The sequence below is a fragment of the Vibrio sp. QJM3NY_15 genome (assembly GCF_057785995.1).
Genome location: NZ_CM173518.1, coordinates 1,614,481 through 1,672,151 on the forward strand (window position 1 = coordinate 1,614,481; position 57,671 = coordinate 1,672,151).

A 57,671-nucleotide genomic window follows, 5' to 3' on the forward strand; every position below is an offset into this window, starting at 1 on the left:
AGTGATAAGGGCATTAACTTGCCGACTCACAAACGCAATGTCGGCTATGTGTTTCAAGAGTCGCGATTGTTTCCGCACATGAAGGTGTCAGGCAATCTTAAATATGGCATCAAAGACTTCGATAAAACGCATTTCGATCAGATTGTCTCCTTGTTATCTCTCGGTTTATTGCTAGACCGTTACCCAGCGCGTTTGTCGGGGGGCGAGAAGCAACGTGTGGCGATTGGACGTGCTTTGTTGTCTAAGCCGAGTATTTTGTTGATGGATGAGCCTTTAGCGTCTCTCGACTTGCCTCGTAAGCGTGAAGTCATGCCGTTTTTGGAGAACTTATCTGAAACCGTTCAGATTCCGATCATTTACGTGACGCACAGCCTTAACGAGATTCTACGCTTGGCCAATCATCTTGTGATCATCGAGCAAGGCAAAGTCATTTCGTCGGGTGTGACAGAAGAAGTGTGGGCTTCAAGAGCGATGCAGCCGTGGCAATCATTTTCAGAACAAAGCTCATTGTTTGAGGGGACGTTGGCTGAGCACAATGACGATTATGCGTTATCTCGTTTGAAGCTTGGTAAATCGACATCGTTGTGGGTTCAGAAAGTGTCGAGCGACATTGGGGCTGCAGTAAGGTTACAAGTTAGGGCAAATGATGTCTCTATCACGCTAGAACAGCCGCAAGGCACTTCGATACGTAATATCCTTCCTGTTACCATTAAAAGCGTAGAGACGCACCAGCAAGGCTCAAATAAGCAGAGTGTTGCGGTAGAGCTGGAGCTGGAGCCTGGTTGTTACTTGTGGGCGACTATAACTTTATGGGCGTTGGATGAGTTGAGTTTAGAAATCGGTCAGCAAGTTTACGCTCAAATTAAAGGTGTGAGTGTTGCTCAACGAGATATTGCCGTTACGCACTGATTCAGATGCGCCCTTTGAGGCAATGAGTTAGATAAGTTCGCCCATTGTCTTTTCTATGTTTAAAGCTTTTCAGCGATGTTTACTGTTAGTCTGCAATATGAATACTAGTCAGCGATATGAATGTTGATCTTGATTCCATGAATGGATACATGCGTCATTTTTATACGGTATAACTGCCAGTTTTGCGTCACACTGTATGAGTGCTAAGGCATATTGTTTGCTCTAACTGTAAGAGTGACAAGAGCTGCAATGACAAATTCTGCATCAGCGCAAGAACGCGACGAACGACGAAATTAAGCAACGAACAGACAAAGCAGCAGGCACAAAAAAGCCGCATGTTTGAAGTAACATACGGCTTAATCATTAAGTTTTCATTAAGCACTCAACCTAAATTTAGGTGAGATGAATGGCTTATCGGATGAAAACTTCTTTAAAATCACGCTTCAAGATAGCATCACGGCGTGCTTTCTTGATTTGCTTAGCCATATCTTTTACACAGTTATGTAAAATTTGGTCAAGCAGTTGAGCTCGGTACTCTTCTTTTTCTTCATCAGACATGCCTTCTGGAAGTTTAAGAGTAGGGAACTCTTCCATCATGTTAACGCCAGCGAAAGCTTGGCTAACAGAGATTAGAGCGTGGAATTGCTCAAAGTTGTCCAAAACATTTTGTGCGCTTGCTGGAAGGCTGCTCCAAGTTTCACGCACTGCTTCTTCAGACACCTCGTGAATAGAAGTAACCATGTTGTGCATCTCTTTAGGCACTTCATCAAATTCGATAACTTGGCGAAGCTCTGGTGAGATAGTGGTTAAATCGATTTCTTGTACTTCGTTGTTTGTAGCGTCTGACATAGTATTTCTCTTTAAAAAGAAACAATGCTAAAAAGATCTGTAAAAAAGTCAATATAATATAGAGATTAGGGCATGAATTAAGCCCAAAATTGAGCTACTTTCAATATTCAACGCTAGATAAAGGTGATGTGATGATAGAAAAGGGATCTTCGATGCGCATATTGCTGGTTGATGATGTTCAACTAGACAGGATGCAACTTGCTATTCGACTTAAGCAATTGGGACATATTGTGGAAGCGGTAGGTAGCGGTAAAGAAGCTCTAAACATCTATTCTGATTTTGATCCTGAACTCGTATTACTTGATATCAGCATGCCAGACATGGATGGTTTTGAGGTCGCTAACGAGGTTCGTAGACAATTCCCCGAATGGGTTCCCATCATATTTCTGAGTGGTCATGAAGAACCTGAAATGATCGCGAAGGCGATTGATGCAGGTGGTGATGATTACCTCATCAAACCGGTTAACAAAGTGGTGCTGAATTCAAAACTTATCGCGATGCAGCGTATTGCGCATATGAGGCGAGAGTTAAAACAAAGCACCGCCAAACTTGAAGAATTGAACATACTACTGCAACAGCAAGCTAATGAAGATGGCTTAACAAAATTGTATAACCGTCGATATATGGATACTAAGCTTGAAGAGAGCATTGCGTGGCACGGACGACGTAATATACCCATGACCGTGATACTTCTAGATGTAGACTTTTTTAAGCCTTACAACGATAATTACGGACATATTCAAGGGGATAAGTGCCTACAAGGGCTTGCTAGCACCTTGAAACAGCTGTTTGTTCGAGCTGGAGAGTTTGTTGGCCGTTATGGCGGTGAAGAGTTTGTTCTGGTCTTAAGTGACACGGATAGCGCAGCGGCTAAATTACATGCGACTCGAATAAAAGAAGCATTGCATGACATGAACTATGCCCACGACCACTCAAACGTATCAGATAGAGTGACAGCGTCACAAGGCGTGCTCTCATTCGTGCCTGCAGGCGGAGAATCGACCGCTTCAATTTATGAAAAAGTCGACCAAGCGCTTTATCAAGCAAAACAAAGTGGTAGAAATACCTTTATACAGCGCAGTATTTTGGAGCTTGCAGGCTAGTTGGCGAGCTCTTCCGGATATTTGAATTTATACTTCTATTAGCGTTTGAGCTTGGAAGTGCTTTAAGTGATAAGAGAAATGCCATATTCAAAGTCATTTTCTATGGCTAATACATGTTGGACACTGATTGTCCCTGTATTCTACTTTGCGGTTCCTACCAATGTTCAAGCGAACCAGTTGTCTGATCTTGTCCGTAAGGATATAGAGCAGAACTTTGCAACCAGTGTACTTCTTAACGACACTGATGTTTTTACATTCGGTATCAACAACTTTGACCCTAATAAAGTGTTTCGTTTAGACAATGAAGACATTGGTTCGAATGATTCCGTAAGTCGTCGGAAAAACATAACCTCGCTTAGCCTTCCTTATACGTTTGAGCTACCAGCTTATATCGAAGATAACCATCAAGAGGTGACGCTGCGCTTATCAGCATTACGCACTGAGAAAGACGTTCAATATGCATCAGAAACTGTGTCTGATTTTCAGAAAGAGACTGTGATATCGGGCTATGTTGAGTTTGCAAACGTGTCTCAGTTGGATGAGTACTGGAGTTTTCATTCAGCGATTGGTAACCATATCTCTTACTATCGGAATGATTTTGAGTATCGTGCGAACATACTTAAACCTGTTGCCGAACAGCTTGATGGGTTGTATCTCAATACTGACGCTTGGGCTTACATCATAGAGCCCAAGATTAAATTGATCTATGAAGACAAGAATAACTGGGGTAAATACAAACTCAGTACCAGTTGGCATTATTTTAATGGTGTGGGTTGGGGAGAAGCCAATAACGGTAACATTGGCCACCCAGAAGGTTGGTATATCGCCAATGAAGCAAAGATCTTTTATGATTTAGTACGTTGGGACAAAAACATCACATCGATGTACTCCAGTATCAGACGAATTGATATTGGGGGCGATACTGTAGCGCCTATGGGGACAACGTCATATTACGAGGGCAGCGTAGGCTGGTTACTTAACCCGAACCTATTTAACGATTGGGTCGATAATGTAGGCATCGGGTTTACGATCAATTACGGTAGCAGCTTGAAAGGCGGGAGCTTGGTTATCTTCTTCAACCAAGATTAAGCTTCACCAAGATTTAGCTTCTATTTGGATATAAGCTCTCTTCTAATGACTTGTTTTTCGCTATAGCGGCTAAAGCTCCTACTAAGATACAACGCTTCTTCCAGAGGCTCGTTTGTCGCTACAGCGATTAAGTTTCTAACTATAGCCCTTAAAGCTTCTAGCTATATCGCCTAACTGTGAACGCACAGTTTATTTCGGCCAGTTTCTTTCGCTTTGTAAAGTGCATTATCGGCAAGCTTCAACACTTCTTCAGGCTGTTTGGTGGTTGTACTGTCAGACAGGCCAATACTCACCGTGACATTGACTACTTTAGTCGGCTTGCCATTCTTGCCGCGCTTTTGCATGCCCACTTCATGATCATCAGGGCGGTCGTGAGTATTACGAATGATCATATCGTAATTCTGGATTTCAGAAATTAGAACTTGAAGATGCTCTTTGACTTGCTCAGTGTTCTTACCTTTGAAAATGATCGTGAACTCTTCACCACCATAACGATAAGCTTTCGCGCCACCTGTAGTTTCTCTTAATATACGCGCTACTAGCTTTAACACATCGTCGCCAATGTCATGGCCATAGGTATCATTGAATTTTTTGAAGTGATCGATATCGACCATCGCCATCGAATATTTACGGCCTAGGTGTTTCATATCGACTTCTAATGCATGTCTGCCAGGGATGTTAGTCAGTTGGTCATTAAACGCCATATCGTGGCTAGCGGACATCACATAGACGATAATCAATATGCCTGACAAAGAGAACATGGTGCTTGAGATGTATTGGATATCAAAGAATATGAAGGTACTCGAAGACAACAAAATCGCGCTGTAAACAACGACATCGATAGAGCGGTTATAAACCAAAACCAAAATCGACGTTAGGCCCAGTAAACAAAGGCTATAGAGCACCAGAATAAAAGGCAATTTAGAAAAGTCTCTAACGGTAAAGAGAATGCCTTCACTCCATGATTCAAAACCTCCGGCATGGAAGTGAGACACAATCAGTTGCGCCCAAACCATGAATAACACCACAACCAAGGCGTAAAGGAACATGGACTTTGAGTTAACCCCGTTATCGGGGAAGGCATACACCAATAAGCAAGTAACCGGCACTAAAGCGGCCAGAAGAGACAGCTCCAATAATGTGGTTCCAGTGTTTAATGGGGTTTGTAAGCGGACTTGGATGATAAAATAGGCAACGAGCATGGTGAGAGACACCATAGCCATACGACCTTGCCTGAATGTGTGACACAGCAAAACGGCAACGCTCAATAAAATATACGGAAGGTTGCTAGCAAACCCTAAGTTTGAATCGGTCACGAGAATGACGTTGTTCATACCTACGAGTAACATTGCTAATAGAAGTAAGGGAAAGCAAAATCGAAACATGCTCGACGTTACAAAAGAAGATGCCATTTATGTGGTGAGCCTAAGTGTACTGATGATCTTATAATTTAATTTTATACGTAGGATACGGTTAAACAAGCGATTGCCAAGCTTTTTGCGTAAATCAGAGCAAAAACATAGTCATAGGTTGCTATTGGTGCAACTCTTTTTATATGTATTTGAGTTGCTATTAACCATAGAACGAACTACATAGTATATATGAGAAATTAATTAGTCGTTATAGTTAGTTAACATGCAGTTAGTAAATCTGTAGTAATGAGTAGGGTATAGTAAGGTAACAATATGTAGGTCGTTGCCAATCAGGCTAGAACACGATCTGTCGTGATAGCTACAAATGGAGGTGTAGTATGCAAATCAGTGTGGATGTACACAATTATATGGAAACGCTTGTTGGTCATGTACTGGCTACCGAGGAGTATGTGTCGAGTTATACAAGCGAGCAACTTGCCGATCTTGCTTGTCTTGCGTTGGGCCAACTGAAACCTATCTATATCCGTTTTGATATTGATTTTCTTTCGGCATTACCGGAAGACAAATTGGTGCTCTATAAAAGAAATAGTGAGATCGCAGTCAAAAACGCAGAAAGCATGATTATTGAGGATCGAAGACGAGATCGAACGGACAATGTGCCCGTTATATTTAGTCAACACAATTTTGACGATGACGTAGAATTGCAATGGTATGAAAAGCCATTGTTGAACACTAAACAGTCGTGATAGTTTAGTGTCAGTACGGTCATTTAAGGAGTAAAAAACGTGGGATTCTTTTCTAGATTATTTGGTGGCAAAGAAAAAACCGAACAAAAAGTAGAGATTGAGCCAGTGGAATACAAAGGCTTCAATATCTATCAAGACGCCATTGCAGAATCTGGTCAGTACCGTGTGGCTGGTCGTATCGAGAAAGAAATCGACGGTGAAATTAAAACTCATCGCTTTATTCGTTCTGATGTTGTTTCAAACAAACAAGACGCCGATGAATTGATGCTTAAAAAATCGCAAATGTTCATCGACCAAATGGGCGACAGTATATTTAGCTAACCAATTAGGGTTAGAGTTGATGTTGGTCATAATTTGGAGAGCTTTCAGTGTATATGCTGAAAGCTCTTTTTAGTTTTAGGGATAAAGAACAGCTAGTAGGTTGTTATTAAAAGGATTATTGGGAAGTGGTTTGACCTCTTTATTCGAGAGGCCCGTCATTTATCTAAATTAAGTGCTCAAAATCCATCCAAATCGTTATAAGTAATAACTTTTCCTGTTCTTTGAACAAAACGCTTGAAGTATTAGTTGTCGTTAGATACAAACGAATAAGTCATTGTGCCAATAGTCAAGGAATCGCTATGCAAATTGGTGTACCAAGAGAAACACTCGCAGGTGAAACGCGAGTCGCTGCATCGCCGAAATCGGTAGAACAGCTTCTAAAATTAGGATTTGAAGTTTGTGTTGAATCACAAGCAGGTGCGTTAGCAAGTTTTGATGATACAGCTTATGAACAAGCTGGAGCAAAAGTTGTAACCGCAGATGAAGCTTGGAAATCCGATATTATCTTTAAAGTTAACGCTCCCATCGTTGACGAGTCTAAAAATGAAATCGAGTTACTTAAAGATGGCGCAACACTGGTCAGCTTTATTTGGCCTGCCCAAAACCCAGAATTAATGGAACAGCTTTCTAGCCGTAATATTAATGTGATGGCAATGGACTCGGTACCACGTATTTCTAGAGCTCAAGCTTTGGATGCATTGAGCTCTATGGCAAACATTGCGGGTTACCGTGCTGTTGTTGAAGCCGCTCATGAGTTTGGTCGTTTCTTTACAGGTCAAATTACGGCTGCAGGTAAGGTTCCGCCAGCGAAAGTATTGGTTGCTGGTGCGGGTGTTGCTGGCCTTGCGGCTATCGGCGCTGCGGGTAGCTTAGGTGCGATTGTTCGCTCTTTCGATGTTCGTCCTGAAGTAAAAGAGCAAGTCGAGTCTATGGGCGCTGAATTCTTGGAAGTCGATTTCAAAGAAGATACCAGCGCTGGTGATGGCTACGCAAAAGAGATGTCTGACGCGTTCAACAAGAAAGCAGAAGAGCTTTACGCGGCTCAAGCGAAAGACGTTGATATCATCATTACGACCGCACTGATTCCAGGGCGTCCTGCGCCTAAGCTAATCACAAAAGAAATGGTAGATAGCATGAGCGCGGGTAGCGTGATTGTGGACCTTGCAGCGGCCAATGGTGGTAACTGTGAATATACCGTTGCTGATAAAGTTATAACAACCGCTAATGGCGTAAAAGTTGTGGGTTATACCGACATGGTAGGTCGCTTGCCGACTCAGTCGTCTCAACTGTACGCAACTAACTTGGTTAACTTGCTGAAACTGCTTTGCAAAGAGAAAGACGGCAATATCGACATTGACTTTGAAGATGTTGTGATTCGTGGTGTTACCGTGGTTAAAGCGGGTGAAGTCACTTGGCCAGCTCCACCGATTCAAGTTTCAGCGCAACCTCAACAAGCGAAACCTCAAGCTGTTAAGCCACAACCAAAAGTTCAAGAACCTGTTTCTCCTGTTAAGAAAGCGGCGGGTATGGCAGTGGCGGTTGGCGCCTTTGCTTGGATAGCTTCGGTTGCTCCTGCTGCGTTCTTATCTCACTTTACCGTTTTTGTTCTCGCTTGTGTGGTGGGTTATTACGTAGTTTGGAATGTCAGCCATTCTCTGCATACACCTCTGATGTCAGTAACAAACGCAATCTCAGGGATCATTGTTGTGGGCGCGTTGTTGCAAATCGGACAAGGAAGTGGCGTTGTCACGTTCTTATCATTTATCGCCGTATTAATTGCAAGTATCAATATCTTTGGTGGCTTTACCGTGACCAAACGTATGCTTGAAATGTTCCGTAAAGACTAAGGAGTAGCAGATGTCTGAAGGATTAGTACAAGCAGCTTATATCATCGCTGCTGTATTCTTTATTATGAGCTTAGCCGGACTATCGAAACAGGAATCTGCTCGCGCAGGTAACTATTACGGTATCACTGGTATGGCAATCGCATTGATCGCAACGATCTTTGGCCCTCACTCTGCAGGTATTGTGTGGATCATCATTGCTATGGTGATCGGTGGTGGTATTGGTATCCACTACGCGAAGAAAGTAGAAATGACAGAAATGCCTGAGCTGGTGGCCATTTTGCACAGCTTCGTAGGTATGGCTGCCGTACTTGTTGGTTACAACAGCTACATTGACGCACCAGAAGCGGCAACGCATGCAGAACACGTTATCCACCTTGTTGAAGTTTTCCTTGGCGTGTTTATCGGTGCGGTTACGTTCACTGGCTCTATTGTTGCGTTTGGTAAGCTTCGTGGCACGATTTCATCGTCTGCATTGAACATCCCTCATAAGCACAAGTGGAATCTCGCGGCTATCGTTGCTTCTACATTGCTAATGATTATGTTCGTTAAAGTTGATGGCAGCATGTTTGCTCTTATGCTGATGACGCTTATCGCATTTGCTTTCGGTTACCACTTGGTGGCATCGATTGGTGGTGCAGATATGCCAGTGGTTGTATCAATGCTGAACTCTTACTCTGGTTGGGCAGCAGCGGCAGCAGGTTTCATGCTTGCAAACGACCTGTTGATCGTAACCGGTGCATTGGTTGGTTCGTCAGGTGCGATTCTGTCTTACATCATGTGTAAGGCAATGAACCGCTCGTTCATTAGCGTTATTGCTGGTGGATTTGGCCAAGAAGTGGTTGTGTCTGATGGTGATGAAGAGCAGGGTGAACACCGCGAAACATCAGCTGAAGATGTGGCTGACATGTTGAAAAATTCTAAGTCAGTTATCATCACTCCAGGATACGGCATGGCAGTAGCTCAAGCTCAATACCCAGTGCATGAAATCACTGAAAAACTAAGAGCTCAAGGCATTAACGTTAGATTTGGTATCCACCCAGTTGCTGGTCGATTACCGGGTCACATGAACGTACTGCTTGCTGAAGCGAAAGTGCCTTATGATGTCGTTCTTGAAATGGACGAAATCAATGATGACTTCAATGAGACAGATACTGTATTGGTTATTGGTGCGAATGACACCGTGAACCCTGCGGCATTGGAAGATCCAAACAGCCCAATCGCTGGCATGCCAGTACTTGAAGTTTGGAACGCTCAAAACGTTATCGTGTTCAAACGCTCTATGAATACAGGTTATGCTGGTGTGCAAAACCCATTGTTCTTTAAAGAGAATACTCAGATGTTGTTCGGTGATGCGAAGAAAAGCTGCTTAAGCATTCTAGAACATCTATAAACCGCAACTATTCTGCAGTAAAACTAAGGAGCTCATATGAGCTCCTTTTTTTGATTCTAGTGAACTAAGCTGTTTAGAATCTTAGAATCTTAGAATCTTAGAATCTTAGAATCTTAGAATCTTAGAATCTTAGAATCTTAGAACTTATTGTGCATGTAGGTGCATTTCTTGTATTAGCAATAAGAGCAGGGCATTCACGGGTAAATTGATTAGCGAAGCTGTTGATTAAGACGCGTAATCGTTTTCTCTTTAAATACACACCACTTTTCATGCGGTTAAAAATTTATCTTTGATAGCGAATGGTATATATTTGATTGATCTGTATGAATTTGCGCTTGGTTTGTGATCATCAAAAGAATATATACTCTGTTCATCGCTTCGTTAGTCGTTTCAGCAAATGCGTTTGCTGATTCTTTGCCTGAGCGTATCGATCACTTTACTAAGTTGTTTGATCATCAAACGGCCATCGAGTCTTATGATATTCGATTGCTTCAGGCGGATTACCCAACTCGTTTGATTATGCCGTCTTCAATGCTGCCACAAACAGCAGAGTACCCATTAAAAGATATTCAACGCCTTTACCAGTTATCTAAGACGTGTAGCGGAAAATTACCACTTAGCCCTTTAATCACCGAGCCTTTGGTGTTTACTCGCGCAATGTGTAAAGGAACCAAGCTTTCTGACCGTTGGTTTAGTCGTAGCGGGCTTATCCACCCAGGTGGTGGTTCTTATGCCGCGCGTTACGTTGAAAAGTACCCTGATAAGTTCGACTCCTTAAAGCGCTTTATGCACATTCAAGAGCGTCCAAACGTTGAGCATGATGAACTGTTATCTCGCTTGCAGGATATGGACAGTGAAGCGATTACTGCACTATTGGCTGGTGCGAGCATGTTTGTCGAGCTTGACGAAATGTGGGTTAAACGCGGCGACAGGTACTATTTATACAAAGAACCGGTTTGGTCTGAAAACGCAACACAAGCGGGTTTATCACTCAGTTTATCTTCCGAAGGTAACAGCTGTTTCGTCCAACGCGGTAACGTGTGTTGGGAGATAGAGGATCACTCGGAACTTCTACAAGTCGCGATGTTCATACTGGTGTTTGCCAATATCATGCTTGTGGTGGGCTGGGCTATATATCGTTGGAACAGCAAGAAGCAAGAGATGAAAAGTCGAATGCTTGTCCTTCAGATTTTGACTCATGAACTCAGAACACCGATCGCGAGCTTATCTCTAACGGTTGAAGGCTTTAGACGTGAATTCGAACACTTACCAGAAACGGTATATGATGAATTCCGTCGACTTTGTGAAGACACACGTCGTTTAAGGCAGTTAGCCGAAGCGAGTAAAGATTACCTACAGTCGGATAATCAACCGCTGGCCACAGAGTGGGTGCCGAGTGTACAAGAATGGCTTGAGTATAAAGTCGAAGAAGATTTTGCTCCGGGTATCGAACTCCGAGTAAACAAAGACATTGCTGCAAAATTGAACGTATATTGGTTAGGTACGTGTATCGATAACCTGATCAGAAACGCCGTGAAATACGGCGTGGCTCCAGTGATACTAGAACTGAATACTTCTGACAAGAAGCTGACATTCAAAGTTATAGATAATGGAGACTTGTCCCGTAAAGATTGGGGGCAACTAAGAAAGCCATTTGTAAGTAAAAGTGGACTAGGTTTAGGTCTGACGATAGTGGAATCTATGGTCGGAAAAATGGGCGGTCACATGACGCTGATAGGCCCCCCAACAACATTTATTTTGGAGATACCTTGTGAAACAGACATTGCTTCTCGTTGAAGATGATAAGAATTTAGCTGACGGTTTATTAGTTAGCCTTGAGCAAGCTGGATATGAATGTTTGCATGCAGAGTTAATCTCTGAAGTTGAAGGCTACTGGGAGCAAGCGGATTTAGTGATTCTAGATCGCCAACTGCCAGACGGTGACTCAGTAGATTCACTACCAGCTTGGAAGAAGAAGAAAGACATTCCTGTTATTTTGCTGACGGCACTTGTGACAGTAAAAGACAAAGTCGCAGGCCTAGATTCAGGTGCAAACGACTACCTAACGAAGCCTTTCGCAGAAGCGGAACTGTTCGCTCGAATCCGTGCGCAATTACGCCTGCCAGATGCTGAAGAGCAAGATGCATCAAAAGTGATGGCTCAGAACCTTGTTATCGACAAAGCTACTCGCGAAGTGTTTTTTAACGAGCTTGAAGTCACGCTAACACGTACTGAATTTGATCTACTCTTGTTCTTGGCAAGCAACTTGGGTCGCGTATTCACACGTGATGAATTGCTTGACCACGTATGGGGTTATAACCATTTCCCAACAACACGTACCGTAGATACACACGTTCTTCAACTAAGACAGAAATTACCAGGTCTTGAGATCGAAACGCTTCGTGGCGTTGGTTATAAGATGAAAGCGTAATGAAAAAAGCCTTACTTCCACTATTAGCGTTAGCAAGTGTCGTTAGCCCGGCACAAGCGGCCGATTGGTTTAAGAATAGTGATACTCTGACCCAAGTGCACAAACATCTGCTGGATAACGATTTATCCCAGATGTTTGATTCATTAGTGGAAGTTTGGCAAATTAACTCTTCTCAAGTAAGAGAAGATCACCTCAATGAATTATTTGACCAAGCGTTAAATAAGGATTGTGGAAAAACCCTCACCAAAAAGACCTTACCGGAATGGATTAATTCGCTGGTCGTCAAAAGACACACTATTCAAAGCCCTGGACGAGATACATTTAGAGTTGTGATCGAAGTTGAGTCCGAAGAGAGCATCCAAGACATCACCTTCGAGAAATGGGTTGATAAAGTTGTCTCATCAGATAGCGAACTCACGAAAGATAAAGAAGTCGTGAATAACGCTTCTGTCATTCTTTATAAGCAACGCTACAACCTGCCTTCTCAATTGGACTCTGGTTTATACCGTTTAAATGTGAAAACTGAAGGCGGCGTAGCTTGGAGTACTTGGATCATTCTTGGTGAAATTACGATGCGACAACAAGTACGTTGGGCATCTAAAGACACCTGGAGAATCGACAAAAAAGAGCTTCTTAACCCATATTGTCCGTTACCAAAGTTAGACGTTGGTTTGTACGATTACATCGACGAACACTATGAGCAGGTATGGGGCAAAAGCTACGAGTCAGATTATCCCATCAGTTTAAGTGCTGAAGAAGTTCCTAATGATCGCTACGTTTTGGCCGTTTCGATGATACATTCGCGCTGGCAAGGTGACATAGCGATAGAACAAGCACAAACTATCAGTAAAACTTATGATATTTCTAGCGAAGAAGAGTTAAAGTAATTTAAAATTGTGCCGTTAACTATGTAAGGGATCTAACAAAGATAAACGGCATGAAAAAAACTACTAAACTACTCGCAACGTCAATTGCATTCGCCAGTCTTCCTCTTTCAGCAGCAAACTACGCCATTGAAGCGCGTGGTGATGCGATGGGTGGTGTTGGTGTTGTTTCTGCAAACTTCTTAACCGCTCCATTCTATAACCCAGCATTGGTTGCTATTTATCGTCGTAACGATGATATGGGAATGATCACGCCAAGTTTTGGTGGTAGCTATAACGACCCTAACGACATGAAGTCGAACATCGATAGTGTCGTTGATGCATCAAACACTGCAGACTTAGACGCCGCACTGAATAAACTGGATGGCAATCAAGCCAACGTTGAATTGGGTGGTGTTGTTGCGTTCGCACTTCCTAACCAGTTTGTTGCTGCAAACCTTTTCGCGAAAGCCTACACCGAATCATTTGCGACACCTAACGTTTACACAACAGGTTCAGATGAAGACAAAGTGGAACTGTCTACCGTTGAAGCTGTTTCTATCGGAGTCGCTGAGGTTGGACTTTCTCTAGCAAAATACCAAACCTTTATGGGTCAACACATCTCATTTGGTATCACACCTAAGATCCAACGCATTTATACATATAACTACGTTGCTTCAGTTAATGATTACGACTTATCTGATGTTAGAGAAAACAGTGATGGTGAAACAGCCTTCAACATGGATGCAGGTGCACTTTGGTTCTTCGGTCCATTCCGAGTCGGTGTTGCAGCAACGAACTTGATCTCTAGAGACATCGAAACCAAAGATACGACGAGAACGCTAACCAGCAGCACAAGTAGTGCGACACACCAAGTCGGCGGTAAATACACTTACCAACTTGAGCCGGTTTACACCGTTGGTGCAGGTATCGTGTCTGACTACTTTACGTTGAGTGTCGATTACGATTTGAATGAAGCTGAAAAGTTTACTTCGTTCGAAGACAACGAACAGATGATTCGTGTTGGTACGGAAGTCGATCTTCTACGTCAGCTTAAGTTAAGGGGAGGGTACTACAAGAACCTGGCTTACTCTGATTCAGAAGGAACAGTCACAGCCGGTATTGGTATTTCGCCACTCAACTTGTTCCAGTTAGATCTAAGTGCTAACTACACGAACGAAAATGCAATGGGCGCTTCAATCAATTTCCTTGCTAGTTACTAACAGTCCTTATATAGTTCTGCTCCTAAATAGAGGAGCAGAGCATGCTAAACGACTTACCAACCCTTTCTCACGAAGAACAACAGAAAGCTGTTGAACGAATTCAAGAAATGATGACACAGGGCATCAGCACAGCACAAGCTATCAAAATCGTTGCTGAGCAAATTCGTGAAGAAATGAGTAATAAAGAAGAGTAGGGCATCAGCCCTTCTTTTTTAACACCTTAGTGCACTATAACTAAATATCTTATCCTCTAGTATATTATCTCGTACATACCCACTCTTTAGTTACCCTAAATTCCGACCTAACCAAAACCCTTAAATTTAGCTTATTCAATAAGTTACAGTGGATTAATCCACTTCATAGGCTTTTCTTGGCTTCTATTTGTAATTAAATTACAGCAAGATCTGAAAGTAAACCAATTGCCATTTTGGGTGTCAGTATTTATGTCACCATGCCTAAGTGGTTCAATATATGGCGTTTTTTAAGGCTAGTGACGTTGTGACTTCTGTTTTTAACGGATACGAGTGCATGAATGTTCAGAAGCAGACAAATGAGGATTTCATCTAAGAACAGTGCGAGGTAAGTGACGACGGTGATGTTCAAAGCCGATACCGCGAGTGAATGCCACCGCTTAGAGCACGCTTTACTCGCTAAATATGTGCATTTTGATACAAGTGTTCAGAAGCTAGAGGCGTAAGGAAGAGCTGTTTATAGAGCGGTTAAGGAACGATACGTATCAACATGAGAATGCCATTGATGACGTTATTGAAGGTGGTGTTGTTACAGGTGATGCGAACGCGCTTAGAGATGTCCAAATCGATTAGAATTCTGAGGAGACAACAAAGCTTATGAGCTTATTTTGTCTGCGGTTAAAAACCTAACGGCTGCTTAGTGGAGAGACGATATCGACAGGGTATTGATTGCGTTGATTGACTATTAGCAGAGACTTGAATGTATAACTGTAGTCCAGTCTAGCGAGCCTTAATAAAATGTAGCGACTTGGTTTCGTCCGTTGTCTTTCGCTTGGTAGAGTGCTTTGTCTGCACGTTTGATGGCAGCACGTATCGATTCATGCTCCTTAAGCTGCGTTACTCCGGTCGAAGCCGTGACTTTAAGCGCTTTAGGCCAAGTGCTTTGGTCCATTGCTAGGTAAAAATTATCGATAGATTCGTTACACTGTAGCGCAGTTTGTTCTAGGCAAACGAGTAGAAACTCCTCACCACCCCAGCGATAAAGCAAGTACTGCTCACCAAGGCTCTCGTTCGCTGTTGCGACAAACTGAATAAGTACTTTATCACCCACTTCATGGCCATGTTGATCATTGATCTGCTTAAAATGGTCTAAATCAAACAGCGCGATGTGAATGGTTTTTCCTTGTTGCACCAGCCATTCGAAATCATAGAAAGTATCTAAAGCCTCGGTTCGGTTCCTACATCCGGTCAACGGATCGGTTGTGGCCTTTACCTTTAGCTCTTCAATTTCTTGGGTTAAATAGCGTTGTTGTTCTGCTGCACGCGTTTTACTTCGCTGTGCGATATGTAATGCGCAACCTATATAATAGATGGCATACGTCACCCATAATCCAACCAAAAGCTCACCTAACAAAGCTTTACTGATGATTTTACCGTGGAAAACAATGCTCGAGATCTTTAGTGAATGATGCCCATCAAGCGTGCTCGCTCCAAGCCCGAGCTCAACAGAGACTGCGTTTGTAATGTCTACCGCGCTACTCGTAATAGGTTGATTGTAATGGTCAATCCACCAAAAAGGGACATTGAAGTAATTTAAATCAATGTTGTTTTTATCTGGTAACGAGAAATCTAATCGATTGAACTTGTTCGACATAGCATCGCCTTTCACGCTGTAATTCTTGTCGTAATTACGAATGTAGAAGCGAAACCTTGGGTCTTCTTGGCCTTGGTAATCCATATTAATGGTGACCGAATCGAACGTAGAGAGATCGAGCCCTTTACCTTGTGTCGATATAACGAATTCAATTTCACAGAAGGGCAAGCTATAGGTTCGCTCAAAGTCACACTGTAACTCAATTCCATCTTCTGTCTTATGTAATAAGCCTACGGTGCCACCGTCGTGGTCTCTGTCTGTGTTAACGCGTGTAGGGTATTTGTCTGGTGTAATAACGTAGCTCTTATCCATGAGCGTATTAAATGAGATCAACGACACTAGCGTGATTGCTAGGCAAAAAATCGAAAGGAATATGTTGAGTTTTCGGAATGCTTTGTCGCTCATGATACTAACCCGTACACGTGATTCGAATGTAATGCGCAATGCCTTAGAGTTGGCGCAATCGAAGATTAGAGTATTAGCATTGATAAAATAGCTATACCTAAAACTGACCCAGAATTGACGGTTATACAGGAAAGCGCACCATTAGACCAAATTCAAGTTTAAAAGTTGAACGCAGACCCTTGATTCTGAATGTTATTTGCTCAATAAGTGCGGTTTTTACGGGGGTAATAATTTAACTGTATATTTATACAGTTAAATTTAAAGTGGCTCGGTTTGTGTAATCAGAGCGGTGTGTGCGAGCTTTATGACGAGACACGAGGCCACTGTTTACTGTTCATCAATTAAAGTGGAGGGCAGTTATGTTGCAGTGTCACTTTTGGGACTCAGTTTTATCGAAACACTTTGTTAGCTATTTAATCTTTCGTAGCACTCATCTTGTCTTTCATTGCCAATTACGCGCCATACGTCGAATAAGCTTTAACGCACTGTAGGTTATCCTGAAGGTGGGTGTTGTTGTGGTCGATACGCTAGGCATGCGCGCCATGGTGCGATAATTCACAGATAAAGCGCTATTTTCTTCGGAAAGTAGTCCTTTCTACATTTTAAGCCCCCTGTTTTACTGTTAATGATTTAAACCACTGTTATAAGAGGGGGTAATGGATATAATTCTTTCTCAAAAAATTAAATAGATGAGCTCGTGTGATAAAACTTAACTGGCTTAGTGGATAACACAAAACAGAATTCAACGTGTGGAGTTAATAAGAAACGCGGTCGCGTGTGTGAAATCTGAAAAGCAAACAGCAACAATGCCAACAAGATTTACGCACAGCGCTGCTAAGAGTTAGTACAAACAGATAAACATACAGTTGAAAGTTGGACGAAGCGAAACGAAGTTTTCTAGTCGACAAAGTTTGTAGCATGATGATTGAACCATGAATGATGTAGTTAATGGCCACACATATAATGATAAGGTTAAAAGAGTTTTAATAGAATACTGGTGAGCTCACGTAGCTTAGGTGCCAAATTTAATAAGGGTTTAAGGGTAAATAATGAGATTGCTATCTTTGGAATTAACCACACGCCACTGCGCATTATGTACGTTATGTTAAATAGGTTTTGGTGTTTATAAGGCAGGTATCTTTGTGTGATGCCCTGCCTTTGTTCGGTGTCGATATTCTCTGATTTATACTGTGTATTTAACCATATTGGCTATTTACCATAAAATACCTAATATCCAGTGATAATAATCTTCGATTTTAACCCTGGTATTAGTTAGAGATTAACCGCCAGCGAATTTAACTTTGAAGCCTTTCTTTTCAAGGTGCGCTTTGATCTTGTCACGCGCGTCACCTTGAATTTCGATGTTGCCATCTTTTACTGAGCCACCACAGCCACACACTTTTTTAAGTTCTGCCGCCATTAGTTTTAATGGAGCGTCATCTAGGTCTAAGCCAGTTACGACAGAAACGCCTTTGCCTTTACGGCCTTTGGTTTCTTTTTGGATTCGAACAATACCATCGCCTTTAGGACGTTGGACTTTCTCTTCTTCAGGTGTGATACGACCTGTTTCTGTTGAATATACTAGGCTCATAATTTACTTCTTTTGTTGCTCTGCTTTTTGTTTTGCGAGTAAGTAAGCTTCTATATGACGTTGGATTGCAATTTTGCCGCCTTTAATTAGGCGACCGTTAAACATGCAATACCACGCATTAGGCTCACCGGTGTCATTCTTGATTTGGTAGCCGTTGAAGTTTTCAGTCGAGCCACCAGTTCCCTCGACTTATTTAAGGCAGTGAATTCTTTAGGATCAATAATCGATGCGGTTTCAATCCACCAATCAATACTCTTCTTAACGGCAGCTAAATTGCCCTGAATAACATTATTTTTTAACTTCGCACGCCAAACCGTGTTGGTCGCATCCGTCGATTGCAGATGGACGCTTCGATAAATTGAATTAGCCATATCTATTGATCATCTTTTTGTTTTCACTGCATTAATCATAAGTATACTTTTAATGATATCAAGCATAATATGGCAAAAACACCTGTTAAGGTACGGTAATTTGAGAAAAAAAGTCCCTATTTTATCTGACTCTGTGATAATTAATTCATTTGTCGAAAAATTGAACAGCAATGCGTCGATTGAAATTATAGATGAGTTAACAGGATACCAATATTCTCGCAATTCACTGTTGGGCATCTACAGTGATTGGAATCGCTACCACGCGTTCTGTGTTAAAAAACGCATTAACACTCTTCCTGCCTCTGTAACGGCAATTCGGCGCTTCTTAGAGACTGAAGCCAATGACAGAAAATACGCGTCGTTAAAACGTTACACTGCAACGCTTAGTTTGTTGCACACTGTGCTCGGCTTCGCTAACCCTATCAAGCATCGGCAAGTTCGCTTTACCCTACTCCACTTACAAGCTCAAATGGCTGGTGATGCTAAACAAACCAACGCCATGACGTCGGCACACCTCACTGAATTGAACACGCTGCTTTCACATGACAAAGCTAACTTAAGAGAGATTCGCGATATCGCTATTTATAACGTGATGTTCGAGTGTGCTTTAAAGCGTTCAGAACTTAAGTCGTTATCGACCAGTGATGTTGGGAGTACTGACAGTGATTATCAGATAACGATTAAAGATTCTGTGTATCAGCTTTCACAAGTTGCGAGTGTCGCACTCGAGCGTTGGCTTGCATTTACTGGAACACAAGATGATTTACCGGTGTTTCGCGCGATAGACAAGCATGAAAACATCGGGCTTCAGCCATTAGATGATTCTTCCATCTATCGGATCTTGCGTAGAGCGAGTGATTTACTACAGCTAGCAGAAAATCATCATTTCTCAGGGAACTCGATTCGTGTTGGCGCAGCACAAGAGTTGTCGAAACAAGGTCTTAAGGTGAGAGAGATTCAGGATTTTGGTCGTTGGCTCAGCCCTGCTATGCCAGCTCAATACGTTGGCAATTTTGATAATGCAGAGCGTGAAAAGATGAAGTTTAAAGCGATTCTTCCCTGGCAGTAACGACAAGCATTCTAAACACCTGTTTTTAAAAATAGGCTTCTAAATACGGCTAGTTAAAAACAATAATGCCTTGGCATAAAGCGCAAGGCATTAGTTTGTCAGCATCTCGTTGTTGGGTTCAGCTCTAACAACGAGTGAATAGATGAACTAAGCAAGGCTCGTTCTAACGCAGTTCTCTAAGAACTGACTAAATTTAGGCCCATCATGTTCAACCATTTTAGGGAACATGGAAATCGGCGTCATACCCGGGAACGTATTCACTTCGTTCAGGTAGATCTCATTATCTTGTGTTAAGAAGAAGTCGATACGAGATAAATGACGAAGCTTCATTTGAGAGAAAACTTTGCGCGCGCTGTCTGCAATCAATTCACGTTGTTCATCAGTTAGATTACTTGCTTCCACTTCAGTAATTGAGTGGCTGTCTGCACTGTATTTCTCTTCATAAGAATAGAATGCGCCATTCGGTGCAATCACCTCGCCCGGCTTGCTAATGTAAAGCTTACCGTCAAGTTCATACGCAGCAACTTCCAGTTCTCTTGGAACGACTGACTTCTCGACAAGTACTTGATCTGAGTAGGTAAACGCTTTGTTTATTGCTTCGCTTAGATCTTCTACTTGGTTTACTTGATAACAGCCAACAGATGAACCTTGACGAGCCGCCTTCACAAATACTTTACCCCAATTTTCAAAGGCTTGAGTTGCTTGTGAGTGAGTTTGCTCTGTGTTGTCTGACAGGAACAGGTATGGTGTATTTGGAATGCCCAGTGCGTCATACCAAAGCTTCGACGTGATCTTGTTGAAGCTGTTGTTACTTGCTTCAGAACCACAACCTAGATACGGAATTTTCGCCAGTTCAAACAGTGACTGGATGTCGCCCGTTTCACCTGGGAAGCCGTGAATACAAGGCACAATGAAATCTACTTTTGAATCGAGTTCATCGCCACGTAAAGCTTGATTGTTGATATCGAGATAAACCAATTCACCTGAATCAAGACACCAGCCTTCGTTTTTAATCTCAACTCTTACAACGTTAAAATCTGCAACGCTATTGAGCTGTTCAAAAAGGTAATTGGCTGAAACTAAAGACACTTCATGCTCAGAAGATCCACCGCCGCAAAGTAGAAGGATGTTTGTGGTGTTCATGGGTAAATTCGGTCCTTGAAACTAGGAATACTGACTTCAATGATAAACAAAAGTCGAAATAGGTACAGTGTTTTGAACGTTAAATTTGTGTCCGAAAGAACGAGCGATTAACTATTAAACAAAACTGTTCGTCTTAAAACAAAAGAAGGAGCATTTGCTCCCTCTTCATGAATTAAAACTTAGTTCAACTTGTTAAGCGTTGGGTATTCAGAGTTTTTGATGTCATCAATGCTCTTAACGAACGGCTTCAAGTTTTGGAAAGTGGTCGGCAGAGTCGAGATAGCCTTTTTAGCTTCCAAGCGTGTCGCGTAATCACCGTAAAGGACAGTGAACCACTTAGTGCCGTTAACCATTTTGTAGTTTTCCCAAACTGGTTGAGAAGTCGTTGGTAGCATTTTCACGAAAGAATCGACTTTAGTTTGGCTGCCAACAGCAACAACTTGAACTGTGTAACCAAAACGCTGGTTCATGTCTTGTTGTTTCTTCGTTGGGCCTGTTACTACTGCAACGGGTTTAGCCCTAGTCGTTTGAGTCACTTTCTGTTCAACAGGTTGGGTCTTGATAACGTTGACGACATTCTCTTCAACAACGCCTGTTTGCTCAGATTGAGATACAACTGGAGCTTCAACTTTGGCAGTTTTGTACTCTTCTTGATAGCTATCTGAAGTTACATTAGTCACGTAGTCGTCAGATACACATGCAGCCAAGAGCAGTGGCAAAGTCGCAATTGCAAATTTTTTCATGGAAAGCTCTATATCCTTAATAATAATTACTATAAATCATGCCGATACGTCGGTTTAGAATCAAGTTAACTTTGAGATTATACACCATTAGTGGGTGACCTATTTCACAAACTTTATGCAGTGTTTGCTTATTCATCTGAATTCGGTGAATTTGCCATCAACCTGTGAATCAAAAGTAAGTTACGATGAACTTACGTGCATTGCTAGGATATGTCTATGAATCATCTTGATCCCCTCCTTAAACCCCGCTCAATCGCAGTTGTTGGTGCTTCTCAACGAGAAACCCGAGCCGGATATATCGTTATGAACAATTTGTTGCATGGGGATTTTAAAGGTGCGGTGATGCCGGTTACGCCGAAATACGATTCAGTGGCCGGTGTACTTTCTTATAAGAACATTTTGTCGTTACCTATCGTTCCAGATCTCGCGATTTTGTGTACAAACGCGACACGCAATGTCGGTATCTTTGAAGAGTTGGCCGAGAAAGGGATTGCGTCAGTGATTGTGCTCTCTTCCGACATGCACCAGCACAGCGACAACGGCGAAACGTTTGATTCAAGATGCCTAGCCATTGCCAAAAAACATAATATCCGAGTGTTAGGCCCGAATAGCTTGGGGATTATTGTCCCTTGGCTCAATTTGAACGCCTCGTTCTCTCCAGTGACGGCATTACCCGGCAAAATCGCCTTTGTTTCTCAGTCTGCGGCTGTTTGTACCACAATTCTTGATTGGGCTAACGACAAAGAGATCGGCTTCTCTGCATTTATTTCGATAGGTAATGGCAGTGACATCGAGTTTTCAGAGCTATTGGATTATTTGAGTACCGATTCGCACACTGAAGCAATCTTGCTTTATGTCGATAGTATTAGTGATGCGAGGCGCTTTATATCTGCGGCGCGTGCGGCTTCGCGTAACAGACGAATTCTGGTGTTAAAAGGTGGTAGAACAGCGAAAGGCAGAGCAGCCGCCATGGCACACACAGGCGGTGCCGACACATTAGACATCATTTATGATTCCGCAATTCGACGTAGCGGCATGCTGCGAGTTAAGAATCTGCATGAACTGTTTGCCGCGGTAGAAACGTTGACTCACTCGGTGCCATTGCGTGGTGAACGTCTCGCTATTGTGACCAATGGCGGCGGCCCTGCAATTATGGCCGTGGATACCCTATTCGACCGTGGTGGCAAGCTTGCGGAATTATCTGAGCAAACTCTAGATAAGCTGAGTAATGTATTGCCATCGAGTTGGTCGCATAGCAACCCTATCGACATTGTCGGTGATGCGGGCGATCAGCGCTACATTGATACCATTAACACGCTGCTTGATGGGGATGAAGCCGATGCCATTCTTATCATGCACAGTCCTTCTGCTATCGCACACTCCGCCCAAACGGCAGAGCGAATTATTGAAGCGATTAAGAAGCACCCTCGTCATAAGCGATTCAATATATTAACCAATTGGTCTGGTGAGCTGACAGCAAGGCCTGCGAGAAAGCTGTTCACGGAAGCGGGTATTCCAACCTATCGAACGCCGGAAAGTTCTGTGGTCGCCTTCATGCACTTGGTCGAGTACAGACGTAACCAACGCCAGCTAATGGAAACACCAACGACGGCTGAAAAAGTTCACATTGAAGACTTGGCTGATGCGAAAAATTGGATAGAACGCCAACTACTGGATAAAGATACAGTTAGTCTTGATACTCACCAAAACAGTCAGTTTTTCAAGCACTTCAACTTAGATGTTCTGCCAACTTGGATCGCTTCAGACCCAAGTGAAGCGGTACATATTGCTGAAACGATTGGTTATCCCGTCGCAGTAAAACTCCGTTCTCCAGACATTGCACATAAGTCTGACGTGCAAGGTGTGATGCTCAATTTACGAAACAGTAGTGAAGTTGCCAATGCGGCTCAAGCGATTCTCGATCGATCTCAACTGTCGTTCCCTACTGCGCATATTCATGGGTTGTTGATTCAAGGAATGGCAAAGCTTGCGGGCGGGCAAGAGTTACGTGTGAAAGTCACAACCGATGAAACCTTTGGTCCTATCATTTTGCTTGGCCAAGGGGGCTCTGAGTGGGACGAATCGATTGATGCAGCCGCCGCCTTTCCACCGCTGAACATGACGCTGGCTCGTTACTTGATTATTCGAGCGATAAAGAGTGGCAAGATTCGCCTACAGAAATTACCTAACCCGATCGACATTGAAGGGCTCTCTGAGTTGCTGGTTCGTATATCTCAAATGGTGGTCGATTGCCCTGAAATACACGATTTGGATATCCATCCAGTACTGGCCAATGGTGACAAGTTCACGATATTGGATGCCGATATCATCTTGAAAGCTTATGAGGGAGACCCGCAAGAAAGACTCGCGATTCGCCCATACCCAGTCGAGCTGGAAGAAACAATACAGTTAAAGGATGGGACTGAGGTGCTGCTGCGCCCTATTCTTCCAGAAGATGAACCGCTTCACGCTGACTTTATTAATCGAGTCTCTAAAGAGGACTTGTATAAGCGCTTCTTTAGTGATGTCGGTGAATTCAATCATGAGGCATTAGCTAACTTTACTCAGATCGATTTCGATAGAGAGATTGCTTTCGTGGTCGTTCGTAAGGAACAAGGTGTGCCTGCGATCATCGGTGTATCAAGAGCACTAATTAACCCTGAGAACACGGATGCAGAGTTTGCGATACTGATACGGTCGGACCTGAAAGGTGTTGGCTTAGGTCGCATACTGATGACTAAGGTTATCGATTACTGCCGTGCTAAACAGACCAAGCAAATGTCGGGAATGACGATGCCAACGAATAGAGGGATGCTGACACTAGCTCAAAAGCTTGGTTTCAAGCTAGATATCAGTTTTGAAGATGGTACTGCTGATATGGTGTTACCGCTATTTGAGTGACCATGTTTTTTTAAGGTGTTGAATACACCAAGATTTGGCGTCGCCCATTTTGTTGCGTCGCCAAGCCATCACGATATCGATAGGCTGCGGCTCGGTACCCGAAATCTGCTGTAGAACGCCAGATTTGATCAGTGGTTTAGCAATAACATTCGGTAAGGTGCCAATCCCTAACCCCGTCGTCAGAGCTTCTACTTTTGCAGGAAAGCTCGTTACCGTTAAACGTGGTTGTTTCTCTAGGATATTACGACTTAAAGCGGGTTGATCGCGTGCTGTATCTGCAATTGCAATCACCCTGTAACTTTCTCTCGCCTTCTGATCGAATTCACCAGAACGCTTGTGAACATAGTGGCTTGATGCCGCGACCCACACCATCTCCATTTTACCAATTACGTCACTTTTCATATCGTTTGGAATTGTATCGAGCTTAGGGCATACCAATAAGTCAGCACGACCATCTGTGAGAGATTCCCAACAACCCGCTAAGATTTCCTCTTGCAAACGAACACGTGTCTTACTGATCTTTCCTAGTTCATCGACTAGCGGGAAGAAATTAGCAATCGGAATAATACCATCAAAGGCGATGGTCAAATCCAACTCCCAGCCATTTGCAAGAATACTCGCATCATTAACGAGTTGTTCAGTGGCACCAAGAATGATCCTACCTTGCTCTAATATTAACTGCCCCGCCTCTGTGAAATTTGCACGGTGGCCTGAGCGGTCGAAAATCATGATATCCAAGTCTTGTTCTAACTTCTGGATTTGATAACTCAATGAAGAAGGTGCTCGATCCATTTCATTCGCTGCAGCCGCAAAACTCCCACGACGATCGATGGCATCCAGTATATGTAGTGCTTCAAGTGTTATTGGGCTATGCATCAGTATCCAACTTTATAAATGAGAGGTTAATCACAAAAATTGAAGTATTCACCAGCTAAATGGAACGTTTAAAGCTTTTAAAATACAACGAGTTATACGGTTAAAACAGGTTTAGACTGACGAAATTGAAAATAAATTCAAATGCAAATAATAGTAATTATCATTTAGATCCAATATTATCTTTCGCAAATCAAGATAATACTATGGAATTAAGGTAACTATCAGATGTATAAGCAATCCCTACTCTCTGCTTCAATCGTTTTAGCGCTTTCATCAACCTCAGCCTTTGCTGAAGATTATGCCCTATTTGACGAGGTTGTTGTATCTTCGACTCGTACGAATCAAACACTTATCAATACTGCGGCTTCTGTGACTGTCATCTCTGACGAGCAAATCGAAGAGAACATGGCAAAAGATGTTAACGAAATCTTCGAATACACTCCGGGTGTGACGATGAACTCGAGCTCTCGCCAAGGCGCACAGACTATCAACATTCGTGGAATGGAAGGCAAACGCGTTAAGATTTTGGTTGATGGTTCATCGCAACCGGGTTCATTTGATGGTGGTCCTTATGCATTTATTAACTCTAGCGGTATTTCAATCGATCCCGACATGTTAAAAAGCGTTGAAATCATCAAAGGTGCAGCTTCAAGTTTACATGGAAGTGACGCTATTGGCGGCGTTGTTGCTTTCGAAACTAAAGACCCTTCTGATTTCTTAAAGGATGGTGAAGACTTTGGTGGTCAAGCTAAATTGTCTTACTCTTCAGAAGACAATTCTTTTAGTGAACATGTTGCGCTAGCGAATCGATTTGGTGACCTAGAAACATTGGTAGCCTACACTCGCCGAGATGGCGAAGAGTTGCAAAACTTCCGTAACCCTAACGACTTAGAAAACTACGCTGTTGAAGGTCAAGATACCTCAGCAGATAATCTTTTAGTTAAGTTGCAATACCAATTAAACGAAAGTCATCGTATCGAGTTTTTAGCTGAGCTAATCAAAGATACTTCAGACTCTGACATCTACCACTCAAGCTACGATAGCTATACTGGCGCTGATGACACAACGCAAAATCGATTCGCTATTAAGCACATTTGGTTCGCTGATGGCGCAATTGCCGATACCGTGACGAGCAAAGTATCGTACATTTCAAAAGAAGAAAATGGTGTAACGAAGCGCTTTAAACCTGCTGGTCCAGGTATGCCACCTTGGGTACCGGCTAACAACGACAACTTACAAACAAAAGACTACGAATACACCGAAGATAAGCTTGAGATCGAGACGCAGCTAGACAAAGAGATTAACAACCATTACCTAGTATATGGTGCGACTTATACACATAGTGATATTAGTAACACCAATATGGAGTACAACTCTGACCCAGCTACTGCCGATCAGCTTTATGTATACACACCTGATGCTAAAGAGCAAAAATTCGGTCTGTTTGTTCAAGACGAAATTAGCCTAATGAATGACAAGCTGGTTGTGACTCCAGGTGTTCGTTTTGATTACTTCTCAACGGACCCAGGTAACAACACTATCGAATCGTTAACTGACTTCTCTGATTCCGCAGTAACAGGTCGTTTAGGTTCAACATACAAACTGACAGATACAGGCACTATTTTTGGCCAAATAAGCCAAGGCTTTAGAGCCCCTTCTTTCGATGAACTGTACTACACGTATGACAACCCTGGACACGGCTACGTAAATGATCCAAACCCAGATCTGAAGTCAGAAACCAGTATCTCTTACGAGTTGGGCTACCGTCATAATACTCAAGCTTCATCATCTGAAATTGCGGCTTACTACAGTGACTACGATGATTTTATCGAGACAGTGGTTACGAAAAAGGTTGGCGGAACAACGCACTATTCTAACGTTAACTTAGATTCGGCCACGATTAAGGGGATAGAGTTCTCAAACACGTTACTTTGGGATGTTTTGGTAGGCGCGCCTGAAGGCATTTCGACACACTTCGTTGCATCATACACTGAAGGTGAAGACGGAAACGGAAATGCACTAAATAGTGTGAATCCTTGGAATGCTGTTTTAGGCCTTAACTACGACGCTCCAAACCAAAACTGGGGTACTAGCCTAAAGTTAAACTACACGGCTGACAAGTCTGGTTCAGACATCAACTTCGATGACGAAAGTGGCGGTAACGCTGGTCAAGCTGAGCTTCCAAGTGCTACGGTTGTTGACTTGACGGCTTACTACAAGCCAATAAAAGATCTGACTATTCGTGGTGGCGTGTTTAACTTAACGAATGAAGAGTACTACCGTTGGAACGACATCCGCGGCGATGATGAGCTTTACAAAGAGAACTCTCAAGCGGAAAGAAACTACGGTATTTCAGCTAAATACGAATTCTAATTCGTTAACTAACTGATACAGAAAAACTAATGTAGCAGAAACTAAAAAGCCAGCTTAATGCTGGCTTTTATCTATTTCACTAAAAATTGTATCAAAAAGGAATAAGTGAAATTACGTCTTACTTCTCTGCCATTTCTTTCTTAACCATTACTGCAGCAGCAATGATGAAAGTGATGATTAGGCCTAGTTCCATGATTAACTCCAAAGAAAATTAACATTAAACATATAATTCGCGAGCATAGTAACACAACGAATACAGAATGATACTTTTTAACCACTAATTTACTTTTTATTCGATTTAGATCAAAAAAGATGCCCTAAAGCATCTTTTTGTACGTTAACTATTCATGAAACGACTAGATCAACCAGGGAAACCATCAGGATTCGTTGACTGCCAGCGCCACGTATCTTCGGTCATGTCAGTCAGTGTACGTGTCGCATTCCAGCCCAATTCTTTCTGAGCTTTAGCCGGATCTGCCCAGCATTCTGCGATATCACCTGGGCGACGATCGACCAGTTGATAAGGGACTTGTTTGCCGCTCGCTTTCTCAAACGCCTTAACCATATCTAATACACTTGAACCGTTGCCTGTACCAAGATTGTAGATATGAAGACCGTCTTTACGCCCTACTTTCTCAAGTGCCGCGATATGACCGTCAGATAGATCCATGACGTGGATGTAATCACGTACGCCAGTGCCGTCTTTTGTTGGGTAGTCGCTACCAAATACTGATAAGAATTCACGGCGGCCTACGGCTACTTGAGATACGAATGGCATTAGGTTATTTGGGATACCTTGTGGGTCTTCACCTAACTCACCACTTGGATGAGAACCGACTGGGTTAAAGTAACGCAGTAGTGTAATGCTCCAATCTGGATTCGCTTGTTGGAAATCTGTTAAGCACTCTTCAACCATTAGCTTACTACGGCCATAAGGGTTGGTTGCACTTGTCGGGAAATCTTCAGTGATTGGAACACTGGCTGGATCGCCGTATACCGTTGCTGATGAACTAAATACCAGTGTTTTCACACCAGCTTCACGCATTGCATCAACAAGAACTAGCGAGCCATTTACATTGTTGTCATAGTATTCAAGAGGCTTAGCAACGGATTCACCAACCGCTTTCAAACCAGCAAAGTGGATAACAGCTTCGATGTTATGTTGCTTCATGGTTTCAATCAGCAGTGCTTTATCGCGAATGTCGCCTTCAATAAAATCAGGACGAACGCCCGACACTTTTTCGATACGTTCTAAAACGCTTGGTTTGCTGTTGTACAAGCTATCAAAAAGTACAGGTGTCATACCTGCGTTGATCATCTGGATACTTGTGTGACTGCCGATGTAACCCATGCCACCTGTAACTAAAACATTCATGTTTAGCAGACCTTTTAATTAAAATTATTCAACCTATCACTTATGATACAACAACTTAGGGTGGGCTCACAAACACCGGAGCCTATTTACCCTCACGAGCGAACACAAACTGGCCTTTTCCTTTGCGTTTCGCTTGGTACATAGCCTCATCAGCAACTTTTAGAATCACGTCAATATCACGCTCTGAGCCATCAACTAAATGGATACCTAAGCTCGCTCCCACATGAAGTGAACGCTGTTTATAGTTCACTTCTTGCCCGATCAGATCCAACAATCGCTCGGCTAACTTAGCTAACAAGACCTTGTTTGTCTGTTTAATAATAAGAACAAATTCATCACCCGACAAACGTGCAACCAAATCCCCCGCTCTTACCTGAGATAACAATCGGTTTGATACTTCTTTAAGGATTTCGTCACCTGCATCGTGTCCATAGCTGTCATTCACTTCTTTGAAACCATCTAAATCCAAGTAGATAACCGCGAAATGCTGATTTGAATAGTGGCTCGACGTGACAACATCATCCATAACCTTATACAGCTGCGCTCTATTCGCTAACCCGGTTAATGCATCGTGATGAGCCAAGTGTTCGAGTCTTTCCATCTCTTTAACGTTGGACAAATCAGACAGCGTTAATACCATATCAAATTCGTCTTTCTCATTGTCTGAGGCAACTCTATTCACTTTGACAAACATTGGAACTAACGTACCAGACGCACTCTTCTCCCACACTTCGCCTTGCCATTGACCATAGTTCTCTAACGAACTGCGAATTGTCGGCATTAGTGATGAAAACTGCTGCCACGAAAATACTTCAAATGGTGTTTTGCCCACCAGCAGATCAGAGTGATAACCGAGAAGTTGTGTGATCGCCGGGTTAACCATGGTTATCACATTGGACGAGTTCAGCACGATCAAACCGTCTTTACTGTTTTCGAAAACACCCGCTGCAATACGTTGGCGGCTCATGGCCGTTTCTATATCTGTGACATCTTGGATTGCGTAAAGAATACGACCGTGTTTTGTCAAAGAACGGCTACTCACACGAAGCCAGCGTTTTGATTGAAAGAGATCGGTGGTTTCCAGCAATTCATCATTGAGTTCAATATTGGCATCAGTAACAACTTGTAAGTAGCCCGTTTGCTTGGTCGCGATCAACTCTTGGATCAACAAGTTCTCAAGAAAGGCTTCCGAGCATTTAAAAATATCCCGAGTAGCTGCGTTCGCATGAAGGATGAGCCCTTTTTCATCCACCACCAGCAACGAGTGCTGAACGGTTTCAATGACCTCATTTGCGAACGATTTTTCTTCTTGTAACTTGTCTAACGTAAAATTGATTTGGTTGTCGCGATGTTGAAGCCTTTCTAACATGGTATTGAAAGCTCGAACCAGATCACCGATTTCATCGCGGTTCGTTGCGACCAATTTCGGCTGCTTTGAACGACGCTCAACGAAGGCTTGCATCGCCTCATTGAGGTCAAACATCGGTTCGATGATCAAGCGTTGAACCAACTTGACCAGTACTCCGCCTAAGATCACCAGAAACAACAGGTAGACGACCGCAACCTTGAAAATATTCGTTAAGATCGCATTAAACGTCTCTTTCGATATTGTCACTCTCAAGTTCGCGATCACTGCGCCATCCAGCGTCACTGGAACGAGTAAAAATATGAAATGCTCAGATATGGCAAATTGATGATCTGCGATATCGTTTAATTCATCTGTATTTGGCCTTGGAACCAAAGTGTTGCTCACCTGATAGCTTGCAAAAAGCTGCTCGTTAATGTCATAGAGCTTCACTCTAACAATATCTTTATCTGCTACGAAAGCTGACAAGATTTCCTGAGCCGATGACTTGTCTTCAAATAGAATCGCGGCTTGTAGGTTATAAGCAACACCTTGTGCTAGCACTTTAACACGCTGGATAAGACTCTCTTTTTCTCTTTCAAACGTGACAGTGTAATTTACTGATTGAATCGTGACAAAAGTGACTGCGATGAAGATGATGATGGGTAATATCAGCTTGTTTTTAATCGATATGTTATTAATGAAAGACAACATTATTGGCCCTCCACTATAGCGATTCGTAACAGATTTGAGCCAATGACGTAGTCACCGCGCCTTGCATTCTCTAAATTGATCTTAGGTTTGAGCTTATTATCAATGTGAGTGAGCTCAATGACTCCACCTAAGTCCGTAAAGTTAGGGATATCACTGATTGTCACAGTATGTGGGGAGTGCTCTTGACTAAGAAATTGGTCATTTTTACGGTCAGACAAATACGTAATATCACACTTAGAAGTAATCGACTGTTGAACTCGGATAGCGAGCGAACGAATAGATTTCCCCTCTGTAATTGACGTTAGCACTTGGCTTATCTTTTCATCGCCAATCACACAAAAGTTCACAGCGTTCATTGAGCTTTCATCATTCCAACGTATAAAATTCGCAATTCTAAAAAGGTACACCGCTTTCACTTCATAAGATTTGAAGCTAGCTGCCGAGGTATTCAAAGGCATAATAAGCATCGTTAAAGCGGCAAGGCCTAATTTAAAGAAACCGAGCTTAATGCGGTGCTTAAGCCATTTAGAATTCATGAGAGATCCTCACATACACCGATTCTTGATTGACGCTTTTCTGAGATGTGAATTCAGCTTGATAGCCGTTACTCTTACCTATGTTTTCAACAACCACTTCAATTAAAGGCGCTGCGGACGACTTTTTCCATGCGAGACGCGCATCAAAGGTTATTTCATGTGGGTAAGACTGCCATTCATATTGAGTGCCATCGCCTGCTACCCAATAGTCTGGGTAATTCACATTAATGTACTGGCCAATTACATCGAATTGCCAACTTTCTGTGATATTCCACATCAACTGTGCCGTGGCTAAATGTTCATTATCAATATCGTAATAAACACTCGTTTGAGGACTAGATTTAGGGTCATCACCTTTATTCTCACCTTCCAATGTCGTATAGGCGTAACTCAGGTAACTGGCTAGATCTGCGGTGAGTTGGTAACTCGCGCCTAACTCTAAGCCATAAGTTTTTGCTTTATAATCATCAGACAACGCCCCGACATAGACATGGTTAGCGGGGATATCGTTTGGGTCATAACTGTGGAAGCGAAGGTTGTCATGTTCACTTAGGTAAATCGTTACATCGAGTTCAAAGTTTGAATTGTTTGAGTAGCGATAACCCATTTCCGCCGTTACGACGTTCTCTGTATCAAGATTCGAGCTTGATTTATATACATCTAAGTAGCTGTTGTTTGAATCAGCATTGTAACTATTGAAATAATAGGTGGAATTGGAATCCATATAAGATGGTGCAACAACTGCACGGCTAAGCCCCGCCCATACGGAGTGACGTTGAGTTAACTTATATAAACCACGCAGTTGAGGTGAAAGCTCAGTTGAATCATTCTGTGTAAAGTGTTCAACCTTGGCACCAAGAGTAATAGACAGCGCTTCCGTCATTTGAATTTGAGACTGTATAAAAGCGTTCGCAATATAATCATTGGCAGATTGGATATTGTAGGCTCGACCGTAGTAATCAGGGTTGTACCAATCAACGTCCGAAACTTGGCTTGAGGAGAAATCAAGGTACATATATCGCAGACCACCACCGAGTGTTAGCTGATAGTTTGCCGACAACTGGTTGATATAAGTAGAGTCAAAATCGAGGGTTGAGTAGCTTCCTGGAGCGTCTGGCGCGTTATCCTCATTATATTCACCCCATAACGAATATGAGAGTGTCGAATTTTCATCAAAATGGCGAGAATCGTTGAACTGGACGTAAACAGATTGGCTCTTATTATCAAAATCGTTGGCTTGTGATCTGACAAAGGATCCCGAGTTATCATATTGGAACGTATACAACTCCGACTCATAAAAGCTTTTCTCACCACCAATACGTAATGACCAACTTTCTTCAGCATTACTTGGCTGAAACACCATCCCTGCCGTTTGTGCTTTCCATTTTTCAGATTCGTTTGTGCGATATGTGGGCTCTTCTCGGTACTTATAAAAGGCACGAGCATTCACACCGTCGTTTAGGCTTAATCCCTGACGAACACTAAATTCATAGTTATCAGTATTAGAAGCGACACCTGAGAGATAAGTCCCCTGCGTCTCACTGGCAGACTTAGTAATGATATTGACAACACCATTAACCGCGTTGCCTCCCCAAATTGTTCCGCCGGGGCCTTTTAGTACTTCGATGCGTTCGATGTCGGCAAGTACATAATCAACATCGCTCCAATACGTACCGCCATAGACTGGGCTAAACAAGCTTCGTCCATCCATCATCACGAGCATCTTGTTATATAGCCCATCATGAAAGCCGCGCGTCGAAACAAACCATGAGGTTTCATTGAATTTGGTGACTTTGAGTCCAGGTACAAGTGTTAGGACCTCTGCAATGGTTTTCGCGCCACTGCGCTGAATTCTCTCATTAGAAAGCACATACACCGACGAGGGAATGTCAGTGAGTTTTTGTGTTACTTTCGAAGCCGTTTCCATTTCGACATCTAACATAGACAACTCTTCAAGGCTCATCGACATGAGCTGGTCTAGAGAGTTTTCTTGAGCAGAGACAAAAACAGGTGTCGTTAATGCTAGTCCTAAGCAAACCTGGCGGGATATCATGTGCTCACCTAATATACAGATAGATATTAATCCTTTAATCAATAGTTCAACTATATATGAAATGCCATACTGGTAAATTTTCGGTATCGAAAGTTTGAGTCAGGTCACTGTTTATTTATGGCATTTATAAGACCGTCATTACTTACCTCAACGTAAAGGATTAGCACCACGTGACAACGAAGATTTTGCTTAATTGCGACATGGGAGAAAGTTTCGGCAATTGGAAGATGGGCGATGATGAGTCGGTCATGGAATGGGTCGACATGGCAAACATTGCCTGTGGTTTTCATGCGTCCGATCCCCACGTGATGTCTAAAACAATTAAGCTTGCCGAACACTACCATACTCAGATAGGAGCTCATCCCGGCTATCAAGATCTTGTTGGCTTTGGGCGACGTTCAATCCCTCACACTATGGACGAGATCAGCGAATTAGTTTGCTATCAAGTGGGCGCACTGCAAGCCCTATGTCGTTATCACCATACTACGGTTGGGTATGTGAAACCTCATGGTGCCCTTTATAACGATATGATGGCAAACACCGATGTGTTTAACGCAGTCGCTCAAGCGGTTGCTGAGTTCAACATCCCTTTAATGATCCTCTCTTCTTCTGATAATCAACAGTATTTAGACATCGCTGATGATCATGATTTGCCTCTACTCTTTGAAGCGTTCGCAGACAGAGCTTATTTAAACAGTGGACAGCTCGCGCCGAGAACTTTAAAAGGTTCGGTTTATGTCAATCAAGATGATATCTATAACCAAGTCATGCAGATCGTCAATTACGGATCAGTCACAACGCTCGAAGGTGAACGACTCCCTATTGAAGCCGACACGATTTGTGTCCATGGCGATAATCCACAATCGATCGCATTGATAAAGAAAATCAGACAAGACCTCAATGCTTTTAATTAATATTGCGAAAGCTAGAAAGCTAGAAAGCTAGAAAGCTAGAAAGCTAGAAAGCTGTAAGCTAGAAAGCTGTAAGCTTCGAAGCGGTTAGTTAAAAATAAAGCGATAAGATAAGACCACAAAACAAGAAACCATGGCCAATTACCAAAGCTCATATGCTGTGATTAGCACGAATGGTATTTTAAAGCGTATTTCTTCGTATCAGTATGGAAGCGAAATGAAGATGAACAAGATTGAATTCAATATCGACCCTGTCGCAGAGTGCAGTGTTCTCGTTACATTAAAGCAGGCTTACTCCTCAAACGTGACGCAAAGTGTAGAGCACAGTTCAAGTGCAGATGATTCTCGATACATGGCCCATTTTTCTGAAGCCATTCGACAACATTTCGCGTCAGTATTAATGAACGTGACACCGGCTTATCACACAATATTGGTGGATTACCTCCCTTACCGAATATCAGAACAACAATTGGTTGAACAACTTAACACCCTACTCACTCAATCCTTGTCGACACTTGCAAAAAAACATTCCCAATCAAATGTTATTGAACTGCCAGCCTATTATTCTAAAGAGACCGCACTCGATTTAGAACGATACCAAGACAAAGGGCTATCGTTAGATTCTGTTATTGCTTATCACACCTCTCAGACATACCACGTCAGTGCAATTGGCTTTATTCCTGGCTTTGCCTTTATGTCTGATGTGCCTGATGAGCTGGTATTGCCACGCCATGCGACTCCGCGTTTAAGCGTGCCTAAAGGCAGTATTGCTATTGCGGGGTCAAAAACGGCTGTTTATCCATCTAACTCACCGGGTGGATGGAATATTATAGGTAACTGCCCTTTATCATTGTTCAACTATGACCAATTAACCAGTGCAGACATAGCTTCGCAAGGTCTCTCATTATTGAATGTTGGCGATAGCGTGCAATTTAAAGCCATTACTAAAGAAGAGTTCATTGAACTAGGAGGCGCGCTTCATGGTTAAGCCAACACTCACAGTACTTAAGCCGGGGCCTATGAGTTTGATTCAAGATTTCGGACGGTTTGGTGTTGCACACCTCGGTTTAACACAAGGTGGCCCAGTGGATGATTACTCTTACAGTTGGGCTAATCACCTATTACAAAACCCCGTAAACTTAGCCGCGTTAGAAATTACCTTAGGACAATGCGCTTTCAAGATCGATCATGATTGTGAAATGTCGATATGTGGCGGAGACTTGCAAGCGGCTATAGATGGCCAGAAGCTTGAGAACTGGAGTACTTTTCAAGCTCGAACTGGGCAGGTTTTATCTTTTGGATTACCGAAAAATGGCCTTCGAGCCTATTTGGCGATTAAGGGTGGGTTTGATGTTCCCGTGACTCTAAATAGTCGTTCTACGGTTACACGGGAAAAGATTGGTGGTCTTACCCAAAATGGTGAGCCTTGCCAACAAGGTCAGAAGATAGCATTCTCGACACATCCTCTCACTCAACCTTTCAAGCCTGTGAGTGTCACGTTCAGATACAAGCCGAACTATAACTTGCCTTTGAATTTACGCATTATCGAAGGTTATCAATGCAATCTGTTTTCTGAACCTGCGAAGGAAACGCTCTATAGCTCCAACTATCGTGTTGACCAGAATTCGAACCGTATGGGTTATCGACTCAGTGGCGATCCTGTCGCTTCTCCTGATGTTTCTTTGTTATCTGAGGGAATTGCACTTGGGGCAATTCAAATCCCACAAGACGGGCAACCTATCGTGCTATTGAACGACCGACAAACCATTGGTGGGTATCCGAAGATTGGGTGTATTGCTCGAATTGACTTACCGAGGTTAGCTCAAGCAAAACCGGGCCATGAAATATTGTTTAGTAAAGGCGAACGCTTGGGCTTACAAGATGTTTGGTGCCAATGGGCTCAGTTTTTCGGCTATTAGTTTTTTGCGATGTGCTATGTTGCTAAGAATAATCAACTAGGAATAATTAGCTAGGAAGACGTCGTTTTGATGAGTTTCGGTATCTAAACCGATGTTGAAATGAAGATTCGGCTTACCTATTACAGTAAGCCGAATTGAAGGAGTTAAGCGCTGTCGATGATGATAGGCTAATTATAAGCTATTAAGCGTGATCTTGACCTGATACCTTGGCAAGCGCTTCTGGATATCCACGTTCTTGTGTCAAATCTATCGCTCTGTTTTCAATATCATTTAGATTAAGTGACATTGTCACCGAGTGCGTATCTTCAATAGATACCGCCTCTGATACGTCAAACCATTGCTCAGCAACCTTTTGTGCCGCTTCTAATGTTGAAGAAGCTTTCACGACTTCAAGTCGAGCATAGCGTTCACCACAGAATGAAACGTCTGAAGCTCTTAAGCTTGGATCGGTTCCCGGAATCTGTTGTGCACCAAACAAAGGCTTACCACCAACCAGTGCAGAACTGAAACTTGGGATGAACTGAGACATATGCGTTATTGCCGCGCGAGTTCTTAATTCAAGCTGCTCTTCACTCCAACCCGATACGATTTTCTTAAGCAGCTTGGAAGGTAACTGTGGCTGTGACGAGTCTGTTGATGAAGAAACAAGTCCTCCCTCGAACAGAGTAATCCCTTCTGTCATACCGTGAAGTTGGAACACACCATCGGCATATGGCGTTAATTGCGCCATGCCTTGCGGTGTGCCTCTTGGGCCATGAAAGATAACCTCTGGCCACTCTTCCTTACACTCTTGCGAGAATGGCCACTCCGTCACGTATGCGGCTTTAAATTCGACTAATCGTTGCTGCTTAGAGCCTACGAAATCATCAACAATGCCGGTTTCGAAGCCACTGGCATTAATCAGATAATCCGTTGTTAGATTGCAGCTTTGGTTTTCCCTATCGGTGTAAGTCAAAGACCAACCTTCACCTGTTGATTCAACAGACTTTAAACGGCTGTTGGTTAACACGGTGCAATTCGATTGCTGACCTAGAGACAGTTGAGCCGTGGCAGAGAGTCGGAATACGCTCCAACCATATTCTTGAACCATCGCGACAGGGTATTTCAGCGTGTCTAAATCTGTGTGCTTAGCAAAAGGAATACACCAATCATCGAGCGACATTGGTTTTAGGGGCTGAGTTCGTTCAGCTATCTCTAGCAATTCCTCTTTGCTGTAGAGCTTGTAGTACTCTTCCGGGTCACCAAGCACTTGGTTGCTTTTATCTTGTTTAACAAGCTCAGCGTAAGCGCTTTTGATTATCTTGAGACGTGGAAGCAGATCCATCGGTTCACCGCCATCACTATGCGGTACGGCGATGATTGTCGGACGAATATTGATGGTATGAGGGAACAAGCGGACGGTATCAATTGACTGTGTGAGCAATTGAAGACACTGCTCTACAGAAATATCTCGATACAAATTGCCGCCAGCGTGCAGGTGGCAAATTGGTGGACCATTAACCAAACTCGGCCCTTTTTCCAAGATAGTTACCTTAAAACCCAACTCACTAAAGTGAATCGCGCTTGTGGTTCCGGCAATACCGCCGCCAACAATGGCAATAGAAGGTTGATTTGTATCCGTTTTGTTGTGGTTCATCGTGTTCTGTAGAATTAGATTAACTGCCTCTATTCTACTTTTGTTCGGCGATGAATTAAATCACATTTTTATCAAGGTCTTAGCATTCTGCTTCTTAATATCCATAAAAAAAACAAAAATAATTTCTTGACTTAATAACTCAAGATTACGATTTGAAGGTTATCTAACAGTCAGATTTGTCCTAAGTGACGCCACATAAAGGCTGTCTCAATACTCGTAAAACATCGATGTTAACTTATCCCTAAAGTTATCCACCGTTTTTGTGGATAACTGTTGATAACGTTCTTGCTAAGTTGCGCAAACCCTTTGTTTACAGGGACTAACCGATGTTCATAAAATCGGCGATATTGAACAATGAGTTTTAATTAATGCTGAGAAATGTCTATTTTAAGGTGAGATATATCTTGTAAGTCACACGAGTTGGTTAAATAAAAAGCGGCCTATCGCGAGTGACCTAAAAGATATAAATAGGTATTCGCTGCAAGGCCGCTTTACAAAGTGTGGGTGACGTAAGTGAGTCACCCGCCTTTACTTAACCAATATCGTTTTAGTGACTATCCAAAGTCTTTGTTTACTGGCGCCAATAAACGTTTAATCAAACTGTTAACTACCGCCGCTAAGGTGATGAAAGTCAGCACAGGTAAAACAATCCACAACATTGGATGAAGTGATGGCTCTAACTCGAAGCCGAAGTTCATCACACCAGCGACACTCAGCTCGGAGCCCAAAGCTGCAATCGAGCCCGCCACCAGTGCCATCAATCCATATTCACACCAAATGGTATTAAGAATGCGCTTCTTACTCGCCCCTAAGGTTCGATATAAACGAATCTCTTGCTGTCTCTGAGATAGACTCAATCTTAACAGCGTGAAGATTAACAACAGCCCCGCTACCACGCCAAGTGCCGCGAGCACGGTGATTGACCAGACGATTTGTTTAAGCAGCTCTTGTATCTTGCTGCCCATCTTTCGAATGTCCATCAAACTTACAGTCGGGTGATTACGTGACAGATCGTTGAGCATTTGATTGTGCTGCTCTTCTAATCTGAAGCTCACCAACCAAGTAGAAGGAATCGAACTCAATACATCCGGTGTAAAGATGAAGTAAAAGTTTGGCTTCATTTCACGCCACTCTACCTTCCTGATACTATTCACGTTGGCCACAACACTCTGGCTGTTTATCGTGAAGGTTAGCTCATCACCAATCTCCAAGCCAAGCTGTTCAGCCACTTCAGATTCGACGGACACACCTTTCTCTTGAGTCCAAGCACCTTCAAGCACTTCGTTATAGACTGGTAGAGCGTCTCCCCACGTAAAGTTAATCTCTCGGCTCAGTGCATCTGTCCCTTCTGATGTATCACTGTACTCGTTCGCTTCGACTCCGTTTATTGTGGTTAAGCGGCCACGAATAATTGGAAACGCCTGAGTACGCTCTACATCGTTGGCATCAATGGTCGCGAGATAATCGTCTTTCTCATAGCTCGCAATGTTCAGTGCAAACGCATTTGGCGCGTTTTCAGGTAAAGTTTGTTGCCAATCCGACAATAAATCGCTTCTCACTAACCAGATAATCGATAGCAGCATCAAAGACAACGCTAAAGACCCGAACTGAATACCAGTCGCAAAAGGTGTGCGATTGATTCGACTTAACGCCAAACGCATTGAGGTTGATGTCGGTAATTTGCCAAACAAACGCAATACCACATTACTCACGACCGCTAATACTAAGAACAGACAAGCGATCCCAGCTAAGACTATCCACACCAACAAGTTGTCGCCATACATCAACATCATTGGAATAATAGGCACAAGCAATAACAGGTACTTTTTATAGCTTTCACGTAACTGATGGTTTGATTGAATAACGCTGATCGCTGATGTGTTGACCAAGCCTATTAGTGGGATACCTAACGCGGGTACGCCAATCAAGATGCTTGATACAATAGCCAGTATTGCAGGCTCAGCACCATAACTAGGAAGTGGTGTTGGGAGTAAGTCGCCCAGTGGGATTCGCAATAAAAACTCTAAGCCAATACCAATGGCGATACCCAGTACAGCACCAATTACGACTAACAGAGATACCTGTACAGATAGCCATTTAATGATCCACTGCTTACTCGCACCTAAACTTTTAAGCATCGCGATGGTTTTTCGACGACTCGCCACATAGTGTTGGCAAGTCAGAACTAAAGTGGTCGCAGCCATGATCACAACGATGGCTACCGTTAGCGATAAGTATTGAGTCGTGCTTTCGAACATCTCATTGGTACGACTGGCTGAGTCTTGTGTACGCCAGCGATCACTTGGTGTCAGTTCGATACTGTCTTGTGCGGCTTTGAGTTTCGATTCATCACCATTTAAAAACAGTCTAAAGCTAACGCGGCTACCTGGTTGGATCGCGCCTGTCGCTTCAACATCGCTGTTGTGAATCAAGACTGCAGGCATTTGTTGGAAAGGGTTAAAACTCAAGCCCGGTTCTTGCGCGATACGCCCTGTAATTGTTAAATCGGCATCGCCTATCATGACGTTGTCACCTACTTCAACTTCTAGCTGAGCAAATATACGCTCATCAAGCCACAATTCCCCCGGTTCAACATGATTGCTTGCCGCGTTATCCGCACCTTCTAGTATCATTTCACCGCGTAAAGGGTAATTGCTCTCTACGGCTTTAACGGTAACCAATTGCATCGAGTTATCACTGAATGCCATGGTTGAGAATCGAGTTAACTGAGAGCTTTCTAACTGTTCAACCTGAGTCAGATCTAATAAAGGTTGTGGGATTGGGTTTGCCGATACAAATACACTGTCGGCGGTTAACGCATCTTTGCCCTGCTTTACGATCACTTGTTCCATACGCTCAGCCAAAGCTGAAAGCGCGAACACACAAGCAATGATGAGCGTTAGAGCGATGGATACCGGCCATAACTGACCATGTCGAATTTCTTCGATGCTCCATGAAAACAGTCGTTTGTTCAGTCCGTGTGATGAATTCAATTTACACTTCCTCTATGTGACCGACATGCATTTTCAAGGTTCGCTGGCAACGCTGTGCGAGTTTAGGGTCGTGCGTGACGAGAACAAGCGTGGTGCCGTGCGATGAATTGAGTTCAAACAACAACTCGACGATTTTCGCTGCCGTTTGTTGGTCTAGGTTGCCCGTTGGTTCATCGGCAAACAAAATTTTAGGCTTAATCATAAACGCGCGAGCCAATGCGACCCTTTGTTGTTCGCCACCTGACAGTTGAGACGGCAAGTGATCAAGCCTATCTTTCAAGCCCACTGATTCAAGCAGAGCCGTCGCGCGTTCGATGTCTTCGTCTTCACCTTTCAATAAACAAGGTAGCGTGACGTTTTGCAGCGCAGAAAGGCTTGGGATCAATAAGAAGCTTTGGAAAACAAACCCAACGAATTCACTGCGGATTTTGGCTCTCGCTTCGTCATCCAGCTGTGATAGAGGTTGGCCTAACAAACTGATTTCGCCAGATGTTGGCACATCGAGCCCTGCAAGCAGTGTCATTAACGTGGATTTACCCGCACCTGAAGTACCGACAATCGCAACCGTTTCACCCTCACGAATATCGATATCAACATGCTCTAAGATTGTTAAATGTTCTTGATTAGTAGACACTGTCTTGGAAACAGCTTCTGCTTTTATGATGGATGTATGCATGACTCGACTAATTTCCTTTTTATTTTTTATTTTATTTTCAACCGCTTCGTTAGCTCAAGGCCCTACGTCAGCTCAAGTTTCCAAGTTATTGGTACTTGGCGATAGCCTGAGCGCGGGTTACAACATGGATATCAAGCAAAGCTGGCCAAGTTTGTTGCCAGACGCATTGGAAAAACATGATAAAACCGTGAACGTGGTCAACGGCAGTATTTCTGGTGACACAACGGGCAATGGCTTAGCGCGTTTACCGCAACTGCTTGAAGAACACGCCCCAGACACCGTTCTTATTGAACTCGGCGCGAATGATGGACTGCGTGGCTTCCCACCTAAGCTTATGTCTGCGAATCTGGATCAGATCATCGAGCAAGTAAAAGCCGCGGGCGCAAAACCAATTATGATGCAGATTAAAATCCCACCTAACTACGGCAAACGTTACAACGAACAATTCGAGTACGTTTTTACATCGCTGTCTGATCAACAAGACGTGCCACTTTTACCCTTTTTCCTTGAGCACATCATCCTCAAACCTGAGTGGATGATGAACGATGGACTGCACCCAAAACCAGAAGCTCAACCTTGGATCGCTGAATTCGTCGCCGAAGAATTATATCAGTATCTTTAAGTTTTAATGGTCTAGCTCAATAAATTTTACACAGCTTTACGTTAGCCTGAGTGCATATCACCGTTAACTGTAAGGTTATTTATGCTGATCGAACCTATTATCAAGGGTGTGGTAGCCAAAAGCGCTCACCCTCTTGGCTGTAAAGAAGCCGTCAAACAACAGATCAAATTTGTTAAGAGTGCGCCGCAAATCAAAGATGGCCCTAAACGAGTCCTGATCATCGGCGCATCCTCTGGCTTCGGGCTTGCCGCTCGTATCGCCCTTACCTTTGGCGGTGCTAAAGCAGACACCATCGGCGTCTCATTCGAGCGCGGTCCTAATGAAAAATCCTTAGGCACTGCAGGTTGGTACAACAATATCTACTTCAGAAGAGAGGCCGAACGAGAGCAGCGTACTGCGATCAACATCGTTGGCGATGCCTTTTCACAAGAGACACGCTCCCAAGTTGTCGAAGCCATCGAAACTTACTTCGAAGGCGAAGTGGATCTCATTATCTACAGCTTAGCCGCTGGCGTTAGACCGAAACCAAATTCCGAAGACTTCTGGCGCTCTGCGATCAAGCCAATTGGTGAAAGCGTCACTGGCGCGACGATATCTCTTGAACACGATCATTGGGTAACTAACACGCTTGAAGCAGCAACCGAAGAAGAAGCCCAAAGCACACTTAAAGTCATGGGTGGAGAAGACTGGGAAAACTGGATAGACGAGCTGATCAATGCTGAATCGATTGCTCCAGGCTGTAAAACCATCGCATTTTCTTATGTTGGCCCAGAAGTGACGCACCCTATCTACTTAGACGGTACTTTGGGGCGAGCTAAGATCGACCTTCATCAAACCAGCCATGCACTTAATCTTGAGCTAGCTAACTTTGATGGCAATGCTTACGCGACCGTGTGTAAGGCATTAGTCACCAAGGCAAGCGTATTCATTCCGGGGTTAAGCCCTTACCTGCTTGCTTTATATAAAGTGATGAAAGAGAAAGAAACGCACGAAGGTTGTATCGAACAGATGCAGCGCTTGTTTAGCAGCAAACTGTATGGTCAGGAAAAAGTGCCACTTGATGGTGAACGACTAGTGCGAATGGATGAATGGGAACTCGATCCAGAAACCCAAGCTCATGTGACAGAGTTACTTGAAGCCATGGATGAAAACAACTTCCAATCAATCGGTGACTATCAAGGTTTTAAAGAAGAGTTTTTACAGTTGAACGGTTTTGCTCAACCATCGGTAGACTATAAACAGAAACTTAACACTGAAGATTTTATAAAGTTAAAGCCTTAATCGAAACTTATCTCATTACTGAGACCCAGATTCATATTTGAAAACCTCTGCAAAATTGCAGAGGTTTTTTTCTGCAACTTTTCTTATACTTAATTAACGTAATGTTCACAGGCTATTTGGTTTCATCATAATTAACACAGGATGTGTTGATGCATTAAGCATAATTGACTCGGAGTCATATGAAGAAAATTAAAACTCTAGATTTAGACATCCCAGACGACATGAAATCCGGTTGGCAAAATATTGTCGACTTGCTGGCTCAGATCACGGAGGTCCCAGCGGCTCTCATCATGCGTGTCCACAGCAACTCCATCGAAGTTTTTTCAACCAGCCGTAGCGAAAACAATCCTTATTCCCAAGGCGACTCAGAAACATTAGGCAATGGCTTGTACTGCGAAAAGGTAATGGAATCTCAGCAAAATCTCGTTGTACCTAACGCCTTGGCTGATCCCGAATGGGAAGATAATCCTGATATCAAACTTGGTTTGGTGTCTTATTGTGGTATTCCGTTACTTTGGCCGAATGGCGAGTTGTTCGGTACGATCTGCATCTTAGATTCTAAAGAAAACCACTACACACCTACCTATATCAAGTTACTTGAAAGCTTTCGTACTTCAATCGAATCTCAACTCAAGACTTTGTTTCAGCACGCGAAACTGACTCAGATGAATGAAGAGTTAAAAAACCGCGTTTACACTCGAACTAAAGATCTCGCGAGCCTGAACTACTCACTCAACCAAGAGATTGATAAGCGCAAAGCGGCTGAACAAAAAATCAACTTCCAGAAGAACCACGATCTTGGTACCGGATTTTTGAACCGCAACGCATTTGAATCTCGCTTAAACCAAAGGTTGGCTACCCAGAATAGACTGACCGATTGTTCCTACGCTGTCATTCATATCGGCTTTACCAATGGTCGACGCATCCAAGCTCGTTACGGTTATAACGCATTAGACCAAGTGTTGGTTGAATACCGTCAACGAATCGAAAGCATCTCCGATGTTGAAGTTTTCACGGCGCGCCCTACTTCTGTTGACCTCGTATTGGCGTTCAGCGTTAAGGATTTACAGCATCGCCTCGAAGAACTGTGCAAGAGTTTGGTTAATGTTGGCCATTCAGAATTCGCCATAGATAATGACAAGGTTCATTTGCATGCTTTTATTGGTATTGCGATAACTGACAACGAAGACGATGCTGAAAGTGCGCTGCAAAAGTCGTCAGAAGCGATGCTTGCCTGTAAAGACTCAGGGCAAAAGTTTGCTTATTACTCTCAGTCACATACCGAAGAACAAAGTCACCTGAATAAGATCGAAGGTTATTTGTTACACGCCGTTCGTAATGACGACTTGATGCTCTATTTCCAGCCAAAAGTCTGCCCGCTCACTCATCGCTGGGTTGGCGCAGAAGCGCTGTTACGTTGGAGACACCCTGTTCTTGGTGATATCTCAAACGAAACCTTGATTCACATGGCGGAACAGAATGGTTTGATCTTCGAGGTTGGCAGCTTTGTGTTGCGGAACGCGATTGAAAAAGCCAAAGAGTGGTCACAATACGTCGACGATTTCAAAATGGCGGTTAATGTGTCTGCCGTCCAACTCAAGAACGTACATTTTGCCGAACAGGTTATTCACCTCTTAGAAACCTATCACCTTGAACCGCACTTTTTAGAACTCGAAGTCACTGAAAGCGGCCTGATCGCGGATGAAGTGGTGGCTAAGAACACCTTGGAATCTTTGCATGATATTGGTGTTACATTGTCACTTGATGATTTCGGTACCGGCTATGCCTCATTCAGTTACCTCAAGAAGTTCCCATTTGACGCGATCAAAATCGATAAGAGTTTTGTCGACCAAATGTTGAACTCAAGTGAAGACAAAGAGATTGTTCGTTCTATTGTTCAAATTGCCAAAAAACTCGACTTAAAAGTCACCATCGAAGGCATTGAGTCAGAAGTTCAGGAGCAATTCATCGTTGAAGAAGGCTGCGATGTTGGACAAGGTTACCTCTACGGAAAGCCGATGCCCGGGCAAGAATTCGAACATAGCTTAGTCAATCAAAACTATTTGGGGTCAACTCGTTACGCTTAAAGCGAAAAAGAGCAGTTTGTTTTGGATTTAGGTCTACTTTCTCTTTACTCTAAAGGTGGTGATTTTTATAATCGCCGCCTTTCTGTTTTTATCTTCCCTTTATATAGGCATTCCTCGTTATGGATCAGTTGACTGCAAAGCTTAAAAAGCTCGAAAAACAAAACTTCCGCGCATATCAACAAATTAAAGGTCAATACGACTTTGCTGATTTCGAATTACACATCGACCACGTTCAAGGTGACCCGTACGCATCTTCTTCACGTTTTCGCGCAACACGCGCTTGGTCGTTAACAGGGTTAGGTTGGCTGAAAGAAAAGTCTTACGAATACCAAGTAGCAGCGCGTGATTTTATTGCACGTAGCTTCTCTGAGTTTGCTAAGCAAGAAGCGACCGTGTCTATCGCATTAACGGGTCAAACTGTTTTGGATAACACATCAGTGGTTTTCACCGAGCACGGTATCGAAATCCGTTTTCGTATTAACCTACCAGCTGATGGTCGTAGCATTCTTGCAAAGAAAGCAATCAACATCATTACGTTCTATTTGCCTAAGTTTATTCGTCGTGCAACGCTTGAACGCGAACTCAACATCGAAGCGATGATTAAGCATTGTGAAGCTGTTGAAGACCAAGACGCATTGCGCGCTCAATTGGAAGAAAACAACCTAGCGGCATTCGTTGCAAACGGCAGCGTATTACCTCGTATCGCAGGTAACTGTGATTTACCAATGAAAGGCGCGGTTCCTTTCTTAGCACCAGAGTCTTTGAGTGTTACCTTAAACACACCAAACCAAGGTGATGTGACCGGTTTAGGCATTCCTAAAGGCATCACACTGATCGTTGGTGGTGGTTTCCATGGTAAATCTACACTATTGAACGCCGTTGAACGTTCTATCTATAACCATATTCCCGGTGATGGTCGTGAAGGCATCGTGACTGCGACTGATACGATGAAGATCCGTGCTGAAGATGGCCGATGTGTACATAACTTGAATCTTTCAAACTACATCAACCATTTACCAATGCAGAAAGACACGTCTGATTTCAGCACACAAGATGCTTCAGGTTCGACTTCTCAAGCGGCTTGGTTACAAGAATCTATTGAAGCGGGTGTACAAACGCTCCTTATCGATGAAGATACTTCAGCGACTAACTTCATGATTCGTGACGAGCGTATGCAAGCGCTAGTATCAAAAGGGGCTGAGCCTATCACTCCACTTGTTGACCGTATTGGCCAACTGCGTGAAGAGATGGACATCTCAACTATCGTGGTAATGGGTGGTTCTGGTGATTACTTAGATGTGGCTGACACTGTGATTCAAATGCACGACTACCAAGCGGTAGACGTAACTGAAAAAGCACAAGAAGTGATCGCTCAACACCCAACTCAACGAACTAACGAATGTGAGACAGCATTAGAAACGTTTGTTCCTCGTTCATTAAACCGCGCAGCACTGATGAATATTCTTACTGACGGTAAATTCCGTGTTAACGCGAAAGGCAAAGAGTCACTGCGTTTTGGTAAGGAATTCGCGGACCTTTCTGCATTAGAGCAGTTAGAGTCAACTTCAGAAGTGAACGCGATTGGTTGGGCATGGTTCCAGTTTGCACAAACTCCAGGTTGGTCAAACAATCCCGCTAAAGAGTTTAGCGCTATCTTAAGCGATGAGTGGCACGTGAACATGCCAAACTACGGTGACTTAGCGAAACCAAGAGTATTGGATGTAATGGCCGCTCTAAACAGAATGCGTAAATCTCAGTTCAAACCTTCGAACTCGAACTCCAACTCGAACTAATATGTCGCGTTAAGTTAACCTTATCTCGTATTACGGCTCTCATTTATGAGGGCCGTTTTTTTGCGTTCAATTCCTATATTTCTATCTGATTCGGCCACTCTTTGCGTGACTGCATTGCTGGTCAGCGCTTTAATCATAGAAATCCAAAAAATCATGACACAGTTTTTACAAATCTATAGTGATATTCAGATAAAGTCCCGATTCGATAAGTGTAACTAAATGTAACAACCTGAGGTTTTGATGAACCACAAACGCGTAAAAATGCGTGATCATAAAAGTGAAGTAAGGCTGTTTAGGAATCGTGTCATCGTCGCATTTTCCGGGATATTACTTTTCACTCTCGTCTTAGTTGGAAACTTATACCGACTCCAAGTTGATAATTTCGAAAGTTACCAAACCCGAGCCGATGGTAATAGGATTAAAGTCCTTCCTATCGCACCGATGCGTGGGTTGATTTATGACCGTAACGGTGTGTTGCTTGCTGAAAACAAACTCGTCTTTGATCTCACCATGATCCCAGAGAAAACCGACGATGTTGATTCGATGTTAGAAAAGCTTAATAAATTCATTCCGTTAAACGAAGAAAAAATTGCTCGCTTCAAAGCGCGTTATCATAAAACACGTCGTTTTAAATCAGTGACGATATTAGAGAACCTAAGTGAAAAAGAAATCGCTAAATTCTCTGTTCACCAATATCAATTTCCTGGCCTGTCTATCGACACCAGTCTCAAGCGTTTCTATCCAAATGGTGAAGTTCTAACTCATGTCTTAGGATATGTAGCTCACATCAACGACAGTGACCTCAGAAAGCTCGAGGAACAAGGGAAAGAAGCCAACTATCAAGCGACGACCATTATCGGAAAGTTGGGGGTCGAGCGTTATTACGAAGATTTGTTGCATGGCCAAAAAGGCTATCAAGAGGTTGAAGTAAATAGCCGCGGCCGCGTCGTAAGGACGATCAAATACGTTCCCCCTGTCGCAGGCAAAGACATCGTGCTTAATATCGACCTTGATTTGCAAAAATACGTTTTCAAGCAATTAGATCACCGCACTGGTAGTGCAATTATCTTGGATCCAAAAGACAACAGTGTATTGGCGATGGCGTCGAGCCCAAGTTACGACCCCAACCTGTTCGTCGATGGCATTTCAAGTAAGAATTATCGAACTCTACTAAATGACCCTGCCCACCCGTTGGTTAACAGAACCACTTTGGGCGTTTATCCCCCGGGTTCAACGATAAAGCCCTTCATGGCTGTTGCAGGTTTGCAGGAACATGTTATTTCCGAAAATACGATTCGCAATGATCACGGTTCATGGCAGATTCCCGGCTCTAAACCTAATTCTAAAGCATGGAGAGACTGGAAGCGTTGGGGCCATGGTCCGGTGGATGTCACACAAGCTATTGAAGAATCGGTTGATTCCTTCTTTTATCAAACTGCCTTTGATTTAGGGATCGATCGTATTTCAAGTTGGATGAATCGATTTGGTTTTGGTGAGCCCACCGGGATCGATATCTATGAAGAAAGCAACGCCAACATGCCAACCCGAGAATGGAAAATGGCTCGTTATCGAACGCCTTGGTATCAAGGTGATACAGTCCCTGTTGGGATCGGGCAAGGCTATTGGACGTCGACTCCTCTACAATTAGCAAAAGCGACGTCTGTATTAGTCAATCACGGAAAAGTGATGCCTCCACATATCCTAAAGGCGACGTTAGAACACGGAGAAGATTTTGAGAAACAGCACGTTGTTGATCCTCAACCTATGCCGTCGATTGAGGAAGTGCCAGACAAAATATGGGATATACCGATTAACGCAATGCGATTAGTGAACCACGGCAGTCGTGGTAGTGGTAGACGTGCATTTAAAGGCGCTAACTACATCAGTGGCGGTAAATCCGGTACTGCCCAAGTATTTGATCTTGCGAAGGATCAGGTCTACAACTCTAAAAAGCTCGCAAGGCACCTACTCGATCATGCTCTGTATACCGCGTTTGCACCTTACGATAACCCGGAATACGTTGCCACAGTGGTAATTGAGCACGGTAATGGTGGTTCAAAAGTCGGAGCGCCTTATATCCGAAAAGTGCTCGATTTTGCATTTGAGCATAAAAGCGGCCAGAACAAAGATAACTCCTAGTACCAAGAAAGCCCCACTCTAGATTCATAGTATGGGGCTTTTTATTTTAGGGTTTCATTAAACGTAGCTCGAGACTCCGTAGATTACGAGCTTCTTAATACATGCCATGCTTCGCACAATGTCTGAAACTTAGCCGTGTTGCCCTCGTCCCTATCTGGATGCCAACGTAGTGCGAGGCGTCGCCACCTTTTACGAATCTCTTGTTGAGTCGCATCTAATGGCAACTCAAACAAACTGAGTGCATGGCTCCTGTCCATATCCGTTTCACTGCCACCAACAAACCTTTTATATCGAGTCCAAAACTCATTCAACAACCTTTTGACTTCACCCTCATTCGCCTCATAGTTAAGCCAGTTAATGTAGTAGTCACGCAATGGGTCTTGGAGGTCGATGGTATGAGTGTTGCCATGATAACGGCCGCTCATCAGTTCAATGTCCATGGCTTGAACCTGCAACCAACTATCTGGATATAATGTCTCTTGCAATTGATAGAGGGCGTTCATAATTAAGAAGTTTTTCTTAAACAGCTCTTTTTCAGGTACGGGATCTAACACTGGTACCAAACCGAGATCTTTAAGGTGTGCCGCCAAGGTATGCACTTTCCATCCACATGGCTTTTGCTTAAGCACTTCCATAATTGGCCAAAGCAACGGGTTTTCCATATGTGCTTGAAAATTTGGGCTAATATCCTGATGACTTGGTGAATCTGGATTGTCTAACATAATTAAGTGAGCCGTTGCCATATGCATTTGAGTGTCTTATCAATTGAAAGCGATTTACGACAGTTTGTCGAGTTTCAAATCAAATAAACATCAATCCGTTGCACCAGATATACAAAAGGCCAGCATTACGCTGGCCTTCAAGAGTATACAGTTCAACTTATATGAGCTTTAACTGATTAGATAACGCCAAGCTCTCTTAGACGTTCCATTAGGTATTCATTTGCCGTGTACTTCTCAGACAAAACCACTTCTGGTTTCGGGTGAAGGAAAAGAGGCAAAGAAATTCGAGACTTTTCTTGGCGAGCACCTGATGGGTTGATTACACGGTGAGTCGTTGATGGGAAGTAACCACCAGACGCTTCTTGCAGCATGTCACCGATGTTGATGATCATGTTACCGAAATCACATGGCACATCAATCCACTCATCATTTTGAGCTTTAACTTGAAGGCCAGGCTCGTTTGCAGCAGGAAGAACAGTCAGTAAGTTGATGTCTTCATGTGCTGCTGCGCGGATAGCACCTGGTTCTTCATCACCTTGCATTGGTGGGTAGTGAAGAACACGAAGCAGCGTTTGTTCGCTACCATTAATCATTTCAGAAAGCGCGATTGAGAACTTATCTTGTACTTCTTGAGGCGCATGCGCTTCAACCCAACCTAATAGCTCTTGAGCAAAAGCATTAGCACGTTGGTAGTAATCTAAAATCTGTTCTTTTAGCTGTTCAGGAATCTGACCCCAAGGGTATACGTGAAAGTACTCTTTGATGTCTTTTACAGTGTGGCCCTTAGCAACTTCAGACACTGAAGGTGGAAAATATCCATCTTGTGTTTCAACATTAAAGCGGAAGTTCTCTTTCTCTTCAGAAATGAAGAATTGGTACCAGTTCTCGTAAATTGACTCAACAAGCTCTTTTGGGATCGGGTGATTCTTAAGAACACCAAAACCCGTTTCACGTAGAGAGCGAACAAATTGTTCTGCTGCATCGTCAGCAAGGTAATCGACAGTTTCCAGTTTCATGACTTTTCTTTCTTGTTATGTAGTGATGCAACGATTTTAAGGATCGCTTTGTTGTAAATCAAACTTTTGTGAAACTCTCGCAACCGTTTGTCTAGATACTGGGCGATAACGCTGGTTTTCAACAAATATGGTGATTAGAGCGCAATTGAACGCTGTTCATTATTGTGTAACTATACATGAAACTTATACAGGATCTTATGATGACAATTACGCCACTTGCTCAAAATAGACCTCTACTCTCACTAACTTCTGTCTATCTTGTTATCTTTCTCTTTTCAGCCTTTGCTCCGTCTTCAAGAGCCGTTTGGATCGCTGAGATTATCCCTGCTCTCGGTATTCTTGTCGGGATATGGTGGTTATCCACCAAGCTTACCTTTTCAAAGACGGCTTACGTCCTGATGTTCATCTGGTTGGTTCTGCATACAATTGGTGCTAAGTACACCTTCGCTGAAGTACCCTTTGATTGGTTTAATAACTTGATTGGATCTGAACGCAATAACTTCGACCGCGTGGCGCACTTTTCGATTGGTCTTTACGCTTATCCGCTCGCTGAATATTTGATTCGTAAGAAATTGGCTCAACCAGTGTTGGCGTGTTTCTTTGCCTTATTTGCGATCATGAGTGTTGCAGCAGGTTATGAGATTATTGAGTGGTGGTACGCGGAGATTGCAGGTGGTGATGAAGGTATCGCATTCCTTGGTTCACAAGGCGATATTTGGGACGCGCAGAAAGATATGCTTTGCGACACCACCGGAGCGATAGTATCGCTAGTGATTCTTAAGCTTCAAGGTCGAGTCAGAACTTATTAATATTAGCCTTTAAACTTGAACTTCAGTACCAGATTTGAAATGCCACACACATTATGTGCTGTGGCATTTATTCTTCTCTATTACTTCATTGTTACCTTGCCACCCACAAACTTGTAGGCTGGCGTACCTCGAACCAAGGTATCTCGCGCAAATTCAATTCCGCACTCAGGGCACACACATGGCTCTGTCGTGAAATCTTCAACGATGCGTTCCTTAAAGCACTTAACGAGCGCTCCTTTACCGCCTTTTCGATACTTGAAAAGTTGCGTCTTACATTTAGCGCAGAATATCTGAACCGTTTTGGTCGGTTGTTTCTTGTTAGGTTTAGCCATAGTAGTTAGTGATTAAGCTCTGTGTTTCTTAAGTTTAGGGGCGACAAGAACCAAGCTTATCCCAAGTAAAATGACAGTCGATGAGATAACAAATTGCATGGTGACAGGTTCAGATAGCAACAAAACGCCGCCAAGTGTCGCGATAACTGGAACAGAAAGTTGCGCAATAGATGCGACCACTGTATTCAGCTTTTTCACCACGTAATACCACAAACTATAACCCACACCAGAAGCCACTGAGCCCGACAATATTGCGTAAATCAAACCTTGTTCAGTGATGGATATTTGCGATGCCACGCTTGGAATAACCGCTAACAGGCTTACTAACACAAGGATCGCTAACGAGCTAAATCCAAAATTGGCTGTCGTAGATTGCAACGCATTTGTGGATTTCTTACCCGCCAATGTATAAATCCCCCAGCCAACTCCAGCCAGAGTCATCAATATGATTGAGGTTACATCTGGCGAACTTGACGATTCCGTCGGCATGAGTAAGTAAACGAGCCCAGAAACTGACAACAAACAACCACACCACTCTAACAATGACATTCTGTTGCCAGCTAACAGGTGTGCGGCAATCATAGTGAATTGAACCGCGACAAACAGAACCAAAGCACCAAGCCCTGCCCCTAGCGTTAGATAAGCAAACGAAAAGCCGAACATGTAAACAAGTAACGCCACTATGGCAGTTAGATCAAACTGAGAACGAACCTTGGTATACGTCGATGTGTTGTTGACCGCTTTATCTTGTTTGCGCTTAGCGCTTGAAGATAAGGTTAATAAAATCAACAGGGTAAACGCACCCGATATGATACGCACGATCGAGAAACTCAAAGGATCAATCGTTTGATCCATCAAAGCCCAACGACACAACACTGAATTGGCCGCAAATGCCACCAGCGTAATAAATGTGATAATCACCGTTTGCATCGTGTTGTCCTAATCAAGTTAACTCTGGTTTTAATCAACGTCAGGTTTGACCCAAACTTGGCTAAAGTCGAACCAACCAAGCGCATTACACTTTGCGTTCTGCAGCGTACCGCACTGGTCTTTGTTTACACCTAGCCAGCAGTGGAACATCGGGATCAACTGATTGCTTTGCACAAGTTGCTTACCTAGTTGTCTTGCTGGGAATTGCTCAAACTCGCCCGAACGCCAACGATCAATCATGTGACACCATTGGTCAAAATCTTCTGCTGGGCTGGATTCATCAAGAAAACTGTAATCCATTAACCAACCGGCCAGCGCATCATCTCTATTATTGGCAATCCCCATTGGGTTAATCCAAATATCAACATTGTCGGCGTGTGGAGGATCAGTTTCGTAACCGAAAAGCTCGACATCAACATTATATTGCTTCAACACAGTGACGATGGCTTTAGCGAGTGTTGGAAACATTGGATGTTGGCATTGATACGCCAATCTCACGCTTGGTTTAGTGCTTGCTGGTGGACAAATTGGTGTTTTCAACTTGATGTCATACCAACCCGGTTTGATTCCGTAAGCATGCAGCACACCCAAGTCGATAACTGTCTCTTTCGGAATATGCACAAACAGATCTGAAGCGTTCAAAGCATTTGATAAGAACTCAGCCCACGCTGGATCTTGTGCGATGCCCTTCTTTCTATTGAGTAGTAAATACGTACAACCCGGATCAAGTTCAACTTCATCGCTGTCACCACGGTCTGCCATTACTGGTTTAGAAAGGCTTGGGTAAACCATTGATGAATAAGCCTCATCGACCACCCAAACTTCAACGCGATCAATCAGCGGCCTAAAACCAAAGTATCCGTTGAAAGCCGTTAACACGAGTTGCTTCTCATCGTTCTTTTCAATGCGATAAGGGCCAGTACCAATAGGTCGAATATCGTAGTCTTCACCACGTAAAATCATCGGCAAGGTCACTTTAGCGACCGATTCGGTAAGCGCGAGTGGGAAGTACTTATCTGGACGCGTCAGAAAGACATCAACCACGCAATTGGCCGGTGATGAGACATCTTTAATATGAGAGAACATATTGAGCGGCTCGAGCAAAAGAAGCGTATCCACAACGTGGCTTGTTAACAGCGGTTCTCCATTATGAAAACGAACGCCCGGCCTTAGAAAGAATCGCCATTGGTAATCGTTAATCTTTTGCCATGAATGAGCAAGATCAGGCTGTAGTTGATCGTTCTCATCGAGGCGCGTTAACCCACTGAACACCTGACACGTGATGTGTTGTTCAGATCGTCGCATAGATTTAGTTGGGTTAAGCATGGAAAGTGGACGGTAGTAAGGCAAACGAATAACTTGCTCACCTTCTTGATACTGTACGCCCAAGTAATTTTGAATCACTTGAGTAAGCTTGGCTGCATTATGATCAAGTACCGACAGTGCTTGGCCAATTTTACCTTCTTCTAAGTAGCGGCGTGCTAGGTTTTCGCTTACATCACAGCGATTCTGCTTAAAGATAAGCTGAGAGAGCTTGCCTCGACCTGCTGCGGGTAACCACTCTACCCAACCCTCTTCTTCGAGTTTATTAAGCACCATTCTGGCATTACGACGCGTACAACAGAGCACATCTGTTATGTCGTCGAGCTGAACATCAGAATCTTTACCATCGAAATATTCGAACAGGGTTTCAAATTGAACGCGAAGTCTTGGGCTACTCATAAAGAGGAAAACTTATTCAAAGGATATTGAATTCAGTTTCCCTATTTTATGAGTCAAAATCAATCGAACTTACTAAGTTTTTACGAAGAGATTACGAATGTGACTTGATTAAGTGGACTTAATAGAAAGTCAAAAACCGAATTAAACGTTGTTATAACCTATGGTTACATTACATCGCAGCCGATTTCAGTGGCGATATCACGGAGCTGTTGTTCATTGTCTAATTTAATCGACCATTTACATTCTGAACCGTTGGCAGAAATAACGTTTGCCCCTTTTCCGATCAGTTGAATCGCATCGACTTGCGCTTGCAGTGTGACTCTATGCTCACCATCTAAACGAACAACCAACTCATGTGGCGTTGCAATGACTTTTCCACTTTTAAACGTTATGACCATGGATTTCTCTAACTAAAATAAACAATTTGTATATGAGGTTAATAAGCTGGGGTTGAGTGATTCCTATCCCCAGCCTTTGTTATCGAATTAGCGTTTGTGCTTCTTCACAGCAATGGTTAAACGGCTTGTACATACCAAGCGTTGACGCTCATCAGTGATGTTTATCTGCCATACTTGGGTGGACACACCAAGGTGAATGGGCTCGGCAGTGCCAATAACATGCCCTTCACGCATCGAGCGAACGTGGTTTGCGTTAATATCCAAACCAACGCAATAGTAGCCTTCTGGTACACAGAAATTAGCCGCTAATGAGCCAAGCGTTTCAGCTAAAACTACCGATGCGCCGCCATGAAGCATGCCCAGCGGTTGGTGCGTAAAATGACAAACCGGCATGGTCGCCACCAAGGAATTATCGTTGACCTCAGTGTAAACAATGTTGAGGTGCTCAATTAAGGTATTTTTTGAGGTCGCGTTGAAGGTATCTAGGTCAACGGGCTTTTTCCAAATACTCATGTGGGTTCCTTAATTATTGACTTTGTTTGTGCGTAAGCTGCTTTACTAACACGAATGGAGATCGTAACGATAACAATCGTTCTTAAATCCAATAGTTATCTTACAACTATTAGTTATTACGCAAGTTGATGTTAACATGCATAAAAACCGAATACACAGAGGATATTGTATGACGTCATGGATGAAGTTTACCTCGCTTCTCACACTAGCAGGCCTGACCGCATGTAGCGCTTCCCCGACAGGAAGAAACCAACTGCTGCTTTTTTCAGATCAAGATATGTCTCAGCTTGGAGCACAATCTTTTGAGCAAATGAAGAAAGAACAGCCAATCAGTAAAGATGCAAAAACCAACGCTTATGTTCAGTGCGTAGCGAACAGTATTACTCAACACATCCCTAAGCAAGGCTTTAGTGAATGGGAAGTCGTTGTTTTTGATAGCGACCAAGTGAATGCGTTTGCCCTACCTGGTGGAAAAATTGGCGTATACACGGGTTTACTCAATGTTGCTGTTAATCAAGACCAACTCGCAACAGTTATCGGACACGAAGTGGCTCACGTTCTCGCTGACCACAGTAATGAACGTCTATCTCAATCTCAAATCGCTAATACTGGCTTATCTATTACTAGCGTCGCGTTAGGCGCATCAGAATACAAACAGTATCAGGGCATGACAATGGCTGCGTTAGGCTTAGGTGTTCAATACGGTGTTGTTCTACCTTATGGCCGAACTCAAGAGTCTGAAGCCGATATTGTAGGCTTAGAGTACATGGCTCAAGCTGGGTTCGATCCAAAACAAAGTGTCGATTTGTGGCAAAACATGGCGAAAGCATCAGGTGGGAACCAACCACCCGAATTACTTTCTACGCACCCTTCCCACAATACGCGTATTAAAGATCTACAAGCGAAAATAAAAACGTTACCTCAATCTGGAACATCAAGACCAAATTGCAAAGCGTAACCTGATGCTAGATTAAATTCAGAGCCTCAAATACAAAAACGCCCTATCCATATTGGTTAGGGCGTTTTTAGTACATCAAGCTAATGAGTTATTCAGATAGCGTTAACTATTAGGTTATGTACCTAAAATTTGTAACGGTAGGCTGAGTAACTGATCGCCAGTTGATGCGAAGTACCAGATAACGCCGATTAAACTGCTCACTAAGCCAACATACCAAAGGAATGATACGACTTGGCCATATTTATCTAATGGCAATAAATGGCTATGGTGACGCCCTTTCCATTCGAATAGGATTTCAACACTACCCATGATCAATAAGAAACCAAATAAGGTTAAATTCAACTGGTAACTCAACACGACGCCAGAAATCGCTGCTGCCACACAAAGCACAATGCCAAGAACGCTGTTCATTGAAAAACTGATACTTTTCAACACATGGCCGCCATCAAGAGGCAAAATCGGCAGTAAATTGAACAGGTTTAACAAGGCATTAAATACCGCAAGCCCGGCAAAGAACATCTCGCCAGTCGCCCAGTACAACACCATAAATATCAACGACAATATCAAGCCAAACAATGGCCCCATGATAGAGATAACCACATCTTGCCATCGTGTATTGATCTTTTCGTCGGATAACGCCAAGCCACCAAGGAACGGGATTAAATAGATGCCTTTGGTCTTCATGCCAAAGTATTTCATTGCTCTGATATGACCGTATTCATGGAACATA

At 43.2% G+C, this 57,671-nt stretch carries 47 protein-coding genes and 1 pseudogene (2 of these 48 only partly in view); 25 read left to right on the forward strand and 23 right to left on the reverse strand.

All coding sequences use genetic code 11. The features are described from left to right. Positions 1-909: the 3' portion of a molybdenum ABC transporter ATP-binding protein ModC gene (modC, locus tag AC3CKG_RS23460; RefSeq protein ID WP_017107031.1), read on the forward strand. 198 nt of this gene lie to the left of the window's left edge; the window shows 909 of its 1,107 coding nt (coding positions 199-1,107); its start codon lies off the left edge, out of view; it ends in the stop codon at positions 907-909. Between the two features lie 411 nt (positions 910-1,320). Here the strand turns inward: modC and AC3CKG_RS23465 are convergent, their stop codons facing one another. After that, positions 1,321-1,758 carry a DUF3069 domain-containing protein gene (locus AC3CKG_RS23465; RefSeq protein ID WP_004731036.1) on the reverse strand — a complete coding sequence of 146 codons (438 nt, stop codon included), beginning with the start codon at positions 1,756-1,758 and terminating at the stop codon, positions 1,321-1,323. A 131-nt stretch (positions 1,759-1,889) separates the two neighbouring features. Here AC3CKG_RS23465 and AC3CKG_RS23470 point away from each other — a divergent pair, with 131 nt between their 5' ends. Together AC3CKG_RS23470 and AC3CKG_RS23475 are read left to right on the forward strand one after the other, a co-directional pair. Next, positions 1,890-2,861: a diguanylate cyclase domain-containing protein gene (locus AC3CKG_RS23470; protein WP_372203325.1), complete on the forward strand. Its 972-nt coding sequence runs from the start codon at positions 1,890-1,892 to the stop codon at positions 2,859-2,861. A 78-nt stretch (positions 2,862-2,939) separates the two neighbouring features. Then, positions 2,940-3,950 carry a Solitary outer membrane autotransporter beta-barrel domain gene (locus AC3CKG_RS23475; protein ID WP_065113012.1) on the forward strand — a complete coding sequence of 337 codons (1,011 nt, stop codon included), beginning with the start codon at positions 2,940-2,942 and terminating at the stop codon, positions 3,948-3,950. A gap of 170 nt (positions 3,951-4,120) precedes the next feature. On the opposite strand, the gene AC3CKG_RS23480 is transcribed toward AC3CKG_RS23475, so the two are convergent. Beyond that, positions 4,121-5,362: a GGDEF domain-containing protein gene (locus AC3CKG_RS23480; RefSeq protein WP_065105776.1), complete on the reverse strand. Its 1,242-nt coding sequence runs from the start codon at positions 5,360-5,362 to the stop codon at positions 4,121-4,123. A gap of 338 nt (positions 5,363-5,700) precedes the next feature. On the opposite strand from AC3CKG_RS23480, the gene AC3CKG_RS23485 reads away from it, so the two are divergent. From AC3CKG_RS23485 to AC3CKG_RS23525, 9 genes are all read left to right on the forward strand, one after another. Continuing rightward, positions 5,701-6,069 carry a late competence development ComFB family protein gene (locus AC3CKG_RS23485; protein ID WP_065105775.1) on the forward strand — a complete coding sequence of 123 codons (369 nt, stop codon included), beginning with the start codon at positions 5,701-5,703 and terminating at the stop codon, positions 6,067-6,069. Positions 6,070-6,108: 39 nt separating this feature from the next. Next, positions 6,109-6,390, forward strand: coding sequence for an HlyU family transcriptional regulator (locus AC3CKG_RS23490; RefSeq protein ID WP_017107026.1), 282 nt, complete (start codon positions 6,109-6,111; stop codon positions 6,388-6,390). A 299-nt stretch (positions 6,391-6,689) separates the two neighbouring features. After that, a complete protein-coding gene (gene pntA, locus AC3CKG_RS23495) occupies positions 6,690-8,237 on the forward strand; it encodes a Re/Si-specific NAD(P)(+) transhydrogenase subunit alpha (protein WP_017107025.1) in 1,548 nt (515 codons plus the stop codon). 10 nt (positions 8,238-8,247) lie between these two features. Further along, complete coding sequence (gene pntB / locus AC3CKG_RS23500; protein ID WP_488529485.1) at positions 8,248-9,627, forward strand: Re/Si-specific NAD(P)(+) transhydrogenase subunit beta; 1,380 nt, start codon at positions 8,248-8,250, stop codon at positions 9,625-9,627. A gap of 345 nt (positions 9,628-9,972) precedes the next feature. Next, positions 9,973-11,424 (forward strand): sensor histidine kinase VxrA, encoded by a 1,452-nt coding sequence (gene vxrA, locus AC3CKG_RS23505; RefSeq protein ID WP_076670888.1) that lies wholly within the window; start codon positions 9,973-9,975, stop codon positions 11,422-11,424. Further along, positions 11,399-12,058: a response regulator transcription factor VxrB gene (gene vxrB, locus AC3CKG_RS23510; RefSeq protein WP_017107022.1), complete on the forward strand. Its 660-nt coding sequence runs from the start codon at positions 11,399-11,401 to the stop codon at positions 12,056-12,058. The genes vxrA and vxrB overlap by 26 nt, the downstream gene beginning before the upstream one ends. Next, positions 12,058-12,945, forward strand: coding sequence for a DUF2861 family protein (locus tag AC3CKG_RS23515; RefSeq protein WP_017109617.1), 888 nt, complete (start codon positions 12,058-12,060; stop codon positions 12,943-12,945). Before vxrB ends, AC3CKG_RS23515 begins: the two co-directional genes overlap by 1 nt. A 50-nt stretch (positions 12,946-12,995) precedes the next feature. Next, positions 12,996-14,144, forward strand: coding sequence for a conjugal transfer protein TraF (locus AC3CKG_RS23520; RefSeq protein WP_488529486.1), 1,149 nt, complete (start codon positions 12,996-12,998; stop codon positions 14,142-14,144). Between the two features lie 41 nt (positions 14,145-14,185). Then, positions 14,186-14,338, forward strand: coding sequence for a YoaH family protein (locus AC3CKG_RS23525; RefSeq protein WP_004731009.1), 153 nt, complete (start codon positions 14,186-14,188; stop codon positions 14,336-14,338). A gap of 787 nt (positions 14,339-15,125) precedes the next feature. Here the strand turns inward: AC3CKG_RS23525 and AC3CKG_RS23530 are convergent. From AC3CKG_RS23530 to AC3CKG_RS23540, 3 genes and pseudogenes are all read right to left on the reverse strand, one after another. After that, the gene (locus AC3CKG_RS23530; protein WP_488529487.1) at positions 15,126-16,433 is read right to left on the reverse strand and encodes a GGDEF domain-containing protein; all 1,308 of its coding nucleotides are present in this window, start codon (positions 16,431-16,433) and stop codon (positions 15,126-15,128) included. Between the two features lie 1,240 nt (positions 16,434-17,673). Beyond that, positions 17,674-17,985: a stress response translation initiation inhibitor YciH gene (gene yciH, locus AC3CKG_RS23535; RefSeq protein WP_102513916.1), complete on the reverse strand. Its 312-nt coding sequence runs from the start codon at positions 17,983-17,985 to the stop codon at positions 17,674-17,676. 3 nt (positions 17,986-17,988) lie between these two features. Continuing rightward, positions 17,989-18,356 (reverse strand): annotated as a pseudogene (locus AC3CKG_RS23540) (DUF3319 domain-containing protein). A gap of 100 nt (positions 18,357-18,456) precedes the next feature. Between AC3CKG_RS23540 and AC3CKG_RS23545 the strand changes: the two are divergent. Beyond that, entirely contained in the window at positions 18,457-19,425 is a 969-nt protein-coding gene (locus AC3CKG_RS23545; protein WP_488529488.1) for a tyrosine-type recombinase/integrase, read from the forward strand. A gap of 147 nt (positions 19,426-19,572) precedes the next feature. Here AC3CKG_RS23545 and AC3CKG_RS23550 read toward each other — a convergent pair whose 3' ends face one another. Further along, positions 19,573-20,568, reverse strand: coding sequence for a D-alanine--D-alanine ligase (locus tag AC3CKG_RS23550; RefSeq protein WP_136996798.1), 996 nt, complete (start codon positions 20,566-20,568; stop codon positions 19,573-19,575). 179 nt (positions 20,569-20,747) lie between these two features. Beyond that, positions 20,748-21,311: an SPOR domain-containing protein gene (locus AC3CKG_RS23555; RefSeq protein ID WP_017108031.1), complete on the reverse strand. Its 564-nt coding sequence runs from the start codon at positions 21,309-21,311 to the stop codon at positions 20,748-20,750. Between the two features lie 216 nt (positions 21,312-21,527). Here AC3CKG_RS23555 and AC3CKG_RS23560 point away from each other — a divergent pair, with 216 nt between their 5' ends. Beyond that, the gene (locus tag AC3CKG_RS23560) at positions 21,528-24,212 is read left to right on the forward strand and encodes a bifunctional acetate--CoA ligase family protein/GNAT family N-acetyltransferase (protein WP_076670443.1); all 2,685 of its coding nucleotides are present in this window, start codon (positions 21,528-21,530) and stop codon (positions 24,210-24,212) included. On the opposite strand, the gene AC3CKG_RS23565 is transcribed toward AC3CKG_RS23560, so the two are convergent. Continuing rightward, positions 24,201-25,088, reverse strand: coding sequence for a LysR family transcriptional regulator (locus AC3CKG_RS23565; RefSeq protein ID WP_102542205.1), 888 nt, complete (start codon positions 25,086-25,088; stop codon positions 24,201-24,203). The genes AC3CKG_RS23560 and AC3CKG_RS23565 overlap by 12 nt on opposite strands. A gap of 225 nt (positions 25,089-25,313) precedes the next feature. Between AC3CKG_RS23565 and AC3CKG_RS23570 the strand changes: the two genes are divergently transcribed. After that, positions 25,314-27,461 (forward strand): TonB-dependent hemoglobin/transferrin/lactoferrin family receptor, encoded by a 2,148-nt coding sequence (locus tag AC3CKG_RS23570; protein ID WP_488529489.1) that lies wholly within the window; start codon positions 25,314-25,316, stop codon positions 27,459-27,461. Between the two features lie 361 nt (positions 27,462-27,822). On the opposite strand, the gene galE is transcribed toward AC3CKG_RS23570, so the two are convergent. The 4 genes from galE to AC3CKG_RS23590 form a co-directional block, all read right to left on the reverse strand. Continuing rightward, on the reverse strand, positions 27,823-28,836 hold the full coding sequence (gene galE, locus AC3CKG_RS23575; protein ID WP_099165127.1) for a UDP-glucose 4-epimerase GalE: 1,014 nt from the start codon (positions 28,834-28,836) through the stop codon (positions 27,823-27,825). An 82-nt stretch (positions 28,837-28,918) separates the two neighbouring features. Beyond that, entirely contained in the window at positions 28,919-30,895 is a 1,977-nt protein-coding gene (locus tag AC3CKG_RS23580) for a diguanylate cyclase domain-containing protein (protein WP_488529490.1), read from the reverse strand. After that, positions 30,895-31,431: a YfiR family protein gene (locus AC3CKG_RS23585; protein ID WP_488529491.1), complete on the reverse strand. Its 537-nt coding sequence runs from the start codon at positions 31,429-31,431 to the stop codon at positions 30,895-30,897. The genes AC3CKG_RS23580 and AC3CKG_RS23585 overlap by 1 nt, the downstream gene beginning before the upstream one ends. Continuing rightward, positions 31,421-33,484, reverse strand: coding sequence for a TonB-dependent receptor plug domain-containing protein (locus AC3CKG_RS23590; protein WP_488529492.1), 2,064 nt, complete (start codon positions 33,482-33,484; stop codon positions 31,421-31,423). The genes AC3CKG_RS23585 and AC3CKG_RS23590 overlap by 11 nt, the downstream gene beginning before the upstream one ends. Before the next feature lie 170 nt (positions 33,485-33,654). Here AC3CKG_RS23590 and AC3CKG_RS23595 point away from each other — a divergent pair, with 170 nt between their 5' ends. The 3 genes from AC3CKG_RS23595 to AC3CKG_RS23605 all read left to right on the forward strand — a co-directional run bounded on the left by AC3CKG_RS23595 (position 33,655) and on the right by AC3CKG_RS23605 (position 36,314). Beyond that, on the forward strand, positions 33,655-34,398 hold the full coding sequence (locus AC3CKG_RS23595; RefSeq protein ID WP_102513921.1) for a 5-oxoprolinase subunit PxpA: 744 nt from the start codon (positions 33,655-33,657) through the stop codon (positions 34,396-34,398). 214 nt (positions 34,399-34,612) lie between these two features. Further along, a complete protein-coding gene (locus AC3CKG_RS23600; protein ID WP_488529493.1) occupies positions 34,613-35,383 on the forward strand; it encodes a 5-oxoprolinase subunit B family protein in 771 nt (256 codons plus the stop codon). Continuing rightward, complete coding sequence (locus tag AC3CKG_RS23605; protein WP_488529494.1) at positions 35,376-36,314, forward strand: 5-oxoprolinase subunit C family protein; 939 nt, start codon at positions 35,376-35,378, stop codon at positions 36,312-36,314. The genes AC3CKG_RS23600 and AC3CKG_RS23605 overlap by 8 nt, the downstream gene beginning before the upstream one ends. Before the next feature lie 181 nt (positions 36,315-36,495). On the opposite strand, the gene AC3CKG_RS23610 is transcribed toward AC3CKG_RS23605, so the two are convergent. The 3 genes from AC3CKG_RS23610 to AC3CKG_RS23620 all read right to left on the reverse strand — a co-directional run bounded on the left by AC3CKG_RS23610 (position 36,496) and on the right by AC3CKG_RS23620 (position 41,619). Next, positions 36,496-37,950 (reverse strand): FAD-dependent oxidoreductase, encoded by a 1,455-nt coding sequence (locus AC3CKG_RS23610; RefSeq protein ID WP_488529495.1) that lies wholly within the window; start codon positions 37,948-37,950, stop codon positions 36,496-36,498. A 554-nt stretch (positions 37,951-38,504) separates the two neighbouring features. After that, positions 38,505-40,943: an ABC transporter permease gene (locus tag AC3CKG_RS23615; protein WP_488529496.1), complete on the reverse strand. Its 2,439-nt coding sequence runs from the start codon at positions 40,941-40,943 to the stop codon at positions 38,505-38,507. Between the two features lies 1 nt (position 40,944). Beyond that, the gene (locus AC3CKG_RS23620) at positions 40,945-41,619 is read right to left on the reverse strand and encodes an ABC transporter ATP-binding protein (protein WP_099165120.1); all 675 of its coding nucleotides are present in this window, start codon (positions 41,617-41,619) and stop codon (positions 40,945-40,947) included. Between AC3CKG_RS23620 and AC3CKG_RS23625 the strand changes: the two genes are divergently transcribed. From AC3CKG_RS23625 to mrdA, 5 genes are all read left to right on the forward strand, one after another. Further along, positions 41,618-42,241, forward strand: a complete 624-nt coding sequence (locus AC3CKG_RS23625) for an arylesterase (RefSeq protein WP_065105729.1) — start codon at positions 41,618-41,620, stop codon at positions 42,239-42,241. The genes AC3CKG_RS23620 and AC3CKG_RS23625 overlap by 2 nt on opposite strands. Before the next feature lie 81 nt (positions 42,242-42,322). Then, positions 42,323-43,522, forward strand: a complete 1,200-nt coding sequence (gene fabV, locus AC3CKG_RS23630; protein WP_102542214.1) for an enoyl-ACP reductase FabV — start codon at positions 42,323-42,325, stop codon at positions 43,520-43,522. 179 nt (positions 43,523-43,701) lie between these two features. Then, complete coding sequence (locus AC3CKG_RS23635; protein WP_102542215.1) at positions 43,702-45,609, forward strand: bifunctional diguanylate cyclase/phosphodiesterase; 1,908 nt, start codon at positions 43,702-43,704, stop codon at positions 45,607-45,609. A gap of 119 nt (positions 45,610-45,728) precedes the next feature. Next, on the forward strand, positions 45,729-47,402 hold the full coding sequence (locus AC3CKG_RS23640) for an ABC-ATPase domain-containing protein (RefSeq protein WP_065112992.1): 1,674 nt from the start codon (positions 45,729-45,731) through the stop codon (positions 47,400-47,402). Positions 47,403-47,642: 240 nt separating this feature from the next. Further along, on the forward strand, positions 47,643-49,541 hold the full coding sequence (gene mrdA, locus AC3CKG_RS23645; RefSeq protein WP_102542216.1) for a penicillin-binding protein 2: 1,899 nt from the start codon (positions 47,643-47,645) through the stop codon (positions 49,539-49,541). A gap of 83 nt (positions 49,542-49,624) precedes the next feature. On the opposite strand, the gene AC3CKG_RS23650 is transcribed toward mrdA, so the two are convergent. Together AC3CKG_RS23650 and AC3CKG_RS23655 are read right to left on the reverse strand one after the other, a co-directional pair. Continuing rightward, positions 49,625-50,263: a DNA-J related domain-containing protein gene (locus AC3CKG_RS23650; RefSeq protein WP_102542262.1), complete on the reverse strand. Its 639-nt coding sequence runs from the start codon at positions 50,261-50,263 to the stop codon at positions 49,625-49,627. A 176-nt stretch (positions 50,264-50,439) separates the two neighbouring features. Further along, the gene (locus AC3CKG_RS23655; RefSeq protein ID WP_102542217.1) at positions 50,440-51,279 is read right to left on the reverse strand and encodes an isopenicillin N synthase family dioxygenase; all 840 of its coding nucleotides are present in this window, start codon (positions 51,277-51,279) and stop codon (positions 50,440-50,442) included. 200 nt (positions 51,280-51,479) lie between these two features. Between AC3CKG_RS23655 and AC3CKG_RS23660 the strand changes: the two genes are divergently transcribed. Then, positions 51,480-52,088 (forward strand): DUF2238 domain-containing protein, encoded by a 609-nt coding sequence (locus AC3CKG_RS23660; protein ID WP_488529975.1) that lies wholly within the window; start codon positions 51,480-51,482, stop codon positions 52,086-52,088. Positions 52,089-52,168: 80 nt separating this feature from the next. On the opposite strand, the gene AC3CKG_RS23665 is transcribed toward AC3CKG_RS23660, so the two are convergent. The 5 genes from AC3CKG_RS23665 to AC3CKG_RS23685 all read right to left on the reverse strand — a co-directional run bounded on the left by AC3CKG_RS23665 (position 52,169) and on the right by AC3CKG_RS23685 (position 55,983). Beyond that, a complete protein-coding gene (locus AC3CKG_RS23665) occupies positions 52,169-52,420 on the reverse strand; it encodes a hypothetical protein (RefSeq protein ID WP_017067298.1) in 252 nt (83 codons plus the stop codon). Between the two features lie 12 nt (positions 52,421-52,432). Continuing rightward, positions 52,433-53,350, reverse strand: a complete 918-nt coding sequence (locus tag AC3CKG_RS23670; protein WP_372161852.1) for an EamA family transporter — start codon at positions 53,348-53,350, stop codon at positions 52,433-52,435. A gap of 30 nt (positions 53,351-53,380) precedes the next feature. Continuing rightward, the gene (locus tag AC3CKG_RS23675; protein WP_488529497.1) at positions 53,381-55,072 is read right to left on the reverse strand and encodes an SgrR family transcriptional regulator; all 1,692 of its coding nucleotides are present in this window, start codon (positions 55,070-55,072) and stop codon (positions 53,381-53,383) included. A 164-nt stretch (positions 55,073-55,236) separates the two neighbouring features. Next, positions 55,237-55,470 carry a DUF3389 domain-containing protein gene (locus AC3CKG_RS23680; RefSeq protein ID WP_065105723.1) on the reverse strand — a complete coding sequence of 78 codons (234 nt, stop codon included), beginning with the start codon at positions 55,468-55,470 and terminating at the stop codon, positions 55,237-55,239. Between the two features lie 87 nt (positions 55,471-55,557). Further along, the gene (locus AC3CKG_RS23685) at positions 55,558-55,983 is read right to left on the reverse strand and encodes a hotdog fold thioesterase (RefSeq protein WP_004730936.1); all 426 of its coding nucleotides are present in this window, start codon (positions 55,981-55,983) and stop codon (positions 55,558-55,560) included. 169 nt (positions 55,984-56,152) lie between these two features. Between AC3CKG_RS23685 and AC3CKG_RS23690 the strand changes: the two genes are divergently transcribed. Further along, positions 56,153-56,941, forward strand: a complete 789-nt coding sequence (locus AC3CKG_RS23690; protein ID WP_065105722.1) for a M48 family metallopeptidase — start codon at positions 56,153-56,155, stop codon at positions 56,939-56,941. 114 nt (positions 56,942-57,055) lie between these two features. On the opposite strand, the gene AC3CKG_RS23695 is transcribed toward AC3CKG_RS23690, so the two are convergent. Continuing rightward, positions 57,056-57,671, reverse strand: partial view of a site-2 protease family protein gene (locus AC3CKG_RS23695; RefSeq protein WP_372203011.1) — the 3' portion only. Its footprint extends 467 nt past the window's final position; only the last 616 of its 1,083 coding nucleotides appear in the window; its start codon lies off the right edge, out of view; it ends in the stop codon at positions 57,056-57,058.

Bases quoted from the DNA above. Each gene is read 5' to 3' on its own strand.
- AC3CKG_RS23465 (WP_004731036.1), bottom strand. From the start codon at position 1,758: ATGTCAGACGCTACAAACAACGAAGTACAAGAAATCGATTTAACCACT.
- AC3CKG_RS23470 (WP_372203325.1), top strand. From the start codon at position 1,890: ATGATAGAAAAGGGATCTTCGATGCGCATATTGCTGGTTGATGATGTT.
- AC3CKG_RS23475 (WP_065113012.1), top strand. From the start codon at position 2,940: ATGCCATATTCAAAGTCATTTTCTATGGCTAATACATGTTGGACACTG.
- AC3CKG_RS23480 (WP_065105776.1), bottom strand. From the start codon at position 5,362: ATGGCATCTTCTTTTGTAACGTCGAGCATGTTTCGATTTTGCTTTCCC.
- AC3CKG_RS23485 (WP_065105775.1), top strand. From the start codon at position 5,701: ATGCAAATCAGTGTGGATGTACACAATTATATGGAAACGCTTGTTGGT.
- pntA (WP_017107025.1), top strand. From the start codon at position 6,690: ATGCAAATTGGTGTACCAAGAGAAACACTCGCAGGTGAAACGCGAGTC.
- pntB (WP_488529485.1), top strand. From the start codon at position 8,248: ATGTCTGAAGGATTAGTACAAGCAGCTTATATCATCGCTGCTGTATTC.
- AC3CKG_RS23515 (WP_017109617.1), top strand. From the start codon at position 12,058: ATGAAAAAAGCCTTACTTCCACTATTAGCGTTAGCAAGTGTCGTTAGC.
- AC3CKG_RS23520 (WP_488529486.1), top strand. From the start codon at position 12,996: ATGAAAAAAACTACTAAACTACTCGCAACGTCAATTGCATTCGCCAGT.
- AC3CKG_RS23525 (WP_004731009.1), top strand. From the start codon at position 14,186: ATGCTAAACGACTTACCAACCCTTTCTCACGAAGAACAACAGAAAGCT.
- yciH (WP_102513916.1), bottom strand. From the start codon at position 17,985: ATGAGCCTAGTATATTCAACAGAAACAGGTCGTATCACACCTGAAGAA.
- AC3CKG_RS23550 (WP_136996798.1), bottom strand. From the start codon at position 20,568: ATGAACACCACAAACATCCTTCTACTTTGCGGCGGTGGATCTTCTGAG.
- AC3CKG_RS23555 (WP_017108031.1), bottom strand. From the start codon at position 21,311: ATGAAAAAATTTGCAATTGCGACTTTGCCACTGCTCTTGGCTGCATGT.
- AC3CKG_RS23560 (WP_076670443.1), top strand. From the start codon at position 21,528: ATGAATCATCTTGATCCCCTCCTTAAACCCCGCTCAATCGCAGTTGTT.
- AC3CKG_RS23565 (WP_102542205.1), bottom strand. From the start codon at position 25,088: ATGCATAGCCCAATAACACTTGAAGCACTACATATACTGGATGCCATC.
- AC3CKG_RS23570 (WP_488529489.1), top strand. From the start codon at position 25,314: ATGTATAAGCAATCCCTACTCTCTGCTTCAATCGTTTTAGCGCTTTCA.
- galE (WP_099165127.1), bottom strand. From the start codon at position 28,836: ATGAATGTTTTAGTTACAGGTGGCATGGGTTACATCGGCAGTCACACA.
- AC3CKG_RS23580 (WP_488529490.1), bottom strand. From the start codon at position 30,895: ATGTTGTCTTTCATTAATAACATATCGATTAAAAACAAGCTGATATTA.
- AC3CKG_RS23585 (WP_488529491.1), bottom strand. From the start codon at position 31,431: ATGAATTCTAAATGGCTTAAGCACCGCATTAAGCTCGGTTTCTTTAAA.
- AC3CKG_RS23590 (WP_488529492.1), bottom strand. From the start codon at position 33,484: ATGATATCCCGCCAGGTTTGCTTAGGACTAGCATTAACGACACCTGTT.
- AC3CKG_RS23600 (WP_488529493.1), top strand. From the start codon at position 34,613: ATGAAGATGAACAAGATTGAATTCAATATCGACCCTGTCGCAGAGTGC.
- AC3CKG_RS23605 (WP_488529494.1), top strand. From the start codon at position 35,376: ATGGTTAAGCCAACACTCACAGTACTTAAGCCGGGGCCTATGAGTTTG.
- AC3CKG_RS23610 (WP_488529495.1), bottom strand. From the start codon at position 37,950: ATGAACCACAACAAAACGGATACAAATCAACCTTCTATTGCCATTGTT.
- AC3CKG_RS23625 (WP_065105729.1), top strand. From the start codon at position 41,618: ATGACTCGACTAATTTCCTTTTTATTTTTTATTTTATTTTCAACCGCT.
- AC3CKG_RS23620 (WP_099165120.1), bottom strand. From the start codon at position 41,619: ATGCATACATCCATCATAAAAGCAGAAGCTGTTTCCAAGACAGTGTCT.
- fabV (WP_102542214.1), top strand. From the start codon at position 42,323: ATGCTGATCGAACCTATTATCAAGGGTGTGGTAGCCAAAAGCGCTCAC.
- AC3CKG_RS23635 (WP_102542215.1), top strand. From the start codon at position 43,702: ATGAAGAAAATTAAAACTCTAGATTTAGACATCCCAGACGACATGAAA.
- AC3CKG_RS23640 (WP_065112992.1), top strand. From the start codon at position 45,729: ATGGATCAGTTGACTGCAAAGCTTAAAAAGCTCGAAAAACAAAACTTC.
- mrdA (WP_102542216.1), top strand. From the start codon at position 47,643: ATGAACCACAAACGCGTAAAAATGCGTGATCATAAAAGTGAAGTAAGG.
- AC3CKG_RS23650 (WP_102542262.1), bottom strand. From the start codon at position 50,263: ATGTTAGACAATCCAGATTCACCAAGTCATCAGGATATTAGCCCAAAT.
- AC3CKG_RS23655 (WP_102542217.1), bottom strand. From the start codon at position 51,279: ATGAAACTGGAAACTGTCGATTACCTTGCTGACGATGCAGCAGAACAA.
- AC3CKG_RS23660 (WP_488529975.1), top strand. From the start codon at position 51,480: ATGACAATTACGCCACTTGCTCAAAATAGACCTCTACTCTCACTAACT.
- AC3CKG_RS23665 (WP_017067298.1), bottom strand. From the start codon at position 52,420: ATGGCTAAACCTAACAAGAAACAACCGACCAAAACGGTTCAGATATTC.
- AC3CKG_RS23670 (WP_372161852.1), bottom strand. From the start codon at position 53,350: ATGCAAACGGTGATTATCACATTTATTACGCTGGTGGCATTTGCGGCC.
- AC3CKG_RS23675 (WP_488529497.1), bottom strand. From the start codon at position 55,072: ATGAGTAGCCCAAGACTTCGCGTTCAATTTGAAACCCTGTTCGAATAT.
- AC3CKG_RS23680 (WP_065105723.1), bottom strand. From the start codon at position 55,470: ATGGTCATAACGTTTAAAAGTGGAAAAGTCATTGCAACGCCACATGAG.
- AC3CKG_RS23685 (WP_004730936.1), bottom strand. From the start codon at position 55,983: ATGAGTATTTGGAAAAAGCCCGTTGACCTAGATACCTTCAACGCGACC.
- AC3CKG_RS23690 (WP_065105722.1), top strand. From the start codon at position 56,153: ATGACGTCATGGATGAAGTTTACCTCGCTTCTCACACTAGCAGGCCTG.